We start from the raw sequence: 56,668 nt of genomic DNA on the forward strand, positions 1-56,668 counted from the left end.
TCTTTCAGGCTCGCGCCCTGTTTTCCCTTGATGTCGATCGACAGGAGCGCTCCTGTCAACGCATCGAACCCCGTGGCCGCGATGATCACGTCGAGCTCGATCTCCTCGCCCGCCACGATCACGCCCCTGGGCGTGATCCGCTCGATCGGCGTGCTGAGGCAATCCACCAGGGTGACGTTGTCCTTGTTGAAGACCTCATAGTAGTTCGTGTCGAGGCATGGGCGGCGGGCAAAGATCGGCTCGGACTTCGGCTTGAGCTTTTCCGCCACGTCCGGGTCCTTCACGATCTCGCCGATCTTGCCGCGCACGAAATCCGCGACGACGTCGTTCGCTTCCTTGTACAGGAGAAGATCGGAGAAGATTCCGAGCAGGTTGTGACCGGCCGTCTTCCAGGCCTCCTCGAGCATGGCGTTCCGCTCATCGACCGGCACGCTGAACAGCGGGCGTGACGAAGCCGGTCGGGTGCCGCCGCTAAATGTCATGCGCGTCACCTCCCGCATGGCGGGGTAATGCTTCTTGATCTGCGCGACGTATTCCGGGTCCATCTTGGCATTGCGCATCGGGAGGGAAAAGCTGGGCGTGCGCTGGAACACATGGAGATGGCTCGCCTGGTGGGCGACCACCGAGACGATCTGAACGCCGGACGATCCGGTGCCGATCACCCCTATGCGCTTCCCATCCAGTTCGACCTTCTCATGCGGCCACCGGGCGGAGAGGTACAACTCTCCCTGGAAGTCGTCGGCGCCGGGAATATCGACGCCTTTCGGAACGGACAACGGACCGGTCGAGAGAATGCAGTACTTGGCGTCGTAGACGTCGCCCTGCTCGGTCTCGATACGCCACCGTCTCTTTGCGTCGTCATATTCCACCGAGCTTGCGCGGGTGTCGAACTTGATATCCCTGAACAGGTCGAGCTTGCGCGCGACATAGTTGGCGTATTCGAGGATCTCGCTTTGCGAGCAGAACCGCTCGGTCCAGGTCCATTCCTGCTGAATTTCATTCGAGAACGAGTAGCTGTAGTCGATCGTCATGACGTCGCAGCGCGCGCCGGGATAGCGGTTCCAGTACCATGTGCCGCCGACGCCGCCCCCGGCCTCGATCGCCTGGGTCTTCAAGCCCCGCTCGCGCATCTTGTGCAGCGCGTACATGCCGCCAAAGCCGGCACCTACAACCAATACGTCGATCTTCTGAACCCTGCGTTCGTCGGCTTGCGTGGACGCCATGGTCTTTCCTCCCTGAAATTCCGATGTTGTCCCAAGGCTATCCCCCGGCAGAGATCCGCGTCCACGAAGTTCCCCGGACCCGCCCGACATTCACATTTGAGAATTTCCGACGCAGGAGAACCCGGTGCGAACCTAGAGTTCGATCTCGATCGGAAGGTCGAAGTCGTCGGTATCCCGCACGGACCTTGCGGCCGCTTTCAGCGTCAGGAGGTATTTCTCGGAGTTCTTCTTGAACCGGTCCGCGACGCCCCCGAGCGCCAGCGCCACAGGCTGGCCCTGGACCGTCGTGGGCAACAGCACGGCCAGGGTCGCCCCGCCCTCCAGCGGGATATTCTCTGCCCAGGCGAAGCCGCGCTGGCGGACCTGATCGATCTTCTCCTGCACTTCCTTGACCTTCAGGCGCTCTGCCGGATGGCTGGTGGCGATGTTCGCGCGGCGCACGATGTTGTCGACCTTGTCCGCAGGCAGAGTGGACAAAAGCACCCATCCCGCGGCCGACCGGGTCAGCGGCCGCATCGTCCCCTCGTCGATGTGAAACCGCAGGGCGTGAATGGATTCCTTGGTCTTGAGGTACTGCATGTAGACGTCGTTCTTGACCGCCAGGAACACCCCTTCGCCGGTAGCCGCATGAACATCGTTCAACGCGTCCACGGCCTTGCCGGAACCGAAAAGCGCCTTCGGAACCCAGTCACCCAGGGCCGTCACCTTGGGGGTCGGAAAATACACCCGCTCGCGGCGATCGAAGTTCAGGTAGCCGAGGGTTACCAGTGTCTTGAGCAGCACCGTCGTGCTGGACTGCGGGTACCCGAGATCGCTTGCCAGCTCTGACATCGAGCGGGCTTGCTGCCCCAGCTTGAAGTACTCGAGCACCTCGAGCACCCGCGTCGCCGATTTCACCTGGGCCTTCGACATCTTTCGCTCCGGACTTCACAGCTGTGAATGTTCACAGGATATATGCATTTTTCTCGCTGGCCATATCCCATGCATGCATTCTCGCGACAAGCTGACGGGTCTTAGGAAGAGAACCCATTCCGGTCACGGGGTGGGACAGGAGGCGCCCGCCCGCTTCGGAGGAGGTACGACATGTCGAATAGATTGAAGGGGCGGGTGGCCCTCGTCACCGGCGGAGGCCGCGGCATCGGGCGCGCGATCTGTGACGCCTATGCCCGCGAAGGGGCGGCCGTCGGAATAATGGATTTGAAATCCGACGTGGCGCGGTCGGCAGCCGACGAGATCAATGGCGCAGGTGGCCGGGCGCTTGCCATCACCGGCAATGCGGGCCTGCGGTCTGACGTATTCCGCGCCGCGGACGAAACTCGGCAGGCGTTCGGCCCGGTCACGCTTCTCGTCAACAATGCCATGTGGAACCGGTACGGACCTCTCGAGGATCAGGACGAGCGCCTCGTCGACCGGATGATCGATGTGGGGTTCAAGTCGGTCATATGGGGCTACCAGGCTGTTGTGCCCCAGATGCGCGAGGCGCGTGGTGGGGCCATCGTGAATATCGCGTCGCCTTCGGCCGTTCTCGCGATGAAGAACGGTATCATGTACAGTTCCGTCAAGGCGGCCGTCGCTGCTGCGACCCGCTCCGGTGCAGCCGAGTACGGTGCCGACAACATCCGCGTGAACGCCATCGCTCCCGGTCCGACCCAGACCGAAGGAGCGAACATGGTGCTGAGCGAAGAGGCCTGGGACCGGCGGCGCGAACGGGTGCCGATCGGCCGGCTGGGCCAGCCTGAAGATTGCGCCAATGCCGCCGTTTTCCTTGCCTCGGATGAAGCGGCCTTCATCTCCGGCGACATGACGTTTGTCGATGGCGGGATCACCTACGCCTTTTCCTAGGCCGCGCGCAATTCCGCTGGGGCCAGGAGGGAGAAACGTGATCTGGACGGGTTGCGGCCGACTGTTGGAAAGTCGTCGCTCGAACGAAGTCACGAGAAGAACACCACCATGACGACGCCGATAAGCAAAACCACTGTAAGCATCATTTCCCCGACACCCGACATGTTGGGGGAAAGCCCGGTCTGGGACGCCAGGCTCGGTCGGATATACTGGGTCGACAGCGTGCTGAAGATGATCCGCTACCACGACCTGACCACCGGCAAGTTCGGCGCGCTCGAAATGCCGTCCATGATCGGGTCCGTGGCGATGGCGCAGGACGGCCGCCTGGTTGCGGGGCTGGCCGACGGGATTTACCTCGTTGATCTGGAGACCGGCAGTTCCGCGCCACTCTTCCAACCGGAGGAGCCGGATGACCGGGTCCGTTTCAACGACGGGAAGGTGGATCCGCAGGGGCGGTTTCTCTGTGGCACCATGGGGCTGCGCGCCGAACCTCTGGGCGAGTTGTACAGGGTCGATGCCGATGGCAATGCCGAGGTGCTTGCCAATGGCATCCGTATCTCGAACTCGCTCTGCTTCAGTCCGGACGGCAAGACCATCTACTTCGCCGACAGCCTCGACCGGAAGGTTCGCGCCTATACCTACGACGACGACAGCGCCGCGCTCACCGAGCCGCGCATACACGTGGATACGGCCCCTTTCAGTTCGGCCCCGGATGGTGCCACGGTGGACAGCGATGGCTGTATCTGGGTCGCTCTGGTGCAGGCCGGGAAGATCGGACGGTTCACGCCGGAAGGCAAGCTCGACCTGTTGATCGAGTCGCCCTCGGACATGCCGACCTGCGTCGCCTTTGGCGGGCCACTTCTCGACACGCTCTTCATCACCACGATCAAGGACTCCCAGTCCGGGCGCGCCCTCTCGCGTCATCCGCTGGCCGGGCACCTCTTCGCCATAGAAGGCCTGGGGTTCACCGGGCTGGAAGAGCCACGGTTTCAATGATCTCAACGAAGGACCATCACCTTGACTGACACGTTTTCCGCCCTGGTTTCCCCGAAGAGCGTTGCGCTGGTCGGCGCGTCCGAAGACGTGGCCCGGATCGGGGGAAGGCCCCTCCGCTATCTCCGAGAGGCTGGCTTTGGCGGCTCGATCATGCCGGTCAATCCGAAACGCGAAACGGTGCAGGGGCTGACCTGTCATCCGGACATCGCGAGCCTGCCCGAGGTGCCGGACACCGCCATTCTTGCCGTGCCCGCGCGCGCCACGCTCGATACCGTGCATGCCTGCCTGGACAAGGGTGTGAAATCGGCGGTGATCTTTTCTGCCGGTTTCGCCGAGACAGGGGCGGACGGCCAACGTGTGCAGGAGGAAATCGCGAACGTGGCGCGTGAAGGCGGCTTGCGCCTGCTCGGGCCGAACTGCCTGGGGGTAATGAACCCGGCCAAGGGCTATTACGGGACGTTTTCGGTGGTTCTCGACAACGCGCTTCTGAACCCGGGCGTGGTCGGCATCGTCTCGCAAAGCGGCGCTTACGGCGCCCATATCGCCCACCTGGCGCGTGCTCGGAACATGGGCATCAGCCAGTGGATCACGACGGGGAACGAATGCGACGTCGATGTTTCCGAGGCGCTGGACTGGATGGTGCAGCAGCCCGAGACCCGCGTGGTCATGGCCTATGCCGAGGGCGTGCGCGACTACGAACGCTTCATCGACGCGCTGGAAAAGGCGCAATCCCTGGGCAAGGCCATCGTCTTCATGAAGACGGGTCGTTCATCGGCCGGAGCGGTCGCGGCCGCATCGCACACCGCCGCGCTGGCGGGGTCGGACAGCGTGTTCGACGCGGTCTTGCGGCAGTACGGAGCACACCGTGCCGCATCGACCGCCGAGCAGATCGATGTGGCCTATGCCTGCGCGACCGGCAACTATCCGACCGGCAACAAGGTGGGAATCTTCACCCTCTCCGGGGGCTTCGGAATCCAGCTCGCCGATGATGCGGAATCGGCGGGCCTGGACGTGGCGCCGATGCCGGACGATGCGCAGATCCGTCTCAAGGAAATGCTGCCCTATTCCGCGCCCCGGAACCCGGTCGACGCTACCGCCCAGGCCGTCAACGATCTCGACCTTCTCACCCGTTACGTGCGCGCGATGATGGCAGAGGGAGGATACGACCTGTTCGCCGGCATACTCGGCACCGCACCGACCTCGAAGACCTTCGCCGAGCCGCTCAAGAGGGCCTTTCTCGCCGCGATGGAAGGCCAGGAAGACAAGCTCAGGGCGCTTACGATCACCGCCCCTGCCGACGTGGTGCGCACGTACGAGGACGACGGCTTTCTGGTATTCGAGGACGGAAAGTCGCTGGCCGGCGCCCTGTCCGCCTTGTGCCGGTTCGCAGAGGGGTTCGCACGGTTCAAGAGCCGCAAGGAGATCGCCCCCGCGGCGCGGCTGGACCTCGGGAAGGGACCGCTGAGCGAAGCCCGAGCCAAGGAAATTCTTTCGCGTGCCGGTCTGGATTTCCCGCCCGAGATCCTCGTGCCGGTCGGCGGTGACGTGGCCGGCGCGGCCGCGACGCTCGGGTATCCGGTCGTGTTGAAGGTCTGCTCGGCCGATATCGCCCACAAGACCGAAGTGGACGGTGTCGCGGTCAACATCCGGACGCCGGAAGACGCGGTGCGCGCCGCGGAGAAGATCGAGAGGCGCGTGCGCGAAGAACGGCCTGACGCCCGGTTGGACGGCATCCTGGTCGCCCCCATGGTTGGCGACGGCGTGGAGATCATCGCCGGTGTGACGCATGATCCGGTTCTAGGGCCGGTCGTTCTTTTCGGGTTGGGCGGTGTCTTCGTCGAGGTGCTGAAGGATGTCACCTTCCGGGCCGCCCCGTTCGATATAGACGAGGCGCACCGCATGATCCGCGATATCCGAGGGTTCCCCATGCTCGAAGGTGTCCGCGGTGCGCCGCCCTGCGACGTGGACGCTCTCGCCCGGATGCTGTCGGATCTGTCCCGCTTCGCCGCGGCGCATGCCGACCGGATCGAGAGCATCGACCTGAACCCGGTGAGGGTGATGCCCCAAGGCCAGGGCGTCATGCCGCTGGACGCTTTGATTATCCTGAAGGAGGAAGATTCGAGATGACTGACGACACCCTTGCCGCTCAGGTGACGGAACTGATGGACCGTGAAAAGATCCGGGACTGCATCTACCGCTATTGCCGCGGCATCGACCGCGCGGATGAAGAAACCCTGCGCTCGTCCTACTGGCCGGACGCCTATGACAGCCACGGCACCTATGTCGGCGACATCGAGGGGTTCTACGACTGGGTCAAGTCGATCTGGAAGACCGGTCCACGCAATATTCATGCGGTCAGCAACGTGCTGATCGACTTTCGTGGCCCCAACCATGCGGCGGTCGAGAGCTACTTCACCGCGCTGCAACGCGGCACCGGGCCCGACGGCGTGACGCGCCAGGTACTGCTGGCCGGGCGCTACTGCGACCATTTCGAGAAACGTGGCGCGGAATGGCGTGTCCTCGAGCGCAAGGTCGTTTTCGACTGGGTCGAGCCCCAGACCCCGCCGGAGGGCGCGGAAGAGGAGCGGTTCGGCACCCGCCTCCCGGTCGGGGGCCCTGCACCAGACGATCCGATCTATCATATCAAGGCCGGTGGTTGATGTGGATCATCTCATGCCCGGAGCGGAGCAGGACCAAGACGTCTTTCCCGTCGACGCGTACAAGTTCGCGATGCGCAAGGTGCCTTCACCCGTGGCCGTCATTACCACCTGCGTCGACGGTGTGCGTTACGGCCTGACGGCGACCGCCGTATGCTCGGCCACCACGCAACCGCCCACGATCCTCGTCTGCGTCAACCAGGCAGCGGCGACCTGCTCGATCATTCGGGATGCCGGTATCTTCGCGGTGAATTTCCTTTCGGACATCCAGTCCGACATCGCACGGCTGTTCTCGACGCCGCGGCTGAGCGCCGAGAAGCGGTTTTCGAAGGGCCACTGGGGCCAGGCGAAGACCGGATCCCCCGTTCTGCGCGACACGGCTTCGAGCTTTGACTGTACCCTGGTCGAGGCCATTCCCCAGGGCCGCCACATGCTGTTCCTCGGCAGCGTCGTCGACGCCACGAGCAGCGCCGAAAGCGGCCTCTTGTACCGCGACGGATCCTTTCGTCGCCTCGCCACGGAGTAACAGATGGCCGAAGAAACCACCCCCCGGGTCGTGATCGTCACAGGCGCAGCGGGCGGCATCGGCCGTGCACTTCTGGCCGAATTCTCAGCTCGCGGCGATCGCTTGATTGCCGTGGACGTGCCGGGGAGCGACCTTGCTGACGCGCTTGCTTCGCTTGGTGCGCGACATCACGCGCTGGAATGCGACCAGTCCGACGAGGCGCAGATCCTCGCCCTGTACAGGGAAATCGACGCTCTTACCGACCGTGTCGATGTGCTCGTGAACAACGCGGCCATCGGACCGACGATGGCAGCGACGACGGCGACACCCCTCTCGGAGTTTCGCCATTCGATCCGGACCAATACCGTCGGACCCTTCGTCATGGCCCGCGAAGCCGCGCGCAGAATGCATGAAGGGGGCGTCGTCGTGAATACGGCCTCCCTTGCCGGCGTGCTGGGGAATCCTTGCCGGAATGCCTATGCGGCGTCGAAAGCCGCGCTCATTTCGCTCACGAAGTCGCTGGCCTGCGAATGGGCGGGCAGGGGGATCCGTGTGGTCGCAACCGCGCCGGGCTACGTGCGCACTCCGATGGTGGCGGCGCTGGAACAAGAGGGAAAGGCAGACATGGCGGCGGTGCGACGGCGCATCCCGATGGGCCGGCTTGGACGCCCCGACGAGATCGCGGCGGTCGCGGGCTTCCTCGCTTCCGGCGATGCGCGTTACATCACCGGCTCGGTGGTGGCCGCAGATGGGGGCTGGATGTCCTTCAACCAGCCCGGTCATGCCTTCCCCCACGTCGAGGGCACCCCGGAGGAAGAGCTCGGGCCAGGCTGTTTCAGTGATGCTCCGCGCGTTGTCGTCGTGACCGGGGCCGCCAACGGCCTCGGCAGGGCCATCGCCGCACGTTTCGTGGCGGGTGGCGATCACGTGGTGTATGCGGACAAGGACGCAAGCGGGATCGCAAAGTTGACCAGCGAGCTCGGCGGCGACCACACTGCGCTCGAGCTGGACGTGACCTCGGAAGCTTCGGTCGCGGCCGCCTTCGCGGCGATTGCGGAACGGTATGGTCACATCGACATACTGGTCAACAACGCGGCTATCGCCGATGTCTTTCAGCCGGCGACGGAGCAGGACACCGCGGATCTCGAGCGGGTTCTGGACGTAAATCTGACGGGCGCCTTCGACTGTACCAAGGCGGCCGTCGGTTTGATGAAGGGCAGGCGGGGACGGATCATCAACCTCGGCTCCATCAACACCTTCCTTCCCTTCGCTCCACGCCACGCCTACGGCGCATCCAAGGCCAGTATCGATATCCTAACGCGATGCATGGCGGCGGAACTGGGGCCGCAGGGCATCCAGACCGCCACCATTGCGCCGGGCTACTGCCGGACGCCCGGCGTCGCGGCGCTCGAGCGTGAAGGGCGGATAGGAACCGACGCCATCCGGCGACGCATCCCGATGGGCGACATGGGTCGACCGGAAGACATCGCGGGGGCGGCCTGGTTCCTCGGCTCGCCGGGAGCGTCCTACATCAACGGCTCAATCCTCTACGTCGATGGCGGATGGACCTCGTTCGGCAATGCCGGCGACGCCAGCGAGCAGGCATAGTCCCTACTTCGTCACCACATCGGGCCTGTCCCAGCCACCGGAGCTGGGACGGTCCATCTGCCGCGTTCCCACGATGGGCCGTGCCTTGGGATGGGCGATGGGGAAGCCGATCCAGTTGTTGGGCCGGGAGCGGATGTATTGCGGTACATAGTCAACATCCACGCCGCATTCCGCCGCAGCCAGAAGACCCCAGCGTGGATTGTCCAGCATGCCGCGCCCGATAGCCACCATGTCGGCGTCGCCGCTCTCGATGATGCGTTCGGCGAGGTCGGCTGTGGCGATCAGCCCCACGGCCATGGTGGTCATGCCGGTCGCGGCCTTCACCCGGCGCGCATATTCGACCTGGTGACCCGGTGCGGCAGGCGGGATCTTGCAGCCCGGCGCAAGATTGCCCGCAGACATCACCACATAGTCGACGCCAATCGCTTTCAATGCCTTGGCAAGCGTGTCCGCATCGTCCTGGGTCAACCCCTCGGGATGCCAGTCGGTGCTGTTCATCCGAAACCCGAGCGCCTTTTCCCGTGGCCAGACCGCCCTCATCGCCTGCGCGATCTCGAGCACGAAGCGCATCCGGTTCTCGAGGCTGCCGCCATAGGCATCCGTCCTGTGGTTGGTCACCGGCGACAGGAACTGGTGCAACAGGTAGCCGTGAGCCCCATGGATCTCGACAAGGTCGAACCCCGCCCGATCTGCCCGCCGGGCGGCGTCGACGAAGGAGGAACGGACCCGCTCCAGAGCGGCAGAGTCCATCGCGACAGGTTCATGCCAGGTTTCATCGTAGGGTATCGCCGAGGGCGCAACGGTCTGCCACGCCCCTTCTTCGGCTGTCAGACACTCGCCCTTCCAACGGTCGCGGACGGGCCGGCAAGAGGCCCTCCGGCCGGCATGGCCAAGCTGGATACCGATCGCGGCCGGTGCCAGTTTCTTGATCTCGGTGACGAGCTTGCCCAATGCTTCTTCGTGGGCATCGGTATAGAGGCCGAGGCAGCCATGCGTGATGCGGCCGGCAGCCTCGGTCGCGGTGGCTTCCATCACGACGACACCGGCGCCGGACAGGGCGAGTCCACCGACATGAACCAGGTGCCAGGTCTGGGCCAAGCCTTCCACGGCGCTGTATTGGCACATCGGCGAGACCGCGATGCGATTGGGCAGGTTCAGGCCGCCGAGCTGGATTGGCTGGAAGAGTGCGCTCATGTTTCGGCCTCGCTCTGAAGATGGGGTTCGGGTCCGCGCCGGCCGAAGCCGAAGCCCGGGCCGCGGGAGTGAAAACAGGAGAGCCCGGCGACGCACGGGCGCCGGCGCGCAGGCAGATCGGCACGCACCATAGCTGACGCAAGCGGCATGTAACCTCCCCCTCATGGCTCCCGGTCCGGGCGCTGTTCTCCTCGGCATTCAGCAAACGCCGGCCTTGGGGCAGGTTCAAGAATCCTGCCTCGATCCGCCCTGCATTCACATGTGTGAAGTTCGCCTGCACCTCGCTCATTTCTTTGACAAGCCGACGCCGAGACTGAGACTACGAGACCCAAGACCGACGGAGAGGAGACCGTCGATCCGAGTGGAGGAAAACCCGAATGCTAGGTCTGATGCAGGATCGCCCGTTGCTGATTTCCGGCTTGCTGAGGCACGCGGAGCAGTACCATCCCGACGTCGCCATCGTCTCGAAGACCTGCGAGAAGACAACCGAGCGGCTGACCTACAAGAGCCTCGCCGAACGCGCGCGCCAACTGGCCCAGGCGTTGATCAGGCTGGGGGTCAAGCCCGGCGACCGCGTCGCGACCATGGCGTGGAACACGCATCGCCATCTCGAGCTCTACTTTGCCGTGTCCGGCATCGGCGCGGTGCTGCACACCGTCAATCCACGGCTCTTCCCCGAGCAGATCGACTACATCCTGAACCATGCAGAAAGCAGCGTCTTGCTGTTCGACATCACTTTCGGCGAGCAGGTGCGGGCGCTGATGCCGAACCTGACCTCCGTGCGCCACGTCATCGCGATGACCGATGCCGATCACATGGCGGGCCAGCCGTCCGAAGCGCTGGTCTACGAAGACCTGATCGCACAGGAAGACGGCGATTTCGACTGGCCCGTATTCGACGAGAACAGCGCCTCGTCGCTGTGCTATACCTCCGGCACGACCGGGAACCCCAAGGGCGTGCTCTACAGTCATCGTTCGACCGTGTTGCACTCATTCGTCGTCTGCCAGCGCGACGGTCTCAACCTCGGTGCGGCCGACTGCACGTTGCTCGCGGTGCCCCTTTTCCACGTGAACGCCTGGGGGGTGCCCTATGCCTCGGCCATGTGCGGCGCGCGTCTCGTCCTGCCCGGTCCGGACCTGGACGGCAAAAGCCTGTACGACCTCGCCGTGGCCGAAGGCTGCACCTTCTCGCTCGGGGTGCCGACGGTGTGGCTCGGTCTCTTCAAGCATATCGAAGAAACCGGCGCGGACACCTCGAAGCTGACATTCGACCGAGTGGTCATCGGCGGCTCTGCCGCGCCGCGTTCGATAATCGAGAAATTCCGCAGGATCGGCGTTTTCGTGATCCATGCCTGGGGAATGAGCGAAACCAGTCCCCTGGCTTCGGTCGGGGCGCTCCTGCCCAAGCACGCCGCCCTCGACGAGACCGCGCAGGTCGATATCCAGACACTCCAGGGCCGCGCGATCTTCGGGGTGGAACTGCGCGTGGTCGACGATCGCGGCGAACCGCTGCCGCATGACGGCAAGGTGGCCGGCGACCTTCAGGTCCGTGGCCCGTGGATCGCGGCCGGGTACTACAAGGGCGAGGGTGGCGACGTGCTCGATGCCGAGGGATGGTTCTCGACCGGCGACGTGGCCAAGCTCGACCGCGACGGCTATGTCCAGATCACCGACCGTTCCAAGGACGTGATCAAGTCCGGTGGCGAATGGATCAGCTCCATCGACCTCGAGAACGCGGCAATGGCCCATCCCGCCGTACAGGAAGCGGCCGTGATCGGGATTCCGCATCCGAAATGGCAGGAACGTCCTCTGCTGCTCGTGGTGCGAAAGGCCGGCGCTTCGGTCGAGAAATCTGGACTGATCGACCACCTGTCCGGACTGGTGGCCAAGTGGTGGCTGCCGGACGACGTGCTGTTCGTGGATGAGCTTCCCCACACGGCAACCGGAAAACTCCAGAAGATGGAACTGCGCAAACGGTTCGGCGACCACGTCGCCGGAAGCTGAAGGCCCGTTCCCGGTGCATTGCGTTCGATCGAATGATCCACACGCCACAGAAAGGACCTGGTGTCATGCCACAGATTGATCTCGATGACGAAGACGGCACGCTCGCGATGTTGCGCGACAGCGTCGCGGCCTTCGCCACCACGACCGGCGGCGCCACCAGCCTGCGCGAACGCCGCGCGGCCGGCTCGGACCTGGATCTGGCGCAATGGCGGGCCATGGCCGACGCGGGCTGGGTCGGGCTGACGCTTCCCGAGGATCTGGGCGGTGTCGGGCTCGGCCTGCGCGAACAGGTCGTTCTGAGCGAGAGCATCGGGCGCGCTCTGTTGACCGAACCGCTGGCCCAGCTCGGCGTGTTCTCCAGTGTCCTGCTCGCCGCCTCCGGGCCTGGCGAGACGCGCGACCGGCTGGCGCGGGGTCTCGCGGATGGCTCGCGGATCGTCTCGCAGGTCTGGCAGGACACCCGCGGTCGGCGCCACCCGCTCGACGCCAGTCTCACCGGCGAAACCGTGACGATCGACGGCACCGGGCACCTCGTCGCGGCCCCCCGCACGGCCACCGATTTCCTTGTCATGGCCCGGACCGGGAAAGAGCTCATGCTCGTCGCCGTCGATGCGAAGACCCCCGGTTTTTCGCACAGCCTGCGCCCGACCGTCGATGGCTCCATGATTGGTAGCGCGGACTTCGAGGGCTGCACCGTGCCCACGGATCAAATACTGTGCCGCAACACCCAGGTGGAGACGGCCTTCGCCGACGCAATCGAGGCGACCCGTCTCGCGCTGGCCTCGGAACTGGCGGGCCTGGGCGCTCGGGCGTTGGAGATCACGGTCGAATTCACCAAGGAACGGGTCCAGTTCGGCAAACCTATCGCGAGTTTCCAGACCATCCAGCACCGGCTGGTCGACATGTGGAGCGATTCCGAGTTCGCCTGCGCGGCCCAAGCCAATGCAGTCGAGACACTCGCCGATAACCCCGGCCTCGCCGCTTCGCTGGCAATCCTCGCGGCCAAGGCGCGGGCGGGCGACGCGGCGGTGAGCATAACGCGCCGTGCCATTCACCTGCATGGCGCCATGGGTTTCACCGATGAATGCGACATCAGCCTGTACATGAAACGAGCCACCAATCTGAACGCCACGTTGGGGCAGTCGGAAGAACTGCGGCTCGAATTTGTCTCACGCGAACGCGCTGCTTGAAAGGAACGGACGATGAAGAACAACCTCGTAAAAGTCGAAATCAAAGATCACATCGCGACCGTCACCATGGACGCGCCCCCGGTCAACGCCCAGTCGAAGGAATTCGTGGACGAGCTGATCTCGGTCTTCGACGAACTGAACGAAACGCCCGGTGTGCGTGTCACCGTCCTGACAGGAGCAGGCAAATGCTTTTCCGCCGGCGCCGATATCAAGGCGCGCGCGAAGATCGCCGAGGGCGAGCCTGGCGACACCTATCGTCACATGCGCCGGGCACGCGAAGTCGGCTTCTCGATCATGGAATCGAACATTCCCGTGATTGCTGCGGTCAACGGACCGGCACTGGGCGCTGGTCTCGGCCTCGCGGTCTGTGCCGACATCATCCTCGCCTCCGACAACGCGGTCTTCGGCCTTCCCGAGATCGACGTGGGGCTGATGGGCGGCGTGCGCCACACCATGCGCCTGTTCCCGCACTCGCTCACCCGCCGCATGGTCCTGACCGGATGGCGCGTGCCGGCGGAGGAGCTCTACCGGCGTGGTCTGATAGAAGCCTGCGTCCCGCGCGAGCAGCTGATGGAAGAGGCGATGGCGATTGCCAAGAACATCGCGTCCAAGAGCCCGACCGCCCTGCGCCTGGCCAAGCGCGCGATCAACACCGTTGAAACCATGGGCCTCAAGGATGGCTATCGGTTCGAACAGAACCTCACGGTCGAGATGTCCGGCCACGAAGATGGCAAGGAAGCCATGCGGGCCTTCGCGGAGAAGCGTGCACCCGTTTTCAAGGACCCGGTATGATGGCGGCTGCACAAGAGGACTGGAACGCCCTCTCCGACGAGGAATTCCGGCGTGTCTTCCGCAGCTGGGTAGACGAGAACTGCCCCCGCGAGTTGCGCTTCATGCGCAAGCAGCGCCCGGTCTTCGACGAGGTGTCGGAATGGTATCACGCGCTGGCGGAAAAGGGCTGGCTCTCCCCGGTCTGGCCGCAGGAATACGGCGGCATGGGGCTGAACCCGGCCAAGCACATCGTCTATGTCGAAGAATGGGCCCGGCTGGGGTGCCCGCGCATTCCCGACCACGGGATCGGACTGGTCGGGCCGCTTCTGATAGAACACGGCTCGGAGGAACAGAAAGAGCGGTTCCTGCCCCAGATCCTGAGCGGAGAGCACATCTGGTGCCAGGGCTACTCGGAACCCAATGCAGGTTCCGACCTGGCGAGCCTGCGGACCTCGGCAGTGCGCGAAGGCGACGAGTTCGTCGTCAACGGCCAGAAAATCTGGACCACTCTCGCCCATTGCGCCAACTGGATCCTGCTGCTGGTGCGCACCACGAAGGACGAGAAGGTGCGGCAGAAGGGTATCACCGTGCTGCTCGTCGATCTCACCTCTCCAGGGGTCATCGTGCGTCCTATTCCGAACCTGCGCCAGGAGGCCGACTTCTGCGAAGTCTACTTCGACGATGTGCGGGTGCCGGCCGGCAATGTCGTGGGCGAGGTGGACGAGGGATGGAGGCTTGCGAAAGCCGTGCTCGGGCACGAACGCATTTTCCTCGGCGCTCCGTCGCGCCCGGAATATGCCCTGCGTCGGCTGGAGCGTCTTGCCGAGGACCGCGGCGCCTTCGATGACGCGGCCTTCGTGAGCCGATATGCCAAGCTCCGTCTCGACCTCTACGACCTCAGTTCGGCCTTCGAGCGGTTCGCCAAGGTGCTGCGCACCGGCGGTACGCTGGGCGCGGATGTCTCGGTCCTGAAAGTGTTCTGTAGCGAGCTCTATCAGCGCATCACCGAGGAAATGCTTGCCGTGGCCGGCGAAGAAGCCCGCTTCAACGACGACCTCGACATCGCCGGAGGACAGATCGACGCGATGAACCTGTATCTCGATTCCAGGGCGCCCGCGATCTTCGGCGGCTCGAACGAGATTCAGCGGTCGATCCTCGCCAAGGCCGTGCTCGCATTGCCCAATTGATCCTGACGGACATAGACGGAACTGAAACCCATGATCGACACCCAGAGCGGGTCCAAGTCGGACTTCGCGGTAGAAACACGCGGCCTCGGCAAGTCTTTCGGGGGATTTGACGCGGTTCGTGACGTCAATCTGAAGGTAAGGCGCGGATCAGTTCATGCGCTGATCGGACCGAACGGCGCCGGAAAGACGACCTGCTTCAATCTGCTGACCAAGACGCTCATCCCCACGACGGGACGGATCCTGCTCCATGGCAAGGACATCTCGAGCCTGCGCACTTCTGATGTCGCGCAGCTTGGGCTAGTGCGGTCGTTCCAGATCTCGGCCACGTTCCTGCACCTGACATGCCTTGAGAACGTGCGCGTCGCGCTGCAGGCCAAGAATGGCGGCGGTTACCGGTTCTGGCGATCTCTGCGGGCGATATCCGGGCTGAACGCGCGGGCCATGGAGCTGTTGGAGCGTGTCGGGCTGGCGGATGTCGCCGATGTCAGGGCGACGGAGCTGTCCTACGGCAAGAAGCGTGCACTCGAGATCGCCACGACACTCGCCCTCGACCCGAGCGTGATGCTGCTGGACGAACCGACCGCGGGGATGGGGCACGAGGATATCGAGCCGGTCACCGAGTTGATCCGGGAGGCGGCCGTCGGTCGCACCGTGCTTATCGTCGAACACAACCTGTCGGTCGTCTCGAGCCTGTGCGAGCGGATCACCGTACTCAACCACGGCGAAGTCCTGAACGAGGGCAGTTACGCCGAGGTCTCGAGCAATGCCGACGTCGTATCCGCCTACATGGGAGGTGGAGAAGATGACTGATCACGCTACCGGCAAGGTATTCGCCGTCGACGACCTCAAGGCCTGGTACGGAGAGTCGCAGGCGCTGCACGGCATGAACTTCGACCTGGGCGAAGGCGAACTGGTGACCCTCATCGGGCGCAATGGCGCGGGCAAGACGACGACCCTGCGCTCGATCATGGGCATCGTGAAGAACAGGACCGGGTCGATCCGATTCAACGGCGAGGACCTGATCAACAAACGCACCTTTCAGATCGCACGTGCTGGCATCGCCTATTGTCCTGAAGAGCGTGACATCTTCTCCGCGCTGACGGTGAGCGAGAACCTCAGCCTGCCGCCGGTCCTGCGGCCCGGCGGCATTTCAGACAAGGACCTTCTCGCTCAATTCCCGAACCTCGAGCGCCGCAAGGGCAGCATGGGGACCAAGCTGTCGGGCGGGGAGCAGCAGATGCTCGCCATCGCCCGGATCCTGCGGACCGGGTCGCGGTTCCTGTTGCTGGACGAACCGAGCGAGGGACTCGCACCCGTGGTGGTGAAGGAGATCGGACAGCAACTCCTGAAACTGAAGGCGCTCGGCTACACGATCCTGTTGGTCGAGCAGAACCTGCGGTTCGCCAAATCCGTCGCCGACCGTCACGTGCTGGTCGAGAACGGGAGGGTCGTGGACGTCATGACCACCGACGCGCTGGAGGCCGACATGGCGCGCGTCAAATCCTATCTCGGAGTTTGAACGCCATGTTTGACGGAATTTCGACACAGCTGTTGTTCAGCCAGCTCCTGATCGGCCTGATCAACGGGTCTTTCTACGCGATGCTTTCGATGGGGCTCGCGATCATCTTCGGCCTGATGAACGTCGTCAACTTTGCACATGGCGCGCAATACATGCTGGGTGCCTTCGTCACCTGGCTGCTGCTAGATGCTCTCGGTATCCCGTATTGGGGTGCGCTGTTCATTGCCCCGGTGGTGGTGGCGGCTTTCGGCCTGATCACCGAACGTATCGTGCTCAAGCCGCTCCAGGATATGGACCATCTCTACAGTCTCCTCGCCACCTACGCGGTCGCGCTGATCGTGGAGGGATTGGTACGGCAGCAGTACGGCTCGACCGGGCTGCCCTATTCGACGCCGATCCCGGGCGGCATCAACCTGGGCTTCATGTATCTGCCCTGGTACCGCCTCTGGGTCGTGCTGTTCTCGTTGATGGTCTGCGTGGCGACCTGGGTGCTGATGGAATACACCAAGCTCGGGGCCTACCTGCGCGCCGCAACGGAAAAGCCTGATATCGTCGAATCCTTCGGGATCAACGTGCCGCGCATGATCACCTTGACCTACGCCTTCGGCGTCGGGCTCGCGGGGCTGAGCGGGGTTCTCGCCGCACCGGTCTACCAGGTTTCTCCCTCGATGGGGTCGACCCTCATGATCACCATCTTCGCCGTGGTCGTGATCGGGGGCATGGGCTCGATCATGGGGGCCGTCCTGACCGGCTACCTGCTCGGCATCGTCGAGGGCCTGACCAAGGTCTTCTATCCCGAGGCGGCGAACATGGTGATCTTCGTCATCATGATCCTGGCCCTCATCTTCCGTCCCAACGGACTGTTTTCCGGCAAGGAGCGTAGCCTATGACCCGTATTCCAGCTATTCTCCTGATCGTCGTCCTGGTCATCCTGGCACCCTTCTTCGTCTACCCGGTGTTGCTGATGACGATCCTCGTCTTCGTTCTCTTCGCGTCCTCGTTCAACCTGCTTTTGGGCTATGCGGGCCTGCTGTGCTTCGGTCACGCGATGTTCTTCGGAACTTCGGCCTACATCACCGGGCAGTTCCTGAAGGTGACGGGGTCCACGCTCGAGTTCGGGTTGCTCGCCGGTGTGCTGGTCGCGGCGGCCATGGGGCTTGCGGTCGGCGTGATCGCGGTACGCCGCAGCGGTATCCAGTTTGCGATGATCACCTTCGCTATCGCGCAGTTCGTCTACTTTTTCCTGCTGCAGGCCGAGTTCACGGGCGGCGAGGACGGAATGCAGCAGATCCCGCGCAGCGCCCTGTTCGGCGTCATCGATGTCTCGGATCACCGCGCCTTCTACTTCGTGGTCCTCGGGGCGACCGTTCTCGCGCTGGCGCTCATCTACCGTATCATCCACTCGCCCTACGGCGAGATACTGCGGGCGATCCGCGACAACGAGGAGCGGGTCGAGTCGCTGGGCTTCAGGCCCGAGCGTTTCAAGCTCGTCGCGATGACGCTTTCGGCCGGTATCGCGGGCCTCGCCGGCGGCTTGAAGGCCACGGTGTTCCAGTTCGCGACCTTGACGGACGTCTCCTGGACCGTATCCGGCGAAGTCATCTTCATGACCCTGCTTGGCGGGCTCGGCACTCTGGCGGGGCCGGCCGTCGGCGCGGGCATCGTGATCTTCATGAACGACGAACTGGCCCAGTTCGGGGAATGGTCCCTGATCGCGCAGGGTATCATCCTGCTGCTGGTGATCCTGTTTTTCCGTCGGGGCGTGGTCGGAGAGATCATCGCGGTTCTGCACAAACGCCGCGCGGGCCGATCGGAAGGCCTGACGAAAGGCGACTGAGGTCCCGATCCGAATTGTCGACGACCATGGAAATGCGAAGGAGCGGGCCCGGCCCGCTCCTTTCCGGTTTCCGGAAGCCCCGAGATCAGCCGCCGAATTGCGTCTCGGCGAGACCGGTCACTCCCAGCCCGTTGACGGCGAACAAGGCGCCGGACTTCGGGTCGTCGGATTTCGTCCGCCCGGTTCCGGAATCCCGGATCGATGTCAGGAACAACTTGTCCATGTTCTCCCCCCCGAAGGCCGGACAGCTCGGCAGGGGAACCGGTGTCTCGACGATCCGGTCGACATCGCCTTCCGGCGTCAGGCGGGCAAGCTTTCCGATCTGCACGAGACATACCCAGATGCCGCCCTCCGCATCCACCGTCGCGCCGTCCGTCGCGGACCCGTGGGCGGACAGATCCGCCAGCACCCGCCGATTCGAGATCGCGCCACTGGCGGTATCGTAGTCATAGGCGCGCACCGCTCGATCGAAGCTGTCCGCGAAATAGAGCGTCTTGCCATCGGGGCTGAAACAGGTCGAGTTCGCAATTCCGATCCCGGTCTCCAGGGTGCGGATGGAACGGTCGCCGTCGATCTGCATCAGCACGCCGTCCGGCGTGTCGGTTTTCAGGGCCATGGTCCCGCAAAGGAAGCGCCCCTGCCGATCCATCTTGCCATCGTTGAACCGCGCCTGGTCATCATCCTCGAAGGCCGCCGCTATCAATTCGATTTCGCCCGACTCGAGATCGACGAAATAGAACGCGTTGCGGATTGCGGCGAATACCCGATCCCGACCGGCGAGCCCGATGGCGCCGATCTCAGCAGGCAGCTGCCAGGACCGGAACCGGCGCGACGCCGGAGTGTAGCGACGCAGGATCCCGCTGCGACTGTCGATCCAGAAGACCGACTGGCTCTCCGGGTTCCAGACCGGGCTCTCTCCGAGCCAATCCCGTGATGGGCCAATGCGTTCGAACGATACCGGCATTCATTCCTCCTTGCAGGCAATTCGAAGGCAAGAATGATCCTGCGGCTTTGGCAGGGCAAAGCCGTTCACGCTGCACTCCGGCGGATTCATCTATGTGAAAATGGTACGCCCAGATCATTGCCCGCTGGTCTGGTTTCACCCGCTCCATAAGGTGTGCGAAACAAGGGAGGGACGCATGGTTTTGAAAGACAAGGTTGCAATCGTGACGGGTGCCGGATCGGGCTACGGGGAAGGCATCGCGCGCAGATTTGCCACGGAAGGTGCACGCGTGGTCCTTGTCGATGTCGATGCTGTTGCCGCCGGACGGGTCGCGGACGCCATCAACGCCGGGCCGGACGCGATGAGGGCGGTGCCCTTCGCCGCCGATGTCGCTGACGATGACGCCGTCCAGGCCGCGGTCCAATGTGCCCTCGACAGGTTCGGCGCGGTGGATATCGTGGTGAACAACGCCGGAATTTCCCACCCCACGAAGTCGGCATTGAAGATTACCGACGCGGAATTCGACGCGGTCTTCGCGGTCAATGCCAAGCCGGTCCTGCTCTTTGCCCGCCACGCCGTGCCGCACATGCGCGCCCGTGGACAGGGCGGCGTCTTCATCACCGTGGCGTCGACCGGGGCCGTGCGCCCGCGTCCCGGCATGGTGGTCTACAACGGTTCCAAGGCCGCCGCCGTCACGATGTCCAAGACCCTGGCGCTCGAGCTGGCACGCGATCGGATCCGGGTCAACACCATCTGTCCCGTAGCGGGCGAAACCCCGATGCTCGACAAGTACATGAAAGGTGATCCAGACGCCAATCGCGAGATGTTGCGCGCCACCATCCCCCTGGGCCGGCTGGCTACCCCTGCCGATGTGGCGGGCAGCGCCCTCTACTTTGCATCCGACGACGGGGCGTTCGTCACCGGGGTCACGATGGAGGTGGACGGCGGACGCTGCGTCTAGGCTGTGCTCTGCGCCAGATATCACACATGTGAAACTGTGTGATGCACACGGGATAGAACTCGGTGCCGGGGAGCGGTGCATACTAGTCTGATCCCACGACGAGCGACCCTTCGAGCTTTGAACAAGCGGCGCTCGGGCAGCAGCCCTCAGGGAGGGGGCATCAACATCAAGGCTTGCGGGACCGCAATGGCGGAACCTCGGTTCGCAACCGCTGCAATCCTGCCAGGCTTGTCCGGCGATCCTGAATGTCGCCAGTGTCTTAAAGGGAGAGAGATATGAAAAAAACTGGGAAGAACTTGACCACTGCCTTCGCCGTCGTGGCTGTCACGACGAGCCTGGCGATGCCGGCATTCGCCGATATTTCCGACAACGTCGTCAAGATCGGGATCATGAACGACCAGTCCGGTCCCTATGCCGACAACTGCGGCCCCGGCGCCGTGGCGGCCGCACGCCTGGCCGTGGAAGACGCCGGTGGTGAGATCAACGGCGCGAAGATCGAGATCGTCGTGGCGGATGACCAGAACAAGCCCGACATCGGGGCAGCGACCGCTCTGAGGTGGCTTGACGAAGAGGGCGTCGACGCGATCGTCGGCTGCTCCACATCGTCCATCGCCAACGCCGTCCACGACATGATGCAGGACCGCAAGAAACCCTACATGCTCGCCGGGACCGCCTCGTCCTATTTCACCAATGAACGCTGCAGCCCCATGACGACCCAGTGGGTGGTGGACTCCTATGCACTGCCGCGTGCCACCGTCAATTCGCTCCTGTCCGAGGGGATAGATTCCTGGTACTTCATCACCGTCGACTACGCCTTCGGCAAGTCCTGGCAGGAAGATACCACCACCTTCATCGAAGAAGGCGGCGGCGAGGTTCTCGGTTCGGTTCTTCATCCGCTCGGCTCCAACGACTTCTCCTCCTACTTGCTGCGCGCACAGGCGAGCGGCGCGAAAGCCATCGCGCTTGCCAATGCCGGTGGCGATTTCGCCAACACGATGAAGCAGGCGGCGGAATTCGGCGTCGGCGCCGACGGTCAGCTGCTCGTGCCGCTCGGGATGTTCATCAACAGCGCCAACGGCATCGGGCTCGATGTCCTGAAGGACGTCCGCCTGACCACCGCGTTCTATTGGGACGCGAACGATGAGACCCGCGCATTCGCAAAACGCTACCGCGAAGCCTTCAACGGTCGGTTCCCGAACGGCCCCCAAGCGGGCAACTACAGCGCTGTCGCGCATTATCTCAAGGCTGTGGCGGCGACCGGCAGCGATGACGGAGAAGTCGTCATGGCCGAAATGAAGGACACCCCGGTCAATGATTTCTCGATGAAGGACGTGTCGATCCGCGACGATGGACAGGTGATGCGCCCGCTATACGCAGCCCGGGTCAAGGGTCCCGACGAATCCGAGTACGAGTACGACTACTACGAGATCACGGACACGATCGCCCCGTCCGACGCGTGGCGCCCCGCGGAGCAAAGCCGGTGCCCGCTCCTGACAGGCGGATAACCCGTCTTGCACGTCATCTGAAAGGACATGCGGCCTTCGGCTTCAGCCCTTTCCAGAACTCTCGCGCCGCCCGCTCGTCGGGCGGCGCAACTTTCTGCAGAACGGATCGCGCGCGCGGATCTTGACCGCGACAGGAGCGACCCGGTCACTCCTTCCGTTGGGAGGTTGTCGCAGGATTTCGGACCAGTTGCCAAGCTGTAGCGAAACGCGACCATCGTCACAGCCATGCACCGCAGAAGGGATCCGCCGGCACCGGCCTCTAACGGTCCACAGGCCGGGGCGGGGTGCCCGCCACATCGCGGACACGTTCCCGGTGGAAGACATAGATGCCAGAAGCGAGGATGATCGCGGTTCCGAGCAGGGTCATGCTGTCCGGGAACTCGCTGAAAACAAGATAGCCGACCGCCGTGGCCCCGACGATTTCAAGGTATTGAAACGGGGCAAGCAGGCTGGCCTCCACCTTGCTGAAGGCGAAGGTGATCATCAAGAAAGTGACCATGGCCAGCGCGCCGGCCCCGACCAACGCCCAGGGGCCCCAGCTTGGCAGGGCGGCCAGGCCGGCCATCTCCTGCCCTGTCCAAGTCATCGCCTGATGCGCCAGCAGGGCGAGGCCCGCCGCATAGAGGGTCGCCCCGAATTGAAAGCTTAGCGCGGACCGTGTGCGGGTGGATTTGCGCATGACGATCATGTTCAGTGCATAGGCCAGCGCCGCCAGCAGCGGCAGCAGGACGACTGGACCGAAGGTGACGAAGTTGGGACGGATCACCACCAGCGCCCCGATCAGCCCGACCCCGACGGCCGCATAGCGCCGCCAGCCGGGCACCTCGCCGAGGAAGGGACCGGCGAGCAGGGTCAGCAACAGCGGCTCGACAAAGAAGATCGAGATGGCCGTGGCGATCGGCATCGTGGCGAAGGCGGTGATCAGCGACAGGGTAACCACCAGGATCAGGCAGGCCGACAGGAAGGAGCCGAGCGAAAGCACCGACCCCTTGAGATGACGCCGCAGCAACAGCGCACAGGGCAAAAGGAAGGCGGCTTGGACGACGCTTCGCCAAACGGTGACTTCGAATGGGGTGGCATGGACGGTCAGCGACTTGGAAATGGCATCGCCCAGGGGCAGGAAGACCATCGCCAGGCACATGACGGCCATGCCGATGCGCACGTCCATATCGGCGCTTTGATGACGGGTAACTGCAAAGCCCATGTGTTCCCTCCTCTGCATCCATCGGGATGCGCGAACAGATCCGGGCGTCCAAGATTTCTGAAAAAAAGAGCGGGAGGGCGCCGTCGATCCCTTCCGGCCACCTATTGGCTGAACGCCGGTCGGTCAAGGATGAGCCCTGGCGAGGATGTCAGGCCGCATTGACGGGCGTAGGCCTCGGTCGGAGAGCCGCTCCGTTGAATGGCTCCCAGTTTCTTGGACGCCTTCGGGTGTCAGTTTCTGCTGCCGCTCGGGCCGGATGAAGCCGACAGGCAGAGGTTGGGTCGACCAAGACTATGCCGGATCGCGTGAAGGTTCGGTGCGATCCGCATCCCGAGCGGCTGATCGTCGACACCGCCTACGGCACCGGTACGATGCTGGGCTGGGCGATCGCAAGATCGCCCCGCACATCCCGGTTTCGGACAGGTCCGGGCGCACCGACGGCACCCGGAGCCGCGCCGACCTTACGTGGCACGCCGAGAACGACCAAGACATCTGCCCTGAGGGCCAGACTCTGAAACAGTTCCGGCGGAACTGCTCCATTGCGGAGCTAAGGCAACAAGCCGTATTTCTTGATCTTGCTATACAGAGTACGCGTGCTCATCCCCAGGTCCTGTGCTGTTCGGGCCCGTTGGAACCGGTTGCGCACCAGCGCTTCCGAGATCCAGTCGCGCTCTGTCAGCGTGCCGCGTTCCTGAGCTGCAGACTTCGTGCCCTTTGTGGTGGGGTCAGTGTCTACCCGCAAAAAGTTGAGGTGTCGTTGGCCGATCGTCATGCCATCGGCCGCCGTGACCGCTCGGCGTACAGTGTTGCGCAGTTCGCGAACGTTGCCGGGCCAAGTATGAATCAAGAGGATGCGCAGTGCTGCATTCGTGAACCGCGGAGTCTCACCGCCCAGCATCTGACGACCAAGATGCAGAGCAAGTTCCGGGATGTCATCAAGCCGATCGCGCAGCGGCGGGAGAGTGATTTCTTCGGCGGCCAGTCGATAGTACAGGTCGCGGCGAAAGGCGTCAAAGGCACCGAGAGCGACAGAGCTGGTGGCGATGATGCGGGCTTCCACCTTTCGGGGAGAGAGCTCACCAATACGTTGGATGACACCCTCGTCAGAAAAGCGAAGGAGTTGGCCCTGATGTGCAGGTTCCAATGCCGGAACCTCCTCAAGGATCACGGCGGAACCTCCAGCTTGTTCAAGAGCCCCGCGGGCGGTGGTCGTGCCCAATAGCAACGCGCTGCCGGCCTCCGCGGTAAGGCTGGGGCAATCCACAATCACAGGCGCACGCCGTCCCAAGGGGCTATTGGCGTGCAATAGTTTGGCGCAGGTGGTCTTGCCCGTGCCGGTCGCGCCTTGGATCAGAACCGGGACATCGCTGCCCTCGAGAGCGCGCAGATGTCGACGCACCTCCTGCATGGCACTGGAGCCACCGATCAGCGCCGTCTCGCTTTCGGTGCCGCCTACCTCCATCGTCGCCAATCGGGGGATCGCCTTGAAACTGTGCGCCACGTCCCGAAGCGTTTGCTCCAGCGGGAAGCGGTCCAGCGTCGAGCCGGCAATATAGCCTTGGACCCGGCTGATGCGGGTTACGGCCAGGGCTTCTTCGGGTGAAGTGATCGGTCCGCCGATGCAAAGCTTGTCGATGCCGGATGGAATGTCGGCCAGAATACGGTCGATTTCGATGGCGGCACTTTCGACGCTCCAGCGGGTGGTGACGCCGGTGCCGCCGCCAGTAAACCCGAGATTGACGCAAATGACCGTCGCACCCGCTTCCGCCATGGCATGGGCCTCCGCGTGCGAGACCACATGCGCAAGCGCCGCCATGTCTTGCCGTGCCGCCGCGCGTACCAGTTCCAGCTCACGCGCAAATCCCAAGCCCTCGCGGGCCAGCATGGTCGCGATACGCCCTTCAAGCAGCGAGGTGGGCGGGAAGTTGCACACGCCGGCGAACCCGAGTGTTCTGGCGCGGTCGACCAGTTGCGCCACATCGAGAGAAGGATCGCTGACGCTCAGCCCGGCGAAGACAGGCGCCTTGCAGCGGCCAAGGATCTCGCGCTCGGAAAACTCGAAAACCCAATCGTTCGCGGACCGCACCGGCAGATAGGACGTGAGCGACGAAGCCCCCTGTACCCGAAAGCGCCCGGCGTTCAACGCCAGCAGATAGTCTGCACCCGCGCTGTCCGCGGCCTGAGCCGTCATGCCCGAGCCCACCACGGCGCCAAACCGAAAGAGGCCGTTCAAGGCGCGCCGTCCTGAAAGTGAATGAAGCCGTCCACGGCCAGATGACAGAGCCCCAGCTCGCGGTCGTGCTGGGCGGACGTATAGGCAAGGATCTTGACCTGTGGCGCCTCGCGGCGGATCGCATCGACGATGGATTGCAGCGCGGCGCGAAAAATTCCGGCGCTGTCGGCGTCGGGCCTTTCGCGCAGGCCAGGGTGCAGGACAAGGTTGCTCAGCCCGGCCTTGATCGCTTGTCGCGCCTGATCGAGCGAAACGAGAAAGGCCATTGTCTCGAACCCGGCCTCTGCGGCGCGGGCAAGATAGGCGTACTCGAATTCCGGCGTGGCGGGGATAGTAGACATCGCCTGGCGGGTGCTTCCTTCCAGCAGGATGGATGAGGGCCAGTTGGCAATACCGCGGTACCCTGCGGCTTTGAGAGCTGTCTGAAACGTCGTTTCCGATCCGAAAGGATCGCTGGCCAATACAGCTGCCCAATGGGCCGCTCCTTCAGTCTCGCGCAGCGAGCGGTTGTGATCGATGCGGGGCATGACGAACGCCAAGTCGGCCTGCGTCACGCTGAGGCCCGCAAGACATGGACAAAAGATCGTCTTGGTAGCGGGAACCTCGGGGATGCTCGGGGTGCCGCTGAGAATGAAGTGTTCCATCCCGGATCATGTGCAGAAATCGGAAAAAATCGGAAGCCATTTCTCACATACTCCGATTCACCGTGGTCCGAAGATGGAGATTCGGCCGTAAGTTATTGTTTACTAAGAATAAAAAATTCAGCGCCATGCTTCATTTTAGTTGCTCCGCTTTGGCCGAGTCTTTCCAATGAGCGGCAAGGGGAGAGGTGATGACGCTATTTTTCATCGTGACGCTGAACGGTCTGACGCTGGCTGCTCTCTATTTTCTGGCTGCCACCGGATTCAGCTTGATCTTCGGATTGATGCGGACAGTGAACATGGCACATGGCGCGCTGCTGCTTCTGGGGGGGTATGTAGGCTTCAGCGTCGTTGAGGCCACAGGGTCCTGGGGGCTTGGGGTCATCGCTGGCGGGCTGGCCGCCGCGCTGGCCGGAGCGCTGGTGCAGTTCGGAATCCTGGGCTGGATGCAGGGCGATGAGCTGCGCCAGACACTGGCGTCCATCGCCATCTCGATCATCATGGCTGACCTGATGCTTTGGCATTGGGGCGGCATCACCTATCAGGTGACGCTCCCGGAACTTCTGTCGGGCGGCCAACGGCTCCCCCTGCTGGGGGTAGGCTATGCCAGCATCAGGCTCGCGCTGATGGCCTTTGCCCTTGTCATCGGTGTGGCGCTTTGGTTCCTGATTCAGAAAACCCGGTTTGGCGCCGTGATCCGCGCAGGCGTGGACGATCAAGCGATGCTGCGCGCGCTCGGCTTTCCGATCAAACGGATTTTCATCTCTGTTTTCGCTCTGGGGGGGATGCTGGCAGGGATGGCCGGGGTGGTGGCTGCCAGTGCCCTGTCCATCGCACCGGGGACCGATCTGCAGTTCTTGCTGTCTTCTCTCGTGGTGGTGATTGTCGGGGGCATGGGCTCTGTGGGGGGGGCAGCTTTGGGCGCGCTGCTCGTGGGGCTGGCCGAGCAATACGGGCTTGCCTATGCGCCGACCTATGGCGCCGTCTTCACTTTCGCGATCATGGTTCTGGTGCTTGCGGTGCGTCCGCAAGGCCTTCTGGGGAGGGCTGAGAAATGAAGAACGCACCGCTGTTGGCCGTGCTGCTGGCGCTGCCTCTCTTTCTCAACGATTTCTGGCTGACCCAAGTCGCGACACGAGCCCTGATCCTCGGGATTACAGCGTTGAGCCTCAGCTTTCTTGCGACCTATCTGGGCGTCGTCTCTTTCGCGCAAGCAATGATGGCCGGAATTGCGGGCTACACGATCGCCTATTTCGGTCCCAATACGGTTGCCATCGGGTGGGAACTGCCCTTTTGGCTTTCGATCCCGCTGGCGCTTGTACTGGCTACGCTGGCTGGTGCGCTGACCGGGCTTGTCGCTCGGCGCTCGCGGGGGATCTACGCCATCATGATCACATTGGCGATCGGGGTGGCGTTCTTTTACCTTACCCGCCAGAACTATTCTCTGTTCAATGGCTGGACCGGCTTTTCTGGGGTGCGGGCGCCGCAGGTGTTCGGGCTGAACCTGCGGGCGCCGGTGCCGCTTTATCTGATGACGCTCGCTGTCGCTGTTGCCGCGCTCGTGCTGGTCGCAGGGTTTGTTCGCTCGCCCCTTGGGCTGACGATACAGGCGTTGCGCGACGCTCCGGGGCGGGTTCGGGCCCTGGGCATTCCGGCCCTGGGCCCCATTGTCGCGGCATTCGCCTTTTCCGGTTTCATTGCCGGTGCGGGCGGGATTCTGAACGTCTGGTACAATGAGCGGATCTCGTCTTTTTCGGTCGGTCTGGGCCCGATCATCGACATTCTCATCATATGCGTGATCGGCGGGCTGCGACACCCGGCCGGGGCATTCATCGGTGCCATCGCCTTTGTCCTGCTGGAAACATTTGCTGTCGATCTGATCGACCGTGACCGCTTCAACACGCTCATCGGACTTGTACTTCTGGCCATCGTCATGCTGGCGCCAAACGGGTTGCAAGGCATGGCAGCGGCGCTCGTGGCGCGTCTGCGCCCGCGCGCCGCCACCCCGAAGACCTCGATTTGATTCATCAAACGGGAGGAACCAAGATGAATATACTGAAGACAACCGCCTCGATCCTGGCGCTGACAGCCTTCGCCGCGCCAGCAATGGCAGACGACATAAAGATCGGAGTGATCTCGGTGCTGGAAGGTGCCTTCGCGGGCCCGGGCATGGACGGCGTGCGCGGCGCCAAACTGGCCGTACAGGAGGCCGGCGGCGCGGTCGGCGGCAATGAGATCGAGATTGTCACCATGTCGTCGGACGCGAGCCCGGACAGTGCGGTCAATGCCGCGCGCAAGCTGATTGAACAGGACGAGGTCGATCTGATCGTCGGGCCGCTGTCGGGCTCTGAAGGTCTGGCGCTGCGCGATCTGTCCAAGTCCTATCCGGACGTCACTTTCCTCAACGGGTCTTCGGCCTCGCAGGACACGACACTGCGCGATGCTTCCGAAAACTTTTTCCGCTTTGGCGGGGACGGCGCGCAGTGGATGGTCGGGGTAGGCGATTATGCCTTCAACGATCTGGGCTATGAAAGCGTCGCGATCGTGGGTGAGGACTACTCTTTCCCGTACACGCAGGTGCTGGGCTTCATGGCCGAGTATTGTGAAGCCGGCGGCCGCGTCCCCGAGAAATTCTGGACCCCGATTGGCAACAAGGACTACTCATCGATCGTGTACTCGATCCCACAGGATGTGGATGCGATCTTCGTCGTCCTCGGGGGCGCGGATGCGGTGAACTTCCTGACGCAGTATGCTCAGGCGGGCGGCGACAAGCCGATCATCGGCAGTTCGGTCACCATCGACCAATCGGTCCTCGATTCCCAGGGCCCGTTCAAGGACCTTCTTGTCGGGGCCCCCTCGGGCACGCCCACGGTCAGCAACTTCGAGGGCGAAGAATGGCAGGCATTCGTGGCCTCCTACAACGAAGCCTTCCCGGATGGCTTTTCGGCACCGTCAATCTTCGGTCATCACTACTACATGAGCACCAAGGCCGCGATGCTGGCGCTTGAGGAGGTTGGCGGCGATCTGTCGGACGGGCAGGAAGCTTTCCGCGCGGCACTGACCGATCTCGAATTCGTCACCCCGACCGGCGGGACAATGCGGCTGGACGAGAACCGCAACGGGATCGTCGACAACTTCGTGACCGAAGTCTTCGAACGTGAGGATGGCACCTTGGGCAACCGGGTCGTCAAGGTCGTGCGGGACGTAGACCAGTACCTGGGGATGGACAAGGACGAGTTCATGGCCATGGGGCCGGTTAGCCGGGACAACCCCTCGTGCCCGTGAACGGCACCCAAAACCACGCCAATGCCCTGGATGCCCGGGGTATTGGCAAGCGGTTTGGCGGGTTCTGGGCGGTACAGGACATCAACCTGACCGTCCGGCCCGGCGAGCGCCGCGCCATCCTCGGACCGAACGGCGCGGGCAAGACGAGCCTGTTCAACGTGCTGACCGGGGATCTGACCGCGTCTGCCGGAACGGTAAGGCTGTTTGGCCAGGACGTGACCCGCGAGCCGATCCACAAGCGGATCCGCCGAGGTCTGCGGCGCAGCTACCAGCATGCGCATCTTTTCGAGGGTCTGACGGTGCGTGAGACTCTGTTTCTGGCGGTGGCCGGAGTGCAGGGCAGCTGGGCGCAGGTCTGGCCGCTCAAAGGCAGCGATAAACGTCTGGCCGAGGCGGATCGGCTTGCTGAAGTTGCGGGTCTCACATCTTTTTCGGAGCGGGCGGTGTCCGAACTGAGCCATGGTCAGCGCCGTCAGCTCGAGATCGGGATCGCGCTGGCCGAAAACCCGAGGGTCCTGCTGCTTGATGAACCCGCCGCCGGTCTGTCTCCTGCCGAACGCCCCAAGCTGAGCGCGCTTTTGATGGCGTTGCCCCAGGAGGTAACGGTTGTGCTGATCGAGCACGATATGGAGATTGCCCTGCAGACGTCGGAAAGCGTCTCGGTGCTTTATAACGGACGGATGCTGGCCGAAGGCACGCCGGACGCGATCATGCAGAACGAAGACGTGCATCAGGTCTATCTAGGGGGCGGATATGCACAGTGAACCGCTCTTGCAGATCGCGGGGCTGAACCTGCGCTATGGGTCGAGCCATGTGTTGCACGACATCTCCCTCACCCTTGGCGCCCGGCCGCTGACCATTCTGGGACGCAACGGTATGGGCAAGACCAGCCTCTGCAATGCCATTATCGGCCTCGCGCCGCATTTTTCCGGCAGCATTCGCCTGGCGGGCACTGAACTCACAGGGCTCACGCCGGAGCACCGCGCGCGTCTCGGGATCGGCTATGTGCCGCAAGGCCGCCGCATCTTTCGCTCTTTGAGCGTTGAGGAGCACCTCACCATCGTCGCGCAAAAGGGTGGCGATTGGACCATCGAGCGGGTCTATGAAACCTTCCCGCGCCTGAAAGAACGTCGCCGAAATCTTGGCGACCGGCTGTCGGGAGGCGAACAACAGATGCTCGCGATCTCGCGGGCGCTGTTGTTGAACCCGCGCCTTCTGGTGCTGGACGAACCTACCGAGGGGCTGGCACCTGCCATCGTCTCGGATGTGGTGGCCCTGGTGCGGGAGGTCTCCCAGCAGGGGATGGCGGTGCTCATGGTGGAGCAGAACCTGCACGCCGCACTCGCGGCGGTGGAGGATGCCGCCATCCTGGTAGGCGGCGAAATCGTCGAACATATGTCCGCGCAGGCGCTGGCGACCGATCCGGCAATGCAGAAGCGTCACTTGGCGTTGGAACTGGCTTGAAGGGAGCAGGGGATATGAGGACGGCATACGTTGTGGGTACCGCCGACACCAAGGGGCCGGAGCTTCAGTATGTAAGAGATTTGCTGGAAGCCACAGGGATCTCGACCGTACTGGTCAACGTGGGCATCAAGGGCGGCGAGCAATATGCGGACGTCTCCGCGGCCGAGGTGGCCGCCTGCCATCCCGACGGTCCGGCGGCGGTTTTCGTTGACGACCGGGGCCGCGCGGTAATCGAGATGGCCCGCGCGCTGACCCAATACGCTACCACGCGCGAGGATCTGGCAGGCATCATCGGGCTCGGGGGCTCTGGTGGGTCCGGGATCATCGCCCCGGCGATGCAGGCACTTCCCCTCGGCCTGCCCAAGGTGCTTGTATCGACATTGGCGTCCGGCGATGTCTCGGCCTATGTCGGTGCGTCAGACGTGAACATGTTCCACCCGGTGACCGACGTGTCAGGTCTGAACCGGGTGTCGCGCAGGCTGTTGGGAAATGCAGCGCACGCGCTGGCCGGCATGATGACCCACGAAGTGCCAGCGGTCGAGAGCGACAAGCCCGCGCTCGTCTTGTCGATGTTCGGCGTGACCACCCCGGCGGTGCAGGCAATGACCGCACGGCTGTCCGACGACTTTGACTGTCTCGTCTTCCACGCCACTGGCAGCGGCGGGCGATGCATGGAGCAGATCATCGACCACCGCACGGTGGCCGGTGTGCTCGACATCACGACGACGGAGGTCTGCGATCTGTTGGTCGGCGGCGTGCTCAGCGCAGGAGAGGATCGTCTGAGCGCTGTGGCCCGAACCGGCCTGCCCATGGTCGGGTCTTGTGGAGCGCTCGATATGGTCAATTTCTGGGGGCCCGAAACTGTTCCGCCCGTGTTCAGGGATCGCAAGTTCCACCATCACAACGCGCAGGTCACACTGATGCGCACCACCCCGCAGGAGTGCGCGACCATCGGCACATGGATCGGCAACAAGCTTAACGCCTGCGCGGGGCCGGTGCGGTTTCTGTTGCCGCTGCGCGGGGTCTCGGCGCTCGATATCGAAGGCGGCGATTTCCACGATCCGGAAGCCGATGCGGCGCTGTTTCAAGCCCTGCGCGACACGGTGATCCAGACCGACAGTCGCCAGCTTGTCGAATTGGACCTGCATATCAATGACGCGGCCTTTGCCGAGGCCGCCGTCGCGAATTTCAAGGAGATACAACACGATGGGGGTGCATGAGATGACCAAGACCGGACGCGATGCGATACTGGACAAGTTGCGCGCCAAGCTTTCCGCCGGCCAGACATTGGTCGGTGGCGGGGCCGGCACCGGATTGTCGGCCAAATGTGAAGAGGCCGGCGGGATCGACCTGATCGTGATCTACAATTCCGGCCGCTACCGCATGGCCGGACGTGGCTCGCTGGCGGGTTACATGTCGTACGGCAATGCGAACGATATTGTGATGGAGATGGGCCGCGAGGTACTGCCCGTGGTGCAGAACACCCCGGTCCTGGCGGGAGTCAACGCCACCGACCCCTTCTGTGTGATGGACAAGTTTCTTGGCGATCTGGAGACGATGGGCTTTGCGGGGGTGCAGAACTTTCCCACCGTCGGCATCATTGATGGCCGCTTTCGCGCCGAGCTCGAGGCGACCGGCATGTCATATGACCGCGAGGTCGAGATGATCGCGGCGGCTCATGCCCGGGGCCTGCTGACCACCCCCTACGTGTTCAGCGCCGAGAACGCCCGCGACATGGCGCAGGCCGGGGCCGACGTCATTGTCACTCATTTCGGTCTCACCACCGGCGGCAGCATCGGCGCACAGGGCACCGCTCCGGACATCGCACACTGCGCGGCGCTCTTCGAGGAATGGTCGGCCGCCGCGCGCGCGGTACGTGACAATATCATCTTCATTGCCCATGGCGGGCCTTTGGCCGAGCCTGAGGACGCGCAAGCGTTCCTCGATCTTTGCCCGGACTGCCACGGCTTTTACGGCGCGTCATCGATGGAGCGTCTACCCACCGAACGGGCCATCATTGGTCAGACCGAAGCCTTTACGCAGTTGCGCCGAAGTGGTGCGCGCGCACAGGAGACAGCAATATGATCAAGGCTTATTCGTCCACCATCATCGCGTTGCCTGTGAGCCAGGTCTGGGAGCGCGTGCGCGATTTCAACGGTTTGCCCATCTGGCACCCGGCCGCGACCGATAGCCGTATCGAAGAGGGTCACAGCCCGGGCGAGGTCGGCTGCGTGCGCAACTTCGCGTTGGCCGATGGGTCCGGTCGCATCCGCGAGACTTTGCTGTCAATCTCGGACCTCGATCATAGTCTGAGCTACGACATGCTGCCCGGTGGCCCCCTGCCGTTTGTCAACTACATCTCGACGATGCGCTTCTCGGAAATCACCGACCGGGGTGAGACGTTCGCGCAATGGTGGGCCGATTTCGAAGCAGGAGACGGGCAAGACCGGCACTGGCATAACTTTGTAGAGCAAGATGTCTTCCTGGGCGGTTTCCGCGCGCTCGAGGCAAGCTTTTAGATTGATAGGCTTTCACGTGAGGCCATCCTTCCCTTGATGCTGATGGCTTCACCTGCCTTGCCCTATTGATTGAGTTGCGGGGCTATGCAGACGATGTGTTTGTCTACTTCCGGGGATCAGGTTTTCTTCCTATGCCACTTGGGGCCAGTTCGGTCTCGGAGCGGCCATCGCATCGTGGTCGCCACCGGCTCGTCCAATGCCACGACCTTCAAGCCTGTCGCCCGTCGACTTCGAGGGGCAGCAGAAACTGAGACACAAAGGTGTCCGAGAAACGCGGGACCATTCAACCGGACTGCTGAAACGCAGAAAGAATTGAACGGCAGCGGAGCCTCGATCATCTCTTTCAGAGATCAGGAAGCTTGCGAATAGCGCATTCCCTCCGGCACCTTTCGATCCAGCGCCGATGCGATTACGCGGGTCAGGGCGCGACCCTCGGGCAGGATGTCGAAGCGCATGCCGGACAAACGCACGAACGGCGTGTAGCGGGCACACATCGCGTTCAGGTCGGACTCGAGATCGAGAGCCCGCGCGCCAAAGGTTTGTGCCAGATCGCTCAGGTCGAGAGAAAAATCGCACATCAGAAGTTCAATCGCCCGCGCATGTAGGTGATCCGTGTCGTCCATGGCGTAGCCACGGGCCCCCGGCAGTTCACCAGCGGTGATACGCGCGTTGTAGGCTGCTGTCGCGGGGGCGTTCTGCACGTATCCGCCCGGGAAACGCGAGATTGACGAGGCGCCGAGGCCGATCAGGGTCTGGCAATTGTCATCCGTGTAGCCTTGGAAATTCCGGCGCAAGCGGGGGCTGTGTTTTGCCCGGGCCAGCGCGTCCTGCGGGGTGGCAAAATGGTCGATGCCGATTGCCTCCATGCCGGCTGACGTGAACCGGGCCGCCGCCCGCTGGTTGAGGTGATAACGCGCGACCTCGTCGGGCAGTGTCGCCTCGCGAATGAGCTTCTGGCGTTTCGAGACCCATGGCACATGCGCATAACCGAAGAGGGCGACGCGATCCGGGGAGAATGACAGGGTCTTGTCGATCGTATCCTCCAGCCGCGCCATGGTCTGGTGAGGCAGGCCGTAGACCAGATCGGTGTTCAGCGAAGTGACCCCCGCGGCCCGCAATTGCCCGACACAGCGCCGGGTGGCCTCGAAGGACTGGAGGCGACTGATGGCCTGCTGCACCTCCGGGTCGAAGTCCTGGATGCCGATGGAAGCCCGGGTGAGACCCGCGGCCCGAAGCGCCTCGATTTTGGCGCGGTCGATCAGGGTAGGGTCTATCTCGACGGAGAACTCGAAGCTCGCAGTCGGGGTGAAGAGCCTGTGGATGGCGCGGTTCAGGCGTTCGATGAGGGCCGGCGGCAAGATGGTCGGTGTTCCGCCGCCCCAATGCATGCGCCCCATCCGGAGGCCTGGGGGAAGGGCCACGCGCAAAAGATCGATCTCTGTCTCCAGGACCTCCACGTAGCGCTCGACGGGGCCGAGGGTCTTGGTGCCTTGCGTGTGGCAGGCACAGAAGAAGCACAGGCGTTCGCAGAACGGAATGTGGACATAGACGGAAACCGGCTCCGCCGGGTCCAACGCGCTGAGCGCTGCCTGTTGGAACGTGGAGCCGACCTCTGGGGAGAAGGCCGCCGCGGTCGGATAGGACGTGTAGCGCGGCACGCGCGAGCTGAAGAGACCCAGCGTCTCGAGTGTCTGTAACTGATCCATGGCCCCGACTTAGCGGGCAACGGTTCCGCGGTCTTTGCGCTGGATCAATTCGATCGAAGAACCGCCGCCGCAGTCCCGATTAGGCCGCTCCTGGCCTTATCGGCGGGTTTGTCGCCATCCAATTGACCCAAGTCAAAACGTCCTCGGTCGACCCATGCGATCCGTCCTCTTAAAGAGTGAAGGATTCGGAATATGATCGATACGGTGAGGTTGATCCTCTTCGCGCTGATCGCGTTTTTCGCGGCGCTGGGCGCGGATTGGGCGCGTGATCCAGCCTATATGGTCCATGCGTTGCTCATTATGATGCTCGCGGCGGGGCTCTTTGTCTGGCAACTGCGCCGGTTCCCGGTCGAGGATGCCCCGGCGGCGCGCAGCGTGAGCGCGCAGGCCTGCGGGGCGCGGGACTACATGGACGGGCCGGTCCGCTACGGGGTGATCGCGACGGCTTTCTGGGGTGTCGTCGGTTTCCTCGTCGGCACCTTCATCGCCCTGCAACTGGCCTTTCCGGTGCTCAATATCGACTGGGCCCAGCCCTATGCCAACTTCGGCCGCCTTCGCCCGCTGCATACCAGCGCGGTGATCTTCGCCTTTGGTGGCAACGCCTTGATCGCCACTTCCTTCTACATCGTGCAGCGCACCTGCGCGGCACGGCTCTGGGGTGGCAATACCGCGTGGTTCGTCTTCTGGGGCTACCAGCTTTTCATCGTGCTGGCGGCCACGGGCTATCTGCTCGGTGCCACGCAGTCCAAGGAATATGCCGAGCCCGAGTGGTACATCGACATCTGGCTCACCATCGTCTGGCTGGCCTATCTGGCGGTCTTTTTCGGCACGATCCTGAACCGGCGCGAGCGGCACATCTATGTCGCCAACTGGTTCTTCCTGGCCTTCATCATCACCGTGGCCATGCTGCATGTGGTCAACAACCTCGCCATCCCGGTCTCGATCTGGGGCTCGAAGTCGGTGCAGGTCTTCGCCGGTGTGCAGGACGCCATGACGCAGTGGTGGTATGGCCACAACGCGGTGGGCTTTTTCCTGACAGCCGGTTTCCTCGGGATGATGTATTATTTCGTGCCGAAGCAGGCGGGCCGGCCGGTCTACAGCTACAAGCTCTCGATCATCCACTTCTGGGCGCTGATCTTCCTCTATATCTGGGCGGGTCCGCACCATCTGCACTACACCGCTCTGCCGGACTGGGCGGCGACACTGGGCATGGTGTTCTCGATCATCCTGTGGATGCCGAGCTGGGGGGGAATGATCAACGGCCTGATGACGCTCGAGGGCGCCTGGGACAAGATCCGCACCGACCCGATCATCCGCATGTTCGTGGCCTCGCTGGCCTTCTACGGCATGTCGACCTTCGAGGGGCCGATGATCTCGATCCGGGCGGTGAACTCGCTGAGCCATTACACCGATTGGACCATCGGCCATGTTCATTCCGGCGCTTTGGGCTGGAACGGGCTCATCACCTTCGGGGCGCTCTACTTCCTGACGCCACGGCTTTGGGGCAGGGCGCAGATGCACTCGATGGCGGCGATCAACCTGCATTTCTGGCTCGCGACCGTGGGGATCGTTCTCTACGCGGCCTCCATGTGGGTGACCGGCATCATGGAGGGGCTTATGTGGCGCGAGGTCGACGCCAACGGGTTCCTGGTGAACAGCTTTGCCGACACCGTCGATGCCAAGTTCGTCATGTACGTGATCCGCGCTCTGGGCGGGGTGCTCTACCTCGCGGGTGGTGCGGTCATGGTCTGGAACATGTGGATGACCATCCGCGGCCCGCAGTCCCGCCCCGTCACCGTCGCCCTGCCAGCGGAGTAAGACCATGAGCAAGAACCCCCGAAGCCCCGACTACGACCCCGCCGACGACGCCAAGGTTGTCACCGCGAGCGAAGGTGCGCGACAGGGCAAGATCCCCAATGAACTGCCGCCCGAGACGGAAGCGATCACCTTTCACCAGCGGTTCGAGCGCAACGCCACGCTGCTGCTCATGGCCTCGCTCGCCGTGGTCAGCATCGGCGGTATCGTCGAGATCGCGCCACTTTTCTGGCTGGAGAACACCATCGAGGAGGTCGAGGGCATGCGCCCCTATTCGCCGCTCGAACTGGCGGGGCGCGAGATCTACGTGCGCGAGGGCTGCTACGTCTGTCACAGCCAGATGATCCGCCCGATGCGCGACGAGACGGAGCGCTACGGCCACTACAGCCTTGCCGCCGAATCCATGTACGACCACCCGTTCCAATGGGGCTCGAAACGCACCGGGCCTGATCTGGCGCGTGTCGGCGGGCGCTATTCCGACGAATGGCACGTGGATCACCTGATCGACCCGCAGGCGGTGGTGCCGGAAAGCGTCATGCCGAAATACGCCTTCCTGATGGACGCGCAGCTCGACGGAGACGAGGTGGCCGACCTGGTCGAGACGCACCGCATGGTGGGCGTGCCCTATACCGACGAGATGATCGCCAGCGCCAGGGCCGATTTCCGCGTGCAGGTCGACCCTTTCGGCGACTACGACGGGCTGCTCGCGCGCTACCCCGGCGCGCAGGTCCGCGACTTCGACGGCCAGCCGGGGGTGAGCGAGATGGATGCCCTCATCGCCTATCTTCAGATGCTCGGAACGCTGGTCGACTTCTCGACCTTCGTGCCCGACGCCAGCCGCTGAGGAGCCGCATATGGACACCTATTCCTTCCTGCGCGAACTGGCCGACAGCTGGGCGCTCTTGATCCTCACCCTGATCTTTCTTGGCGTGATCGCCTGGGCCTTCCGGCCCGGCTCGCGCGCGCTGCACGACGATGCGGCGGCCGTGCCGTTCCGCGATGATCCCGCGCCCAGAGGCCCACAAGACGGAGCCACCAAATGACCGACAACCGCAAGATCGACCCCACCACCGGGACCGAGACCACCGGCCACAGCTGGGACGGGATCGAGGAACTCAACACCCCGCTGCCGCGCTGGTGGCTCTGGACCTTCTACGCCACCGTCGTCTGGGGGGTGATCTACACGATCCTCTACCCGGCCTGGCCGATGGTCTCGGGGGCGACGACGGGGCTTTTGGGCTACTCCACCCGCGGCGAGGTCGCCGCCGAGATCGCCCGCGTCGAGTTGTCGAACGCCGATCTGACCGAAAGCCTCGTCACCGTCGATCTCGGCGTGCTGGCGGAGAACGAGCCGCTGCACCGTTTCGCCGTACAGGCGGGCCGCTCGGTCTTCGCCGCACATTGCTCGCAATGCCACGGCGCGGGGGCGGGCGGCGTGAAGGCCTCGGGCTATCCGAACCTTCTCGATGACGACTGGCTCTGGGGCGGGACCATGCAAGAGATCGCCCATACCGTGCGCCATGGCATCCGCAACGAGGAGGACCCCGAGGCAAGGTTCTCACAGATGCCGCCCTTCGACTGGATGGAACCGGAAGAGTTGGACGCCACGGTGCACTACGTGCGCAGCCTGTCAGACCTGCCGCATGACGCAGCCGCGGCGGGGCAGGGCGCGGCGCTCTATGTCGACAATTGCAGTTCCTGTCACGGGTCCGAAGGGCTTGGCGACCGGGAAATCGGCGCGCCGAACCTTGCCGATGCGATCTGGCTGCGCGGTGACAGCTACGCGGACATCTTGGCGCAGCTCAAAGCACCGCGCATGGGGGTCATGCCACCGTGGCAGGCCCGCCTGGGCGAAGCCGAGGTGCGCGCCGTGAGTGCCTATGTGCACGGGCTCGGCGGCGGTGAAGCCGCGGTAGGGGAGGCCGCGGCGACATCTGCCGACTAAGCGCCGCGCGCCTTGATGCAGATCAAAGGGGCCTGCATCCGACGGGTGTAGGCCCTGATGGCAGAACACCCGGAGCCCGCAACCCCATGTCCACCAAAGCCCCTCCGCTTTTCGCCGCGCGCGAACCGATCTTTCCCCGCCGGGTCAGCGGCTTTTTCCGCCGTTTGAAATGGGTGATCCTGATCCTCACGCTGGGGATTTACTACGTGACCCCGTGGATCCGCTGGGACCGGGGGCCGAACCTGCCCGACCAGGCGGTGCTGGTCGATCTCGCAAACCGACGCTTCCACTTCTTCTGGATCGAGATCTGGCCGCATGAGTTCTATTTGGTTGCCGGACTGCTGATCATGGCGGGGCTGGGGCTGTTTCTCTTCACCTCCGCCCTTGGCCGGGTCTGGTGCGGTTATGCCTGTCCGCAGACCGTCTGGTCGGACCTCTTCATGACCGTGGAGCGCTGGATCGAGGGCGACCGCAACGCGCGCATCCGCCTGCACAAGGCCCCCATGAGCCTGCGAAAAGCGCGGCTGCGGGTGGCGAAATGGGCGGTCTGGCTGGTCATTGCGGTGGCGACCGGCGGGGCATGGGTCTTCTATTTTGCCGATGCACCGACGCTGGCGCGCGATCTGGTCACGCTCGAGGCGGCCCCGGTGGCCTATGCCACCATCGCCGTGCTGACGGCGACGACCTTCATCTTCGGCGGCTTCATGCGCGAGCAGGTCTGCATCTACATGTGCCCCTGGCCGCGCATTCAAGGCGCGATGATGGACCCGGGCACGCTCACCGTGGGCTACCGCCGCTGGCGCGGCGAGCCGCGCGGGAAGGGAGGCGTGAAACGCGCACAGGCGGCGGCGGAGGCGATCGGCAGCGGAGAGGCTGTGGCGCGCTATGGTGCCGCTCTCGACAAGGACAGCGCCGCCCCGCGCACGGCCCGCGACGGCGGGGTGCTGGGCGATTGCATCGACTGCAACGCCTGCGTCGCGGTCTGCCCCATGGGCATCGACATCCGCGAGGGCCAGCAGATGGAATGCATCACCTGCGCCCTCTGCATCGACGCCTGCGACGACGTGATGGCCAAGATCGGCCGCCCGCGCGGGCTGATCGATTACCTCGCGCTCGACGACGAGCCGCCGGTGCGCCCGGGCGAAAGCGCCGCGGTGGCGGGGCTGGCCGAGGCACCGGCGGGGACGGTCGCGGGCGCCACCGGACCGGCTTGGCGACCCAAGCCGCTGTGGCAGCACGTCTTCCGGCCCCGGACCGTGCTCTACACCCTTGCCTGGGCGGCGATCGGCGTGGCGCTGGTGGTCGCGCTCTTCATCCGGCCCGAGATCGACATGACCGTCGCCCCGGTCCGCAACCCGACCTTCGTGACCCTCTCGGACGGGTCGATACGAAACGCCTATGACATCAGGCTGCGCAACAAACACGGGGAGGCGCGCGACTTCCGCCTCTCGCTCGGCGCGGCCGAGGGGTTGAAGCTCGCGCTCGAAGGTGTCGCGGGCCCCGCCGTCACGGTGCCGCCCGACAGCACGCAGCGCCAGCGGGTTTATGTCATCGCCCCGCGCGAGACCCCGGCGGCCGAGCGTGCCCGCAGCGACCTGCGCTTCTGGGTCCAGGACGTCACTTCGGGCGAGCGGGCGCATGGCGATACCATTTTCCACGGAAAGGAGTGAGGGGATGACAACAGGGCTGATGCAGGCCAACCGGCGACTGACGGGATGGCACGTGCTGGCGATTTTCGTGGGCGGTTTCTCGATCATCATCGCGGTGAATCTCGCGCTGGCGGTCAACGCGGTGCGGACCTTCCCGGGCAAGGAGACCGAGTCGAGCTACATCGCCTCGCAGAACTTCCAGGCGGATCGCGCGGCGCAGGAGGCGCTCGGCTGGGCGGTAGAGACCGATCTGACCCCGACCGATCTGCGGCTGGCGGTGCAGGCGGAGGGGCGCATCGTGCGGCCCGAGATCGTCTCGGCAACCTTGGGCCGGGCGACGACCGTGGCGGACGACATCGCGCCCGCCTTCGCTTGGGACGGGACGGCTTGGGTGGCGCCGGTCACGGCGGGTCCGGGGAACTGGAACCTGCGGATCGAGATGCGCGCCGCCGACGGCACGCTGTTCCGCCGCCGCATTCCGCTGCGGGTGACACCATGAGCATCGCGGCCTGTCCGGGGTGCCTCGCCGCCGGCCCGGCGGTGGAGATGCCGCGGCGGGCGGCGACCGAGGCCGGGGAGGCGATCTACATCGCCCTGCCGCGAATCCACTGCGCCGCCTGTATCGCGGGGGTCGAGCGCGCCTTGGCCAATCTGCCCTCGGTGGCGGCGGCGCGGGTGAACCTCGGGGCCAAGCGGCTGCGCCTCCTGCCAGCACCCGGCCATGACGAGAGCGAGGCCTTGCGCGTGTTGCACGCGGCCGGGTTCGAGGCGCATCTATTGGACGCGTCCGCCCTGCGTCCCACGGGAGACGAGGAAGGCCGCCGTTTGCTGGCACGCGCCGCGGTGGCGGGATTCGCCATGATGAACGTCATGGCCGTCTCCGTCGCCGTCTGGTCCGGCGCGGGCGAGGTCACGCGCGAGATGTTTCACTGGGTCTCCGCCGCCATCGCGCTGCCCGCGCTGGCCTTTTCCGCCGTGCCCTTCTTCGCCTCCGCCACCGTGGCGTTGCGCGCGGGCCGGATGAACATGGACGTGCCGATCGCGATGGCGATCCTCCTGGCCGCCACGACCTCGCTCTACGAGACCTTCGCGGGCAGCGGGGCGCATACCTGGTTCGATGCGGCGCTGTCGCTATGCTTCTTCCTGCTGGTTGGGCGCTACCTCGAGCACCGCGCGCGGGCCACGGCGCGCTCGGCCGCGGCCGAGCTGACCGCGCTGGAACTGCCCCGTGCGACCCGGCTGACCGAGACGGGTCGAGAGACGGTGGACGTGGCCGCGCTGTTGCCCGGCGACCGCATCGTGCTGGCCGCTGGTGCGCGCTCCCCGGTTGACGGGATCGCCGAAGGCCCCGCCACGCTCGACCGCTCCGCCCTCACCGGGGAGGCCGAGCCGGTGCCGCTATTGGCGGGGGCCGCGGTCTGTGCGGGCGAGGTGATCCTCGGCGCGCCGCTGACCTTGACCGTGACGCGCCGGGCCGAGGACAGCACGCTGCGCCGCCTTGCCGCCCTCGTCGAGGTGGCCGAGACCGGGCGGCACCGCTACAGCGGCCTCGCCGACCGCGCCGCGCGGCTCTATGCGCCGGTGGTGCACGGGCTGGCGGCGCTGGCCTTTGCCCTGTGGTGGTCGCTGACGGGCGATCTGCATCACGCGATCTCGGTGGCGACGGCCACGCTGATCATCACCTGTCCCTGCGCCCTGGCACTGGCCATCCCGGCGGTGACGGCGGCGATGACGGGGCGGCTGTTCCGCGGCGGCGTCCTGCTGAAATCCCCTACCGCGCTGGAGCGACTGGCCGAGGTCGACACGGTGGTCTTCGACAAGACCGGCACGCTGACCGAAGGGGTGGCGCGGCTGCCGGATCTGCCGCTTGAGGCCGCTTCGGTCGCGCGGGCGCTGGCCGAGGCCTCGGACCACCCGGTGTCCCGGGCGCTGGCCGCCGCGCTGGCGGGCCATGCCCCGGCGCGTTTGACCGATCTGCGGGAAGTCCCTGGCGAGGGGGTCGCAGCGCGCTGGAATGGCAGCCCGGTGCGGCTGTGGCGCGGGGCGGAGGGCCCCGAACTCGAACTGCCCGGCCAGGTGATCCCGTTGCCGTTGACCGAGCGCCCCCGGCAGGGTGCCGCGGAGGTGACCGCCGATTTGGCCGGCGCGGGCTATGACGTCGTGATGCTGACGGGCGACACGCCCGCGCGGGCCGAGGTACTGGCGCGGCGGCTCGGGATCGCGGAGGTCCATGCGGGGGTGCGCGCGGCCGACAAGGCCGATCTCCTTGCCCGGATGGCCCGCGAAGGCCGTTGCGTGCTGATGGTGGGTGACGGGCTGAACGACACCGGCGCGCTGGCCGGCGCTCATGCCTCGCTGGCACCCGCCAGCGCGCTTGATGCGGCAAGGGTGGCGTCCGACGGGGTAATGCTGGGCACGGACCTGCGCGCGGTGGCGCAATCGCTGGCGCTTGCCCGTCGCGCGCGGCGTCGCATAAGGCAGAACCTCGCGCTGGCGGCGCTCTACAACGCCGTGGCGATCCCGGTTGCGGTGCTGGGCCATGCCACGCCGCTGATGGCGGCGGCGGTCATGTCGTCGTCCTCGATCCTCGTGGTCTTGAATGCGGTGCGCCGATGAATATCCTGATCGTCCTCATTCCCGTATCGGTCGCCCTGGGGGCGGCGGGGCTGGCCGCATGCCTCTGGACACTGCGCAACGGGCAATACGAAGACCTCGAGGGTGATGCGGCGCGCATCCTTCTCGAAGAGACACCGCCCAGTCCCCGCGGCGCGGAAACAAAAACGCCCGCCGCGCCGGAGTGAACCGGCGGGGCGCGCGTGCGCCGCAAACGGTCAGCGAGAGAACAGCACCGGGACCTCGGCATGGCGCAAAAGGTCGCGGGTGGCCGCGCCGATCACCGGATCATGGGCACGCGAATGGCCAAAGGCGACTTCGGCCATTATGTCGGTGCCCCGCTCCATGGCCTCGCGGCTGAGAGCCGCGGCCACGCCCGGGCGTTTCCGACTGCGCTCGACCAGCGCAGAACGCGCGTCCGTCAGGCAGCGAGAATGGCCTTGATGGTCACGGTCGATCTCCTTTCATAGTGCGGCGCGCCCTTCTCAGTCCCGCCCCTGCGCGGCCGAGACCAGCGCGTCCATGTCCTTGATCAGCACCGTCTGCGCCCGGTCGAAGGCGATCACCCCGGCCTTGCGGAGCCGGGTCAAGGTGCGGCTGACCGTCTCGATAGTCAGGCCGAGAAAATCGGCGATGTCGGCGCGGCTCATCGGCAGGGCGCAACGGGTGAGGCCCTCGCGGCTCTTGCCGATGCGCTCCGACAGGGTGACGAGGAAGGAGGCCACCTTCTCCAGCGCCGACTTGCGGGCCAGCATCATCAGGTGGTCCTGCATCGCCGAAATTTCGCGCAGCGCGGCGTGCAGCAGTCGCTGGTGCGTGTCGTGATCCCCCTCCAGCGTATTGAGCGCATGGCGCCGATGGGTAATGACCGCGCCTGCCTGGATCGCCTCGCAATCGCTGTGATGCGCCGTGCCGTTTGGAAAGCCGATGATGTCGCCGGGCAGGCCGAAGGCAATCACCTGCCGCCGTCCGTCGTCGAGCACACGGGTGAGGCGGAAGACGCCCGCAGTGATCTCGTAGATATTGGTGGCGATGTCGCCCTCGCGAAACAGATGCGCGCCCGCCGAGACAGTCCGGCGTTGTGCCGGAACAGGGGCGGGCACCACGCCGGGTGCGGCTGTGGCGGGGGTGAACGCGCTGGAAAGTGTCACGTACATGCGGGCGTCCTTTTTATGTCGCAAGGCACTTTCCCAAGCCGAGGTCGCGGCTATACGCGTGACCGTGTAACGCTTTGTATCGGTTTGTCGCCGGGCGCAGCATTGGATAGGATGAGGGGCCCCGCCTGCCGGGCTCGACGGGGCCGCAACAAGGGGCTTGGACGTGACTGCGAAGAGAATTCTTGTCGTTGACGACGATGCCAAGATCCGCACTCTGCTGCGGCGTTGCTTCGAGAGCGACGGCTACGAGGTGGTCGATGCCGAGGCGGCCGAGAGCGTGCGCGCGGCTTTCGCCGAGGGAGATTTCGATCTCGTCACGCTCGATCTCAACCTCGGCGCGGAGGATGGCCTCGACATCGCGCGTGAGTTGCGGCGCGACCACGACGTGCCAATCTTCATGGTCACCGGCAAGGATGACGTGATCGACCGGGTGGTGGGGCTGGAGCTCGGCGCCGACGATTACCTGACCAAGCCCTTTCACGTCCGCGAGGTGCTGGCGCGGGTGCGTTCGGTGCTGCGCCGCACAGCAAGACGGGAGGCGCCGCCGGCGGCATCCAGGGAAACAGCCGCCCCATGGCAGGGCCTCGATGGGCTGCGGATCAATCTCGACGGCATGCAGCTTCTGGACCGCGAGGGCCGCGACTGCGCGCTGACCACGGCGGACTTCAAACTGCTGGCGGCCTTTGTCGGCAACCCGCAGCGGCAGCTTTCCCGCGATCGGCTGATGGATCTGGTGAACGGCAGCGACTGGACCCCGCTTGACCGCACGATAGACAATCAGGTCGCCCGCTTGCGCAAGAAGCTCGAGCGCGACCCGGCCCGCCCGCAGCTCATCAAGACGGTGCGCGGGCTGGGCTATATGCTGACCGAAAAGCCGGTTGATCTGGCCGGTTAGTCGGAAAATAGGCTCCGGAACGCCTCGGCCAGATCGGCCTGCCGGTAGGGCTTGCGCAGCATCGGGAACTGCTCGGCCGTCGCCTTGCTGCCGAGAATATCCCCGGAAAACCCCGAGGTGATCAGTACCTTGACCCCCGGCATCTCTTGCGCCACCCGCAGGGCGAGGGCATGGCCCGACAACTCCCCCGGCATCATCAGATCGGTAAAGACCACATCGATGTCCCGGCGGGTCTGAAGGATCTCCCAAGCCGCATCACCATTGGTTGCCGTGACGCACTCGAAGCCAAGCGCCTCGAGCCTTGTCTCCGACAAGCGCAGCACCCGCGGATCATCTTCCACAAGCAGCACCCGGCGCCCGGTGCCGATCCCGGCGTGGCCCTCTGCGCGGGCGTTTATATCGGCTTCCTGGGGGGCGGCATCGGGCAGTGCCGGGAAATAGAGACTGATCGTCGTCCCTTTGCCGACCTCGCTGTAGATCGAGATATGCCCGCCGGACTGTCGGATGAAGCCGTAGACCATCGACAGGCCCAGGCCAGTGCCTTGCCCCACCGGCTTGGTCGAGAAGAACGGCTCCATCGCGCGGGTGCGGGTCTCGTCCGTCATGCCCTCGCCGGTGTCGGCTATGGAAAGCCGGATGTAATTGCCCATGTCGATGCCGATTTCCTGCGCCACATAGCTGTCGTCGAGCGCCATGTTCCGCGTCTCGAGGGTAAGCTTGCCGCCCGCGGGCATGGCATCTTGGGCGTTGAGCGCGATGTTGAGCACCGCGGTCTGCAACTGGGTCGCGTCGATCGTGGTCTGCCACAGGTCCGGCGCGAAGGACCTCTCAATCGCGATATGCGCGCCGATGGTGCGCCGCAGCATCGCCACAGCCTTGGAGACTTCGGCATTGAGGTCAGTCACCTCGGCGTTGAGCGTGCTCTTGCGGGCAAAGACCAGAAGCCGCGAGGTCAGGTCGGCGCCCACTTCGGCGGCCTCGAGCGCGTCAGAGATCAGCGCGCCGCATTTGTCCGCAGCGTCGGACATTTCGAGCAGTTCAAGATTGCCAATGATGACCGTCAGCAGGTTGTTGAAGTCGTGCGCGATGCCGCCGGTCATCTGGCCGATGGCATCCATCCGCTGCGATCGGGCCGTCGCCTCTTCAGCGGCCTTGCGGCGTGACAGGTCGTGCATGATCCCGACGAAGGCGACCTCGCCCTCGATATCAGCGCGGCCCACCGACAGGTGCAGCGGGAAGACGCTACCATCGGCGCGCAGCCCCTCGACGTCGCGGCCCACGCCGATGATACGTTTCTCCCCGGTATCGAGGTGATGCTGCAGGAAACCGTCGTGCCGTGCCGCCATGTCGGCGGGCATCAGCATGCGCACGTTCCGTCCGACGAAAGTTTCGACCGGGTGGCCGAAAAGGCTCGCTGCCGCCTTGTTGACCCGCAGAATCTGCCCGTCGTGGTCGGCGATGACCATTGCATCGACAGCGGCATCCAAGAGCGCGAGCAGGACGGGGCTTGTGTCATTGATCTTCATGCGGATTTCCGTCGGTCAGGGTCGTCGGGGCACCAAACGCGCTGGCGCGAAGTCTTGCAAGCCGTCTGCCGTGGACTGGATGCCGGACATCAGCGTTGGACCGCTTCCAAGTAACAAGGAAGGTTCTCGAAGTCTGTCTCCAGAACCTCTCCATCCGCATCGCTTTGAGGATGCACATTGCGCAGCCCCTGCGAGGAGAAAACCGGCCTCGGGGAGGCGGGATCGGCCTTTTCCGGGTGGCCCATGACAAACCGGCTGACGAACTCGCGCGGGGAATACCCGTCGTTGCGCTGTCTTTGCGCGAACTTTGGCAGTTGTCGATTGCGGGGCAGTGGAGAGGCAGAAAAGGGTCTGGTCCGCCCTTCTCCGTTAAGGTTTTCAACTTCTGAGGCCGAATAGGTTTTAGTGACATTGCCTCTCGAGAATGCGTGATCTTTTCGGACGCGTATTGATCTGGATCAAGCGCCGTCCGGCTCGTGATTGCCTTCTCCACACGGGGCAGTCGGCGCGGCATGCTGTCGACGAAGGCGCTGTAATCGTCGCGGTCCCGCGCCACGACGATCAGCAGGAAGATTTTGCGCCGATGACGTTGTGACAGGCAAGAACGAACGCGACAAACCCGCTGCCCCCCGGTCTCCAGCCCAGTTTCCACACAGGCTCGGCCGATCACGCCGATAACGCGGATGCGTCCGCGTGAACTTCTGGTATTCCCGGTGCATGGACATCATCCTCGTCACCACAGTCATTGCATCGCTCTTTCTGGTCATCGGCGCCGCCGAACCCTTCGCTGCGCGCCTGCGACTGCCCTACAGCGTGATCCTTGCGATCCTTGGTATACTGATCGGGATCGGCGCGACCTTCTTTCTGCGAACAGAACTGACTGACGCGCTGAACCCGGTCGCCGAGGCGATCCTCGAGCTGCCGATCCGCTCCAACGTATTCCTCTACGTCTTCCTGCCGACGCTCCTGTTTCAGGCGACATTGGGCATGAACCTGCGGCGAATGCTGGACGATTGGGTCCCTATCCTGGTTCTCGCAATCCTTGCCGTCTTCGTGGCCACGATTTCCGTAGGATACGCCCTTTCCTGGGCGAGCGCGATTCCCCTGGCGGCGTGCCTCTTGGTGGGCTCCATCGTGTCAACCACCGACCCCTCGGCGGTGGTTTCGATCTTCCGCTCCATCTCGGCACCGCGGCGCCTGGCGCGTATCATCGAGGGCGAGAGCCTTCTGAACGATGCGGCGGCCATCGCCCTCTTCGGCCTTTTCATGGGCTTCGTGATGCTGGGCCTCCCGGACCCGAATTTGGCCGATGCCCTGGCGCGGTTTCCGATCCTCATCGCTGGCGGTGCGGTGACCGGCTGGCTGGCCGCGCGGATCGCCGTCTGGGTGATGGCACTGTTCAGCCGTCACGAACTGGCACAGGTCTCGATTTCTGTGGCATTGCCCTACCTGGCCTACATCGTGGCGGAGCAGAGCGTCGGCGCGTCGGGCGTGATCGCGGTCGTGGCTGCCGGCTTGACCCTCAACCTGACGGCTCCCGGGCGCCTCCCGCCACAATCATGGGCGAACCTCCGCGAGCTATGGGGCGTGCTGGCCCATTGGGCCGGCGCCCTCATCTTCATTCTCGCCGCGCTGTTGATCCCAAGGCTGCTCGAAGAGGTCCGGCTGGCGGACTTTGTCCTGGTCGGCGTCGTGATCCTTGCAGCCGTTGTCGCGCGCATTGCCATCCTGTTCGGCCTCATGCCGTTGCTGACGGCGTTGAAGCTTTCTCCGACCGTCGAGCGACCCTACAGGGTGGCGATCCTATGGGGTGGCCTCAGGGGGGCGGTGACGCTCGCCTTGGCTCTGGCGGTCACCGAAAGCGTCCGTGTGCCGGCCGATATCCAGCGCCTCGTCGGCATCCTCGCCACGGGGTTCACACTCTTCACTCTCGTGGTTCAAGGCACCACGCTTCGCTGGGTCATCGGCCGACTCGGCCTCGACCAATTGTCTCCGATAGACGAGGCACTCTCCCGGCAGGTCGTTGCAGTCGCCTTGCAGACCGTCCGTGAAGATGTCGCGCGGACCACCGAGAACTACGAACTCAACCACGAGACCGTGCGGTCGGAGGCCAAGCGGTTCGGCAAACGTCTGGACGCGGCGGTCAAGGAGGCCGAAGCGAGCGCCGATATCCTTGAGCGCGATCGCATCGCGCTGGGACTGATCGCCTTGGCCGGCCACGAACGCGATACGATCCTCGCGCGGGTGCGCGAACGGACCATCTCGGCCCGGATGGCGGAACTGGTCCTCTCCAACGCCGACCGGCTGATCGAAGGAGCGCGCACGCAGGGCCGTAGCGGATATCAGCGCGCGGCCCGGCGAAGCGTCTCCTACGGACCGGCGTTTCGCGGCGCGGTCTTGCTGCATGGGCGCCTGGGTTTTTCAGCCCCGCTCGCCCGCATGACGGCCGACCGGTTCGAACTGCTGTTGTCGCAACGCCTGATCCTGCGCGATCTGGGGGCCTTCATCGACGGCCGCATCCGGCGTATTCACGGCAGACGGGTTGCAGAATTGCTGCACGAACTGCTGGCCCGGCGGATCGTGGCAATCGAGACCGCGCTGGACGGTCTAAGGCTGCAATATCCCGGTTATGCCGAGGAACTTGAACGGCGCTTCATCCGCCGCACCGCGCTCCGGATGGAGGAGCGAGAGTATGTGGCCATGCGTGAAGACGGCCTGATCGGCAGCGAGGTCCACACGGCGCTCATGCAGGATCTGGCGACGCGCCGGGTGACGGCCGAGGAACGTCCCCGTCTGGACATCGCGGTCCAGCGGGTGGCGTTCGTCCGACAGTTCCCGCTCTTCGCCGATCTCGAGGATGGTGACATGAAGAGCCTGGGGCGGGCGCTCGCGACACGCTACGCCGATGCTGGGGAGGTGCTTCTTCGCAAGGCGACCCCTGCCAGAAGTGTCTTTTTCATCGCGTCGGGCGCGGTCGAACTGGAAAGCGCGGGCCAGAAATGGCGCTTGGGTCGCGGGGAGATGTTCGGCCAGATGGCCATCCTGACGAACAAGGCACGCCGGGCCGATGTCCGCGCCATCGCACCGACGACGCTGCTCGTTCTGGAGGAGGATCGGTTCAGACGTTTGCTCAAGCGGAGCGAAACCCTTCGCGCGGCCGTTCGTGCCAGTGCCGACAAGCGCGGTATCGATCGGGGAGATCTGCTGCCGTGACTCCGTCCGGTCGGGAGCGTCCAATTGCCGGGAAGCGCTTTGATGACAGGTCTGCGCCGAGAGCCGACCAGGCAGGTCTGAGCGAAAGCAGAAGTTCGGCGCGACTCCGGAGGAACCCTGTGCTGACTGTGGAAGCGAAGATTCCGCCGGGACCACACCGCCAGACACGGGGTGCCCGCCCTTCGTGCTGGCCTGTCAATTCAACCGGACGACTTTGTGCTCACCGGAGTTGACCTGCCGCTTCCTCGATCACGTCCCGCGCGTAGCGCACCCGCGCCGACAAGTGTCGACCGCGGCGCTTGACGAGCCATAATTCGTGCCAACGGCGCTTCGGAAGCTGAACGACGGAGAGGCTTGCCTTGTCGCGGAAAGCTTCGACGCCGCTTCGAGGTAGGAGTGTGTAGCCCACCCCGTTGGCCACGGAGGCAGGGATTTGACCGATCTGGTTGACCGAACCACGCACGCTCAGCCGGTCGGCGCCGGGGTAGTCTTCCGGGAAATTCAGCCGCAGCAAGTCGTCGGCATAGCCGTATCCGTCGGGATGCGCGATGAGGCCACGAGCCTCGAGATCGGAGAATGACACTGGCGTATCGCCTGCGTCAGCCGGCAGGACCAGGCAAAGTTCCTCGCGTCCGATGTGTGTGGCCTCCAGCCGCGCGTGGTCGGGGTCTGTCCCCAGCACGCCGAGGTCGAAGCGCCCTTCCAGCAGCCCTGCCAGGATCTCTGCCTGTGGCGCCGCCTCGAGATGAACACTCAAGTCGGGCGCGGCATGCATCCACGGAATCAAGTTCGGATAGAGCAGCATCGCGAAGCTGCCCGAGCATGCGATGTGAACCGGTCCCGCGTCCCGGTCGTCTGCCTCGATGGCGTCGCGCAGGCGCTTCTCCTCGGCGCGGCGCGACAGCCCGAGCTCAAAGACGGCTTCACCCGCCGGGGTGAGCGTGAAGCTCTTGCCCTGCCGACTGATCAGCCCCTGTCCGACCTGCTGCTCGAGTTTCCTGAGATGCTGGCTCACGCCCGGCTGGGTCATGTTCAGACGCTCTGCGGCCCGGGTGAAGTGCCCGGTTTCGCAAAGCGTGGTGAAGGTCTCGAGCCAAGCGGCGTTAAGCATCAGGTGATAACACTTCGTTCTGGTTTCTATCCCGATTGATAATTTCACAAGAAGGGAACGGCAGTCCATATCGGCGTCAACTCAACGCGAATGGAGATACGAGATGACCCAGACACCACGCACCTTTTCCCACATCGGCGTGTCCGTTCCGGACCTCGACGCTGCCGTGAAATTTTATTCCGACGTGCTCGGCTTCTACGTCGTGATGGAACCCTCCGAGGCCGTGGAGGACGACAGCGCCATCGGCGTCATGTGCACGGATGTATTCGGCCCCGGATGGGGCTCGCTCCGGATCGCGCACCTGTCGACCGCCGACGGCATCGGAATCGAGCTCTTTGAGTTTCCCGGCAATTACGCGCCCGAGGACAAGCTGGAGCACAAGCGCCATGGCACTTTCCACTTCGCGGTGCAGGACCCGGATGTCGAAGGTCTGGCCCGACGCATCGTGGAAGCCGGGGGGCGGCAGCGGATGCCGGTGCGCGAATACTTCCCAGGGACCAAGCCCTACCGGATGGTCTATGTCGAAGACCCGTTCGGCATCGTCTTTGAACTATATAGCCACAGCTACGAGCTCACGTATTCCGCTGGCGCCTACGAATAGCTGATCGGCGCCGGCTCCGTATCACACGGGGCCGGGACATGACCCCGGGCGGAAACTGCGCATGGAAAATCTCCGCAGGCGGCTCATTGCCAGTCACTCCGCGGAAGGCATTTCTCCGCACTTCATCGGTGAGACCGGTTATCGCGGCAAAAGCGGCTTCCTCCGGACAGCCGACCCCCGATGGCGCCCGCTGCAAGCTGTCCCCGCCGATCAGGCTCGGTGGGGACTCGAATTCTGAGAGTTTCAGGAAACGTGTCAGGCGGATTGCATAAAGAGCCCGGCCTCTTCTTTCATCGAACCGGTGGCGGCCCGTTCATGCGAGAACCGCTTGCCGGTCTGAGCCGAAAAAGCATGCATCCTTTCCGGGTCTGGCCGAAGCGAAACCGGCATTCCCTCGCGCACCATGTCGTCGCGAGTCAGGACGGCGGAGGCATAGCCTTCAGGGATCTGGCAATGCGCCACCCGCATCCCGCCGAGGTCTTCGATCAGGTCGATGCGGGCGGCCAGGCCGGGGCGGTCGGAAGGCAAGACCGAGAGGTCCTCGGGGCGGACGCCGAGGATGAAGGGCTTGCCGGGTGGCAACGGCAGGGAACTGGGCAAAGCGGTGCCGGGAGCCACGTCGGGGCGGATTGCGCCTCCCTCGTCGCTCCGGGCGGGGATAAGGTTCATCGCCGGGGCGCCGAGGAAGCCTGCGACGAAGGTGGAAGCGGGGCGGGCGTAGATCTCGGAGGGGGAACCGATCTGCTCGATCCGGCCGCCGTTCATCACCACAAGCCGGTCGGCCATGGTCATCGCCTCGACTTGGTCATGGGTGACGAGGACGGAGGTGGCCTTCAACCGGCGGTGCAGGCGGCGGATCTCGATCCGCATCTGCACCCGCATCTTGGCATCGAGGTTCGACAGCGGTTCGTCGAAGAGGAAGAGCCCCGGCTGACGGACTATGGCGCGCCCCATGGCCACCCGCTGGCGCTGGCCGCCGGAGAGCTGTTTCGGCCGCCGGTCGAGGTAATCGGTCAGGCCAAGGACCTCGGCGGCCGCGCGGACGCGCTGTTCACGTTCGGCGCGCGGCACCTTGGCCAGCTTGAGGGGATAGCCGATGTTCTGGGCCACGGTCATGTGCGGGTAGAGCGCGTAGTTCTGGAACACCATGGCACATCCACGGTCGGCAGGGTCGTAGTCGTTCACCACCTCTCCGCCGATGGCGATCTCGCCGGCGGTGACCGACTCCAGCCCCGCGATCATCCGCAGCAGGGTGGACTTCCCGCAGCCGGAGGGTCCGACGATGACGACAAACTCGCCCTCGTCGAAGGCAAGGTTCAGCCCGTGCAGGGTTTCGGTCTCGCCGTAGGATTTGCGCAGGTCGCGGATCGAAACAAAGGCCATCATGCCACCTCTTCGGGTTCGGCGCGCAGCATCCGGGCGCGCAGGGCTGCGAGGTCGGTCTCGGTCAGACCACTTGCCATAAGGTAGGTCTCGGCGCCGCCATGGACCGCGTCGAGGTGCTCGAGGAAGGCATCCATCGTCGCGGCATTGCTGAGGAGGAGCGGCGAGGCGAGGTCGAAGTCGCGGCCGGCGTCCGTGAGCTCGGCCTGGAGGGCGGCGAACATGGCGGGGGCATGCGCGGCGGTCAGGGCGTAGTCAGCGACGATCCGGTCGCGCGGGGTGCCGGCGAGGAGAAGGAGGAAGGCGGCGATCATGCCGGTGCGATCCTTGCCGGCGGTGCAGTGAAAGACCACGAGGCCGGGGGCCTCGGCTATCAGGCGGAGGACCTCGGCGAAGGAGGGCCCGCAATCGTCGAGCGCGGCGCAATAGAGGGCGAAGAGGACGTCGTCGGCCTCCATAAGGTCGGTCCGGGTCGGGTCGAGCCCGCTGAAGAGCGAGATGTTGTGATAGGCGATGGGGCCGTCGACTGAGCCGAAGGGGTTTGGCTGCGCGGACACCTCGTCCGGGCCGCGCAGGTCGATCACCGTGCTGCAGCCGAGGTGGCGGAGTTCGCCCATCTCGGCTTGCGTCAGCCGGTGCAGGCTGTCCGCGCGCAGGAGGCGGCGCCAGGTGGTTTCGCCATTGGCGCCCGGGTAGCCGCCGAGGTCGCGCAGGTTGAAGGTGCCGTTCAGGGGGATCACTCGGGTCTGGGTCATCAGCGGAGTCCGGATTTCATGAAGGAGGCGATGACCTGCCGCTGCAGCAGCAGGTAGATGAGGAGGATCGGCAGGCTGGCCATGGTCGAGGCCGCCATGAGCGGCCCCCATTGCGTGCCTTCCGACGAGATGAACATCTGCAGCCCGATCTGCACAACCGAGTTCTCGGTGGAGCGGGTGAGGAGCAGGGGCCAGAAGTATTCGTTCCAGGTGGTGATGAAGATCAGGATCGCGAGCGAGGCGATGGTGCCGCGCAGGTTCGGGACGATCACCTGCCAGAGGATTTCCCAGTGGGTGGCGCCGTCCATCCGGGCGGCCTCGACCACCTCGGTAGGAAAGCTGCGCATGGATTGCGCCAGCAGCATAATCGCGAAGGCCGAAGCGATGTGCGGCAGGATCAGTGCGCCGAGCGTGTCGATCATGCCGAGGCGTGCGACAAGCAGGTAATTCGGAATCATCACCACCTGGAGGGGGACCAGCCACGTGAGCGCGATGGCCCCGAAAAGGATCGCCGAGCCGCGAAATCGCCAGCGGGCAAAGGCATAGCCGGCGAGGATGCCGGTCAGGAGCTGCACCAGCGTCACCGCGAGGGAGACGAGGAAGGTGTTGGTCAGCATCCTGGTCATCGGAACGGCCTGCAGGGCGTAGGCGTAGTTGTCGAGGCTCGCGGCGTCGGGCCAGAGGTTGGTCGAGAAGATCGCGTTCGAGGGGCGCAGCGAAGTCACGATCATCCAGTAGATCGGGAAGACGCAGAGCAGCGAGACGAAGATCATCAACGCGTGGCCGACGGCGGTGTCCCAGCTCGCGAGAGCCGGGGCGCGGCGCGTGCGCATAGGGCTCAGCTTGGCGGCATCAGTCATCATAGAAGGTCACCTTGGCCTTGAGAGCAAAGAGGGCGGCGGCGAGCAGGCCGAAGCCGACGAAGAGGATCACCGCCGAAGCCGAGGACCAGCCGACGGAGAGCGAGCCGAAGCCGAACTGCCACAGCAGGTAGTAGATGTTGGTTGTCGATCCGAGCGGCCCGCCCTCGGTCAGGACGTGGATGTAGGAGAAACTCCATTGTGCGCCGAGGAGGACGACCATCAGGACGAGGAGCATCAGGGTGGGGGAGAGCAGGGGAAGGCGGATGTCGCGGATGATCTCCCACTTCGTCGCGCCGTCGAGGCGGGCGGCTTCTATTAGGCTCTCGTCGATGGCGGCATTGGCGGCGGCGAGGATCAGGGTGGCGAAACCGACGAGCTTCCAGCCCGTGATGAAGGTGATGGTCCAGAGCGCGATGGAGGGATCGGAGAGGAACTCCACCGGTTCGATGCCCAGACCTTGCAGCCCGAGGTTCAGGATGCCGTGGTTCGGGTCCAGCAGCCAACGCCAGACCGCGGCAGCGACCACCGGCGGCACGATCATCGGCACGAAGATCAGCGCGCGGTAGAGGTTGCGGCTGCGGGCGGGCAGGTCCTGGGTGAAGAGGGCGATCACCAGCGGCAGGCCGACGGCGAGGGGGAGGAGACCCATCAGATAGTACCAGGTGTTCCCGAGCGCCTGCCAGAACTTCGGCAGGTCGAAGATGTTGCGGTAATTGTCGAGACCCACCCATGTCTTCGGCGAGGTTGGCAGCAGGTTCCATTGCTGAAAGCTCAGCACGAAGGCCTGCGCGAGCGGCTCGTAGATCCAGACCACGAAGCAGGCGATGGCCGGGGCGAGGTAGAGATAGGGGCGAAGGATGCGAAGGAACCGCTTCGCCGGGGCCAGCGGGCGCGGTGTCCGGGCGCTGCGGCGCGGGGCGGTGTCGGCGGAAAGGTCGGTCATCGGGGTCTCCCGGAGAGGGGGGGCGCCGGACGCGGGAGATGCGTCCGGGCCAGTGACGGTCAGGGCATCAACCGCTGCGTGCGCTCCTGCGCCTCGGTCAGGGTTGCCTTGACGTCGTCGTCCTCGCCGAAGGTCGCCATCTCCATCGCGTCCATCATCGAGATGCCGATCTGCAGGTAGTTCGGCCCCGGCAGCGGCACGTAGGGCGCGAGGTTCTTCAGCTGCGCGAGGTTCGGCTGCAGCAGCGGATGGTCCTTGACCCATTCGCCCAGATATTCCGGGTCCTCCACGATCTCGGGCCGCAGCGGCAGGTAGCCGATTTCCGAGGTGATGATCGTGTAGCCGCGTTTTGATGTGAGGAACTTCATCAGCTCCCAGGCGGCACGCTGCTTGGCGGGATCGGTCGAGTGAAGCGACAGAGCGGAGCCGGAGTTCGAAGGCTTCACCGGCTTGTCGCCGAAGGCGGGCATCGCGGCGGCGCGGAGCTCAAAATTGTCCTCGGCCCCTTTCACAAGGTAGCCCTGGATCGCGGAGGTCTGGAGATACATCGCGGTGTTGCCAGCGGCCATGCCCTCCATCTGTGCGGTGATGCCGAGGTTCCGGGTGATCCCCGCCTGCGCGAGCGAGCGGAGCATCTCGACGGCCTCGATCGCTTCGGGTTCGGCGAAGGTCATCTTCGTGCGGTCGGCGTTGATTACCGCGCCGCCGTTCGAGGCGATGACGCCCTGCATCAGCCAGTCGAGCGCGGTCGGCCCGTAGATGCCGGTGGCGAGCGGCAGGTAATCGGTCGTGGCCTTGATCTGATCGCCTGCTGCCTTCAGCGCCTCCCATGTGGCGGGCGGGTTCTCGGGGTCGAGGCCGACCTCGCGGAAGATGTCGGCGTTGTAGAAGAGCACCGGGGTCGAGAAGGTGTAGGCGAGGCCGTAAGTCTTGCCGTCGAGCTTGCCGAGTTCGAGACCGTTCGGGACCATGCCCTCGAAGTGACCGGCCAGTTCGGCCTCGGACACGATGTCCTCGAGCGCCACGGCGCCGAGGTTTTCGGCCGCGAAGCCGAGTGCGGCAAAGGGCATCTGGACGAGGTCGATGGGTTGGCCCGCCACGAGGTCGGCCTGTAGGCGGGTCGCGATGTCCTGCGGCGGGACTGGGACGCCCTTCACGGTGACGTTCGGGTTGGCCGCCTCGAACTCCGCGATCATCTTGTTGGTC

The 56,668-nt window shown here is 64.5% G+C and carries 52 protein-coding genes and 1 pseudogene (2 of these 53 cut by a window edge); 36 read left to right on the forward strand and 17 right to left on the reverse strand.

Annotated elements, in window-relative coordinates; translation table 11 throughout:
* Positions 1-1,223 carry the 5' portion of a flavin-containing monooxygenase gene (locus OB2597_RS02935; protein WP_050759187.1) on the reverse strand. Its footprint begins 448 nt before the window's first position, so 1,223 of the gene's 1,671 nt are visible here — the first part of the coding sequence; the start codon lies at positions 1,221-1,223; its stop codon lies beyond the left edge, outside the window.
* Between the two features lie 132 nt (positions 1,224-1,355).
* Complete coding sequence (locus OB2597_RS02940) at positions 1,356-2,135, reverse strand: IclR family transcriptional regulator (RefSeq protein ID WP_009804026.1); 780 nt, start codon at positions 2,133-2,135, stop codon at positions 1,356-1,358.
* 171 nt (positions 2,136-2,306) lie between these two features.
* Here OB2597_RS02940 and OB2597_RS02945 point away from each other — a divergent pair, with 171 nt between their 5' ends.
* The 6 genes from OB2597_RS02945 to OB2597_RS02970 all read left to right on the forward strand — a co-directional run bounded on the left by OB2597_RS02945 (position 2,307) and on the right by OB2597_RS02970 (position 8,831).
* A complete protein-coding gene (locus OB2597_RS02945) occupies positions 2,307-3,065 on the forward strand; it encodes an SDR family NAD(P)-dependent oxidoreductase (protein ID WP_009804027.1) in 759 nt (252 codons plus the stop codon).
* Between the two features lie 108 nt (positions 3,066-3,173).
* Entirely contained in the window at positions 3,174-4,061 is an 888-nt protein-coding gene (locus tag OB2597_RS02950; RefSeq protein WP_050759188.1) for an SMP-30/gluconolactonase/LRE family protein, read from the forward strand.
* Between the two features lie 21 nt (positions 4,062-4,082).
* Positions 4,083-6,188, forward strand: coding sequence for an acetate--CoA ligase family protein (locus OB2597_RS02955; RefSeq protein WP_009804029.1), 2,106 nt, complete (start codon positions 4,083-4,085; stop codon positions 6,186-6,188).
* On the forward strand, positions 6,185-6,721 hold the full coding sequence (locus OB2597_RS02960; protein ID WP_009804030.1) for a nuclear transport factor 2 family protein: 537 nt from the start codon (positions 6,185-6,187) through the stop codon (positions 6,719-6,721). Before OB2597_RS02955 ends, OB2597_RS02960 begins: the two co-directional genes overlap by 4 nt.
* 1 nt (position 6,722) lies before the next feature.
* Complete coding sequence (locus OB2597_RS02965; protein ID WP_050759190.1) at positions 6,723-7,244, forward strand: flavin reductase family protein; 522 nt, start codon at positions 6,723-6,725, stop codon at positions 7,242-7,244.
* Positions 7,245-7,247: 3 nt separating this feature from the next.
* Positions 7,248-8,831: an SDR family oxidoreductase gene (locus OB2597_RS02970; protein WP_009804032.1), complete on the forward strand. Its 1,584-nt coding sequence runs from the start codon at positions 7,248-7,250 to the stop codon at positions 8,829-8,831.
* A gap of 3 nt (positions 8,832-8,834) precedes the next feature.
* On the opposite strand, the gene OB2597_RS02975 is transcribed toward OB2597_RS02970, so the two are convergent.
* Complete coding sequence (locus tag OB2597_RS02975; protein ID WP_009804033.1) at positions 8,835-10,025, reverse strand: NADH:flavin oxidoreductase/NADH oxidase; 1,191 nt, start codon at positions 10,023-10,025, stop codon at positions 8,835-8,837.
* A 377-nt stretch (positions 10,026-10,402) separates the two neighbouring features.
* On the opposite strand from OB2597_RS02975, the gene OB2597_RS02980 reads away from it, so the two are divergent.
* From OB2597_RS02980 to OB2597_RS03015, 8 genes are all read left to right on the forward strand, one after another.
* On the forward strand, positions 10,403-12,028 hold the full coding sequence (locus tag OB2597_RS02980) for a long-chain fatty acid--CoA ligase (RefSeq protein WP_009804034.1): 1,626 nt from the start codon (positions 10,403-10,405) through the stop codon (positions 12,026-12,028).
* A 65-nt stretch (positions 12,029-12,093) separates the two neighbouring features.
* Complete coding sequence (locus tag OB2597_RS02985; protein WP_009804035.1) at positions 12,094-13,218, forward strand: acyl-CoA dehydrogenase family protein; 1,125 nt, start codon at positions 12,094-12,096, stop codon at positions 13,216-13,218.
* A gap of 12 nt (positions 13,219-13,230) precedes the next feature.
* Positions 13,231-14,010: an enoyl-CoA hydratase/isomerase family protein gene (locus OB2597_RS02990; protein ID WP_009804036.1), complete on the forward strand. Its 780-nt coding sequence runs from the start codon at positions 13,231-13,233 to the stop codon at positions 14,008-14,010.
* Positions 14,010-15,176, forward strand: coding sequence for an acyl-CoA dehydrogenase family protein (locus tag OB2597_RS02995; RefSeq protein WP_009804037.1), 1,167 nt, complete (start codon positions 14,010-14,012; stop codon positions 15,174-15,176). The genes OB2597_RS02990 and OB2597_RS02995 overlap by 1 nt, the downstream gene beginning before the upstream one ends.
* A 30-nt stretch (positions 15,177-15,206) precedes the next feature.
* Entirely contained in the window at positions 15,207-15,986 is a 780-nt protein-coding gene (locus OB2597_RS03000) for an ABC transporter ATP-binding protein (protein WP_009804038.1), read from the forward strand.
* Positions 15,979-16,695, forward strand: coding sequence for an ABC transporter ATP-binding protein (locus OB2597_RS03005; RefSeq protein ID WP_009804039.1), 717 nt, complete (start codon positions 15,979-15,981; stop codon positions 16,693-16,695). Before OB2597_RS03000 ends, OB2597_RS03005 begins: the two co-directional genes overlap by 8 nt.
* Positions 16,696-16,700: 5 nt before the next feature.
* A complete protein-coding gene (locus OB2597_RS03010) occupies positions 16,701-17,585 on the forward strand; it encodes a branched-chain amino acid ABC transporter permease (RefSeq protein ID WP_040608973.1) in 885 nt (294 codons plus the stop codon).
* Complete coding sequence (locus OB2597_RS03015; protein ID WP_009804041.1) at positions 17,582-18,532, forward strand: branched-chain amino acid ABC transporter permease; 951 nt, start codon at positions 17,582-17,584, stop codon at positions 18,530-18,532. Before OB2597_RS03010 ends, OB2597_RS03015 begins: the two co-directional genes overlap by 4 nt.
* Before the next feature lie 85 nt (positions 18,533-18,617).
* On the opposite strand, the gene OB2597_RS03020 is transcribed toward OB2597_RS03015, so the two are convergent.
* On the reverse strand, positions 18,618-19,496 hold the full coding sequence (locus tag OB2597_RS03020; protein WP_009804042.1) for an SMP-30/gluconolactonase/LRE family protein: 879 nt from the start codon (positions 19,494-19,496) through the stop codon (positions 18,618-18,620).
* A gap of 175 nt (positions 19,497-19,671) precedes the next feature.
* Here OB2597_RS03020 and OB2597_RS03025 point away from each other — a divergent pair, with 175 nt between their 5' ends.
* Both OB2597_RS03025 and OB2597_RS03030 read left to right on the forward strand, forming a co-directional pair.
* Complete coding sequence (locus OB2597_RS03025) at positions 19,672-20,436, forward strand: SDR family oxidoreductase (protein ID WP_009804043.1); 765 nt, start codon at positions 19,672-19,674, stop codon at positions 20,434-20,436.
* 275 nt (positions 20,437-20,711) lie between these two features.
* Positions 20,712-21,941 (forward strand): ABC transporter substrate-binding protein, encoded by a 1,230-nt coding sequence (locus OB2597_RS03030; RefSeq protein WP_009804044.1) that lies wholly within the window; start codon positions 20,712-20,714, stop codon positions 21,939-21,941.
* A 259-nt stretch (positions 21,942-22,200) separates the two neighbouring features.
* Here OB2597_RS03030 and OB2597_RS03035 read toward each other — a convergent pair whose 3' ends face one another.
* The gene (locus OB2597_RS03035; protein ID WP_238529696.1) at positions 22,201-23,145 is read right to left on the reverse strand and encodes a DMT family transporter; all 945 of its coding nucleotides are present in this window, start codon (positions 23,143-23,145) and stop codon (positions 22,201-22,203) included.
* 263 nt (positions 23,146-23,408) lie between these two features.
* Here OB2597_RS03035 and OB2597_RS21185 point away from each other — a divergent pair.
* A pseudogene (locus tag OB2597_RS21185) lies at positions 23,409-23,683 on the forward strand (IS5/IS1182 family transposase); the annotation flags it as partial.
* Positions 23,684-23,692: 9 nt separating this feature from the next.
* On the opposite strand, the gene OB2597_RS03040 reads toward OB2597_RS21185, so the two are convergent.
* Together OB2597_RS03040 and OB2597_RS03045 are read right to left on the reverse strand one after the other, a co-directional pair.
* The gene (locus OB2597_RS03040) at positions 23,693-25,378 is read right to left on the reverse strand and encodes a sigma-54-dependent Fis family transcriptional regulator (RefSeq protein ID WP_009804046.1); all 1,686 of its coding nucleotides are present in this window, start codon (positions 25,376-25,378) and stop codon (positions 23,693-23,695) included.
* Positions 25,375-26,022 carry a phosphoenolpyruvate hydrolase family protein gene (locus OB2597_RS03045; protein ID WP_009804047.1) on the reverse strand — a complete coding sequence of 216 codons (648 nt, stop codon included), beginning with the start codon at positions 26,020-26,022 and terminating at the stop codon, positions 25,375-25,377. Before OB2597_RS03045 ends, OB2597_RS03040 begins: the two co-directional genes overlap by 4 nt.
* A gap of 188 nt (positions 26,023-26,210) precedes the next feature.
* Between OB2597_RS03045 and OB2597_RS03050 the strand changes: the two genes are divergently transcribed.
* Genes OB2597_RS03050 through OB2597_RS03085 form a run of 8 tightly spaced genes read left to right on the forward strand, consistent with a single transcriptional unit; the run spans position 26,211 to position 33,287 of the window.
* The gene (locus OB2597_RS03050; RefSeq protein WP_009804048.1) at positions 26,211-27,077 is read left to right on the forward strand and encodes a branched-chain amino acid ABC transporter permease; all 867 of its coding nucleotides are present in this window, start codon (positions 26,211-26,213) and stop codon (positions 27,075-27,077) included.
* A complete protein-coding gene (locus OB2597_RS03055; RefSeq protein WP_009804049.1) occupies positions 27,074-28,042 on the forward strand; it encodes a branched-chain amino acid ABC transporter permease in 969 nt (322 codons plus the stop codon). Before OB2597_RS03050 ends, OB2597_RS03055 begins: the two co-directional genes overlap by 4 nt.
* A 23-nt stretch (positions 28,043-28,065) precedes the next feature.
* On the forward strand, positions 28,066-29,304 hold the full coding sequence (locus OB2597_RS03060) for an ABC transporter substrate-binding protein (RefSeq protein WP_009804050.1): 1,239 nt from the start codon (positions 28,066-28,068) through the stop codon (positions 29,302-29,304).
* The gene (locus OB2597_RS03065; RefSeq protein WP_009804051.1) at positions 29,295-30,068 is read left to right on the forward strand and encodes an ABC transporter ATP-binding protein; all 774 of its coding nucleotides are present in this window, start codon (positions 29,295-29,297) and stop codon (positions 30,066-30,068) included. The genes OB2597_RS03060 and OB2597_RS03065 overlap by 10 nt, the downstream gene beginning before the upstream one ends.
* On the forward strand, positions 30,058-30,768 hold the full coding sequence (locus OB2597_RS22440; RefSeq protein WP_009804052.1) for an ABC transporter ATP-binding protein: 711 nt from the start codon (positions 30,058-30,060) through the stop codon (positions 30,766-30,768). Before OB2597_RS03065 ends, OB2597_RS22440 begins: the two co-directional genes overlap by 11 nt.
* Positions 30,769-30,782: 14 nt before the next feature.
* Positions 30,783-31,988, forward strand: a complete 1,206-nt coding sequence (locus OB2597_RS22445; protein ID WP_009804053.1) for a Tm-1-like ATP-binding domain-containing protein — start codon at positions 30,783-30,785, stop codon at positions 31,986-31,988.
* Between the two features lies 1 nt (position 31,989).
* A complete protein-coding gene (locus OB2597_RS03080) occupies positions 31,990-32,853 on the forward strand; it encodes a phosphoenolpyruvate hydrolase family protein (protein WP_040609010.1) in 864 nt (287 codons plus the stop codon).
* Complete coding sequence (locus tag OB2597_RS03085; protein WP_009804055.1) at positions 32,850-33,287, forward strand: SRPBCC family protein; 438 nt, start codon at positions 32,850-32,852, stop codon at positions 33,285-33,287. The genes OB2597_RS03080 and OB2597_RS03085 overlap by 4 nt, the downstream gene beginning before the upstream one ends.
* A gap of 350 nt (positions 33,288-33,637) precedes the next feature.
* Here OB2597_RS03085 and hemN read toward each other — a convergent pair whose 3' ends face one another.
* On the reverse strand, positions 33,638-34,993 hold the full coding sequence (gene hemN, locus OB2597_RS03090) for an oxygen-independent coproporphyrinogen III oxidase (protein ID WP_009804056.1): 1,356 nt from the start codon (positions 34,991-34,993) through the stop codon (positions 33,638-33,640).
* Between the two features lie 192 nt (positions 34,994-35,185).
* Between hemN and ccoN the strand changes: the two genes are divergently transcribed.
* The 8 genes from ccoN to ccoS all read left to right on the forward strand — a co-directional run bounded on the left by ccoN (position 35,186) and on the right by ccoS (position 43,203).
* Entirely contained in the window at positions 35,186-36,811 is a 1,626-nt protein-coding gene (gene ccoN, locus OB2597_RS03095) for a cytochrome-c oxidase, cbb3-type subunit I (RefSeq protein ID WP_009804057.1), read from the forward strand.
* Positions 36,812-36,815: 4 nt separating this feature from the next.
* The gene (gene ccoO, locus OB2597_RS03100; RefSeq protein ID WP_009804058.1) at positions 36,816-37,652 is read left to right on the forward strand and encodes a cytochrome-c oxidase, cbb3-type subunit II; all 837 of its coding nucleotides are present in this window, start codon (positions 36,816-36,818) and stop codon (positions 37,650-37,652) included.
* Between the two features lie 10 nt (positions 37,653-37,662).
* Positions 37,663-37,851 carry a CcoQ/FixQ family Cbb3-type cytochrome c oxidase assembly chaperone gene (locus OB2597_RS03105; RefSeq protein WP_009804059.1) on the forward strand — a complete coding sequence of 63 codons (189 nt, stop codon included), beginning with the start codon at positions 37,663-37,665 and terminating at the stop codon, positions 37,849-37,851.
* Positions 37,848-38,753 carry a cytochrome-c oxidase, cbb3-type subunit III gene (gene ccoP, locus OB2597_RS03110; RefSeq protein ID WP_009804060.1) on the forward strand — a complete coding sequence of 302 codons (906 nt, stop codon included), beginning with the start codon at positions 37,848-37,850 and terminating at the stop codon, positions 38,751-38,753. The genes OB2597_RS03105 and ccoP overlap by 4 nt, the downstream gene beginning before the upstream one ends.
* A gap of 86 nt (positions 38,754-38,839) precedes the next feature.
* A complete protein-coding gene (gene ccoG / locus OB2597_RS03115) occupies positions 38,840-40,423 on the forward strand; it encodes a cytochrome c oxidase accessory protein CcoG (protein ID WP_009804061.1) in 1,584 nt (527 codons plus the stop codon).
* A 4-nt stretch (positions 40,424-40,427) separates the two neighbouring features.
* Positions 40,428-40,901: a FixH family protein gene (locus OB2597_RS03120; protein ID WP_009804062.1), complete on the forward strand. Its 474-nt coding sequence runs from the start codon at positions 40,428-40,430 to the stop codon at positions 40,899-40,901.
* Positions 40,898-43,018, forward strand: coding sequence for a heavy metal translocating P-type ATPase (locus OB2597_RS03125; protein WP_009804063.1), 2,121 nt, complete (start codon positions 40,898-40,900; stop codon positions 43,016-43,018). Before OB2597_RS03120 ends, OB2597_RS03125 begins: the two co-directional genes overlap by 4 nt.
* Positions 43,015-43,203, forward strand: a complete 189-nt coding sequence (gene ccoS / locus OB2597_RS03130; RefSeq protein ID WP_009804064.1) for a cbb3-type cytochrome oxidase assembly protein CcoS — start codon at positions 43,015-43,017, stop codon at positions 43,201-43,203. Before OB2597_RS03125 ends, ccoS begins: the two co-directional genes overlap by 4 nt.
* A 30-nt stretch (positions 43,204-43,233) precedes the next feature.
* Here the strand turns inward: ccoS and OB2597_RS22040 are convergent, their stop codons facing one another.
* Positions 43,234-43,389 (reverse strand): hypothetical protein, encoded by a 156-nt coding sequence (locus OB2597_RS22040; protein WP_009804065.1) that lies wholly within the window; start codon positions 43,387-43,389, stop codon positions 43,234-43,236.
* Between the two features lie 111 nt (positions 43,390-43,500).
* Complete coding sequence (locus tag OB2597_RS03140) at positions 43,501-44,172, reverse strand: helix-turn-helix domain-containing protein (RefSeq protein WP_009804066.1); 672 nt, start codon at positions 44,170-44,172, stop codon at positions 43,501-43,503.
* 163 nt (positions 44,173-44,335) lie between these two features.
* Here OB2597_RS03140 and OB2597_RS03145 point away from each other — a divergent pair, with 163 nt between their 5' ends.
* Positions 44,336-45,067: a response regulator gene (locus OB2597_RS03145; protein WP_040609016.1), complete on the forward strand. Its 732-nt coding sequence runs from the start codon at positions 44,336-44,338 to the stop codon at positions 45,065-45,067.
* Here the strand turns inward: OB2597_RS03145 and OB2597_RS03150 are convergent.
* Complete coding sequence (locus tag OB2597_RS03150; RefSeq protein ID WP_009804068.1) at positions 45,064-46,593, reverse strand: PAS domain S-box protein; 1,530 nt, start codon at positions 46,591-46,593, stop codon at positions 45,064-45,066. The two genes, OB2597_RS03145 and OB2597_RS03150, sit on opposite strands and share 4 nt — an antisense overlap.
* Before the next feature lie 717 nt (positions 46,594-47,310).
* Between OB2597_RS03150 and OB2597_RS03155 the strand changes: the two genes are divergently transcribed.
* Positions 47,311-49,806 (forward strand): cation:proton antiporter, encoded by a 2,496-nt coding sequence (locus tag OB2597_RS03155; protein ID WP_040608975.1) that lies wholly within the window; start codon positions 47,311-47,313, stop codon positions 49,804-49,806.
* Between the two features lie 220 nt (positions 49,807-50,026).
* Here OB2597_RS03155 and OB2597_RS03160 read toward each other — a convergent pair whose 3' ends face one another.
* Complete coding sequence (locus OB2597_RS03160; RefSeq protein ID WP_009804070.1) at positions 50,027-50,917, reverse strand: LysR family transcriptional regulator; 891 nt, start codon at positions 50,915-50,917, stop codon at positions 50,027-50,029.
* Positions 50,918-51,020: 103 nt separating this feature from the next.
* On the opposite strand from OB2597_RS03160, the gene OB2597_RS03165 reads away from it, so the two are divergent.
* Positions 51,021-51,518: a lactoylglutathione lyase family protein gene (locus tag OB2597_RS03165; protein WP_009804071.1), complete on the forward strand. Its 498-nt coding sequence runs from the start codon at positions 51,021-51,023 to the stop codon at positions 51,516-51,518.
* A gap of 255 nt (positions 51,519-51,773) precedes the next feature.
* On the opposite strand, the gene OB2597_RS03170 is transcribed toward OB2597_RS03165, so the two are convergent.
* The 5 genes in view from OB2597_RS03170 to OB2597_RS03190 are tightly spaced (at most 59 nt apart) and all read right to left on the reverse strand, a layout consistent with a single transcriptional unit that may run on beyond the window.
* Positions 51,774-52,901, reverse strand: coding sequence for an ABC transporter ATP-binding protein (locus OB2597_RS03170; RefSeq protein WP_009804072.1), 1,128 nt, complete (start codon positions 52,899-52,901; stop codon positions 51,774-51,776).
* Positions 52,901-53,656 carry a tyrosine-protein phosphatase gene (locus tag OB2597_RS03175; RefSeq protein ID WP_009804073.1) on the reverse strand — a complete coding sequence of 252 codons (756 nt, stop codon included), beginning with the start codon at positions 53,654-53,656 and terminating at the stop codon, positions 52,901-52,903. The genes OB2597_RS03170 and OB2597_RS03175 overlap by 1 nt, the downstream gene beginning before the upstream one ends.
* On the reverse strand, positions 53,656-54,519 hold the full coding sequence (locus OB2597_RS03180) for a carbohydrate ABC transporter permease (protein ID WP_148234659.1): 864 nt from the start codon (positions 54,517-54,519) through the stop codon (positions 53,656-53,658). Before OB2597_RS03180 ends, OB2597_RS03175 begins: the two co-directional genes overlap by 1 nt.
* Complete coding sequence (locus OB2597_RS03185; protein ID WP_009804075.1) at positions 54,509-55,462, reverse strand: carbohydrate ABC transporter permease; 954 nt, start codon at positions 55,460-55,462, stop codon at positions 54,509-54,511. Before OB2597_RS03185 ends, OB2597_RS03180 begins: the two co-directional genes overlap by 11 nt.
* A 59-nt stretch (positions 55,463-55,521) precedes the next feature.
* On the reverse strand, positions 55,522-56,668 hold the 3' portion of the coding sequence (locus OB2597_RS03190) for an ABC transporter substrate-binding protein (protein ID WP_009804076.1). The gene runs 143 nt beyond the window's last position; 1,147 of the gene's 1,290 nt are visible here — the last part of the coding sequence; its start codon lies off the right edge, out of view; its stop codon occupies positions 55,522-55,524.

The organism is Pseudooceanicola batsensis HTCC2597 (genome assembly GCF_000152725.1).
GTDB lineage: Bacteria > Pseudomonadota > Alphaproteobacteria > Rhodobacterales > Rhodobacteraceae > Pseudooceanicola > Pseudooceanicola batsensis.

Bases quoted from the DNA above. Each gene is read 5' to 3' on its own strand.
- hemN (WP_009804056.1), bottom strand. From the start codon at position 34,993: ATGGATCAGTTACAGACACTCGAGACGCTGGGTCTCTTCAGCTCGCGC.
- OB2597_RS03085 (WP_009804055.1), top strand. From the start codon at position 32,850: ATGATCAAGGCTTATTCGTCCACCATCATCGCGTTGCCTGTGAGCCAG.
- OB2597_RS03125 (WP_009804063.1), top strand. From the start codon at position 40,898: ATGAGCATCGCGGCCTGTCCGGGGTGCCTCGCCGCCGGCCCGGCGGTG.
- OB2597_RS03000 (WP_009804038.1), top strand. From the start codon at position 15,207: ATGATCGACACCCAGAGCGGGTCCAAGTCGGACTTCGCGGTAGAAACA.
- OB2597_RS03170 (WP_009804072.1), bottom strand. From the start codon at position 52,901: ATGGCCTTTGTTTCGATCCGCGACCTGCGCAAATCCTACGGCGAGACC.
- OB2597_RS03185 (WP_009804075.1), bottom strand. From the start codon at position 55,462: ATGACCGACCTTTCCGCCGACACCGCCCCGCGCCGCAGCGCCCGGACA.
- OB2597_RS03055 (WP_009804049.1), top strand. From the start codon at position 27,074: ATGAAGAACGCACCGCTGTTGGCCGTGCTGCTGGCGCTGCCTCTCTTT.
- OB2597_RS03045 (WP_009804047.1), bottom strand. From the start codon at position 26,022: ATGGAACACTTCATTCTCAGCGGCACCCCGAGCATCCCCGAGGTTCCC.
- ccoO (WP_009804058.1), top strand. From the start codon at position 36,816: ATGAGCAAGAACCCCCGAAGCCCCGACTACGACCCCGCCGACGACGCC.
- OB2597_RS03050 (WP_009804048.1), top strand. From the start codon at position 26,211: ATGACGCTATTTTTCATCGTGACGCTGAACGGTCTGACGCTGGCTGCT.
- OB2597_RS02975 (WP_009804033.1), bottom strand. From the start codon at position 10,025: ATGAGCGCACTCTTCCAGCCAATCCAGCTCGGCGGCCTGAACCTGCCC.
- ccoP (WP_009804060.1), top strand. From the start codon at position 37,848: ATGACCGACAACCGCAAGATCGACCCCACCACCGGGACCGAGACCACC.
- ccoS (WP_009804064.1), top strand. From the start codon at position 43,015: ATGAATATCCTGATCGTCCTCATTCCCGTATCGGTCGCCCTGGGGGCG.
- OB2597_RS03015 (WP_009804041.1), top strand. From the start codon at position 17,582: ATGACCCGTATTCCAGCTATTCTCCTGATCGTCGTCCTGGTCATCCTG.
- OB2597_RS03150 (WP_009804068.1), bottom strand. From the start codon at position 46,593: ATGAAGATCAATGACACAAGCCCCGTCCTGCTCGCGCTCTTGGATGCC.
- OB2597_RS03060 (WP_009804050.1), top strand. From the start codon at position 28,066: ATGAATATACTGAAGACAACCGCCTCGATCCTGGCGCTGACAGCCTTC.
- OB2597_RS02960 (WP_009804030.1), top strand. From the start codon at position 6,185: ATGACTGACGACACCCTTGCCGCTCAGGTGACGGAACTGATGGACCGT.
- OB2597_RS03175 (WP_009804073.1), bottom strand. From the start codon at position 53,656: ATGACCCAGACCCGAGTGATCCCCCTGAACGGCACCTTCAACCTGCGC.
- OB2597_RS03160 (WP_009804070.1), bottom strand. From the start codon at position 50,917: ATGCTTAACGCCGCTTGGCTCGAGACCTTCACCACGCTTTGCGAAACC.
- OB2597_RS03180 (WP_148234659.1), bottom strand. From the start codon at position 54,519: ATGATGACTGATGCCGCCAAGCTGAGCCCTATGCGCACGCGCCGCGCC.
- OB2597_RS03155 (WP_040608975.1), top strand. From the start codon at position 47,311: ATGGACATCATCCTCGTCACCACAGTCATTGCATCGCTCTTTCTGGTC.
- OB2597_RS22445 (WP_009804053.1), top strand. From the start codon at position 30,783: ATGAGGACGGCATACGTTGTGGGTACCGCCGACACCAAGGGGCCGGAG.
- OB2597_RS22440 (WP_009804052.1), top strand. From the start codon at position 30,058: ATGCACAGTGAACCGCTCTTGCAGATCGCGGGGCTGAACCTGCGCTAT.
- OB2597_RS03035 (WP_238529696.1), bottom strand. From the start codon at position 23,145: ATGGGCTTTGCAGTTACCCGTCATCAAAGCGCCGATATGGACGTGCGC.
- OB2597_RS03140 (WP_009804066.1), bottom strand. From the start codon at position 44,172: ATGTACGTGACACTTTCCAGCGCGTTCACCCCCGCCACAGCCGCACCC.
- OB2597_RS03165 (WP_009804071.1), top strand. From the start codon at position 51,021: ATGACCCAGACACCACGCACCTTTTCCCACATCGGCGTGTCCGTTCCG.
- OB2597_RS02945 (WP_009804027.1), top strand. From the start codon at position 2,307: ATGTCGAATAGATTGAAGGGGCGGGTGGCCCTCGTCACCGGCGGAGGC.
- OB2597_RS03005 (WP_009804039.1), top strand. From the start codon at position 15,979: ATGACTGATCACGCTACCGGCAAGGTATTCGCCGTCGACGACCTCAAG.
- OB2597_RS03080 (WP_040609010.1), top strand. From the start codon at position 31,990: ATGACCAAGACCGGACGCGATGCGATACTGGACAAGTTGCGCGCCAAG.
- OB2597_RS02940 (WP_009804026.1), bottom strand. From the start codon at position 2,135: ATGTCGAAGGCCCAGGTGAAATCGGCGACGCGGGTGCTCGAGGTGCTC.
- OB2597_RS02990 (WP_009804036.1), top strand. From the start codon at position 13,231: ATGAAGAACAACCTCGTAAAAGTCGAAATCAAAGATCACATCGCGACC.
- OB2597_RS03105 (WP_009804059.1), top strand. From the start codon at position 37,663: ATGGACACCTATTCCTTCCTGCGCGAACTGGCCGACAGCTGGGCGCTC.
- OB2597_RS02995 (WP_009804037.1), top strand. From the start codon at position 14,010: ATGGCGGCTGCACAAGAGGACTGGAACGCCCTCTCCGACGAGGAATTC.
- OB2597_RS02950 (WP_050759188.1), top strand. From the start codon at position 3,174: ATGACGACGCCGATAAGCAAAACCACTGTAAGCATCATTTCCCCGACA.
- OB2597_RS03030 (WP_009804044.1), top strand. From the start codon at position 20,712: ATGAAAAAAACTGGGAAGAACTTGACCACTGCCTTCGCCGTCGTGGCT.
- OB2597_RS02980 (WP_009804034.1), top strand. From the start codon at position 10,403: ATGCTAGGTCTGATGCAGGATCGCCCGTTGCTGATTTCCGGCTTGCTG.
- OB2597_RS03020 (WP_009804042.1), bottom strand. From the start codon at position 19,496: ATGCCGGTATCGTTCGAACGCATTGGCCCATCACGGGATTGGCTCGGA.
- ccoG (WP_009804061.1), top strand. From the start codon at position 38,840: ATGTCCACCAAAGCCCCTCCGCTTTTCGCCGCGCGCGAACCGATCTTT.
- OB2597_RS03120 (WP_009804062.1), top strand. From the start codon at position 40,428: ATGACAACAGGGCTGATGCAGGCCAACCGGCGACTGACGGGATGGCAC.
- OB2597_RS02985 (WP_009804035.1), top strand. From the start codon at position 12,094: ATGCCACAGATTGATCTCGATGACGAAGACGGCACGCTCGCGATGTTG.
- OB2597_RS02970 (WP_009804032.1), top strand. From the start codon at position 7,248: ATGGCCGAAGAAACCACCCCCCGGGTCGTGATCGTCACAGGCGCAGCG.
- OB2597_RS03025 (WP_009804043.1), top strand. From the start codon at position 19,672: ATGGTTTTGAAAGACAAGGTTGCAATCGTGACGGGTGCCGGATCGGGC.
- ccoN (WP_009804057.1), top strand. From the start codon at position 35,186: ATGATCGATACGGTGAGGTTGATCCTCTTCGCGCTGATCGCGTTTTTC.
- OB2597_RS03010 (WP_040608973.1), top strand. From the start codon at position 16,701: ATGTTTGACGGAATTTCGACACAGCTGTTGTTCAGCCAGCTCCTGATC.